The organism is Methylobacterium sp. Gmos1 (genome assembly GCF_053764715.1).
In genome coordinates, this window is the sequence record NZ_JBSNCC010000008.1 from 112,286 (window position 1) to 168,136 (window position 55,851).

The window sequence follows — 55,851 nt, forward strand, 5'->3', positions numbered from 1 at the left end:
GGCCCCGTCGAGGAGGTAGGGCAGGGGGGACGGATCGCCCGCCGGCCGCGCGCCCTGTGCCACGCGGAACGGCGCAAGCGCCTCCGGCGTGACGATCCAGGGCGAGATCGTCGAGGCGAAGTTCTTCGACAGGAACGGGCCGAGGGGCTGGTACTCCCAGGCCTGAATGTCCCGCGCCGACCAGTCGTTGAGCAGGCAGTAGCCGGCGACGTGGTCCTGCGCCCGCCCGACCGGGATCGGCGTGCCGAGGTCGTTGCCGGGGCCGATCCACACCCCGAGCTCCAGCTCGAAGTCGAGGCGGGACGAGGGGCCGAAGCTCGGCACGTCTGCCTCCGGCGCCTTCGCCTGCCCGCGCGGCCGGCGCACCGGCGTGCCGGAGGGTCGGATCGAGGAGGCGCGGCCGTGATAGCCGATCGGCACGTGCTTGTAGTTCGGCAGCAGCGGCTGGTCGGGCCGGAACTGCTTGCCGATGTTCTCGGCGTGGTGGATACCGACGTAGAAGTCGGTGTAGTCGCCGATCCGCGCCGGCATGTGCAGGGTGCAGGAGGCCGCCTCGTGCAGGAGCGGCGCGACCTGGTCGCGCTCAGCCGAGCCCTCGCGCAGCAGCGCCGACAGGCGCGCCCGCAGGGCGCGGCGCGGTTCCGCCCCGAGGGCGAGGAGCCGGTTGAGGGCGCCGCCCTCGGCGGCCTCGACGGCGCGCGCCGCCTCGCCCGAGAGCAGGCCCGCTCCCAGCAGCCCCGGCAGGTCGAGGATGCGGTCGCCGATGGCGACCCCGGCCCGCGGCGCGCCACCGTCGGACGAGAACACCCCGAGCGGCAGGTTCTGGATCGGGAAATCGGGATGCCCGTCGGCCCCCGGCACCCAGGAGCTCAGGGTCGCGTCGTGCGTCGAATCGAGGACCGTCATCAGCGCGCCTCCGGCCGGCTGGGATCGAAATGCTTCGTCAGCTTGCGGCCGTACGAGCCGTACTCCGTCTGCAACGCCGGCGTCTCGGCGGCGAAGCGGCTGACCTTCTGCGGAAACCGCGTCTCGAACATGAAGGCCAGCGTCCCCTCGAGCTTGTGCGGCTTGAGCTCGGCGTTCGAGGCCTTCTCGAACGCGTCGACGTCCGGCCCGTGCGGCAGCAGCGTGTTGTGCAAGGACGCCCCGCCCGGCTGGAAGCCGCCCCCGGTCTTGGCGTCGTAGACCCCGTAGACCAGTCCCATGAACTCGCTCATCACGTTGAGGTGGTACCACGGCGGCCGGAAGGTGTTCTCCGCCACCAGCCAGCGGTCGGAGAAGATCACGAAGTCGATGTTGGCCGTGCCGGGCGTCTCGGAGGGCGAGGTCAGCACCGTGAAGATCGACGGGTCGGCGTGGTCGAACAGGATCGGCCCGACAGGGGAGAACTTTCGGAGGTCGTACTTGTAGGGCGCGTAGTTGCCGTGCCAGGCGACGACGTCGAGGGGTGAGTGGGCGATCTCGGCGGCCCACAACGACCCGCCCCACTTCACCAGCATCGTGCCGGGCGCGTCGCGGTCCTCGTAGGCTGCCACCGGCGTGAGGAAGTCGCGCTGGTTGGCAAGGCAATTGGCGCCGATCGGGCCGCGCTCGGGCAGCGTGAAGGCGCCGCCGTAATTCTCGCAGACGTAGCCCCGGGCAGGGCCGTCGAGGAGTTCGACGCAGATCTTCACGCCGCGGGGAATGACGACGATCTCGCCGGGCTCGACCTCGATCACGCCGAACTCGGTGCGAAAGCGCAGGCGCCCCTGCTGGGGCACCACCAGCATCTCGCCGTCGGCGTTGTAGAAGTACTCGTCCTGCATCGAGCGGGTGGCGAGGTAGAGGTGCGCGCCCATGCCGGCTTGGCTACCGGCATCGCCGGCGGTCGTCATGGTGCGGATGCCCTCGACGAAGGACAGCGGCTCGGTCGGGATCGGGATCGGATCCCAGCGCATCGGCGCCGGCGGCAGGTCGGGGGCTTGCGCCGGTGCGGTGAGCCAGAGGCGGGCATCGACCTTGCGGAACGCCCCCCAGTGCATGACGGTGGGGCGGATGCGGTAGAGCCAGGAGCGCTCGTTGGTGGTGCGAGGCGCGGTAAAGGGTGAGCCGGAGAGCTGTTCCGCGTAGAGGCCGTAGGGGCATTGCTGGGGCGAGTTGCGGCCGACCGGCAGGGCGCCGGGCAGCGCCTCGGTCTCGAAGCCGTTGCCGAACCCCGACAGGTAGCCCGGGTGGATCGGCCGCGCTGCGGGTTCGCCGGCCGAAGCGGGGCGGGTCTGCTGGTTCATGGGGGCAATCTCCCGTGCTGTCGGATGATGTCGTGCGGGCCTGTGGTGTCTCGCGGGCGGGAAGCGTGCAGCCGCTCTCGCGCTCCGCTTCGCCGCGTCAGGAGCGATCGGCGCTCGCCGGGCGCAGGGGGCGCCGGGCGAGCGCGATGGCCTGCGCCAGCAAAGCGGGGTCGCCGACCTCGTGGGCGAGGATCAGCACGAGCCGCGCGTTGAGCGCCGCGCTGTCCTCGTCGCTCAAGCCGTGATGCGCGCGGATCAGGGTCTCGTAGACCTCGTCCGCCCGCCCGGCGAAGCCGTCGCCCTGTCGCAACTGCCCGGTCATCACGCGGCCTCCTGGACGGACGCGCCGGACCGGCCGCTCGCGCGGGCGAGCGCATCGGCCACCTGACCGCCATCAAGATCCGCGAAGCGGGCGGCGACGTGGGCGTCGGGCCGGATCAGGTAGGCTGCCACCGATCCGGCGCCGTAGCGCAAGCCGGCGATGCCTTGCGCATCCCACAGGAGTTCGACCCCCGGCACGGTCGTCGGCCGCGCGGCGACGACGACGCAGCGCAGGCCCGGCGGCAGGTCCGGGAGCCGGACGGGATCGGCTCCGTCCGCGAGGACCAGGAGCGTGAACGACCCGCCGAGCCGGTCCAGCAGCCAGGTGTCGCCGCCGCCCGCGTCGAGGAGCGGGGCATCGATGCAGGGCTCGCCGGGCCGCAATCCCCCGGCTTGCGGGATCCCGTCCGGGGTCTGGAGCGACATCCCGGCGAGGCTGCACGGCCGCGACAGGCGGCCGGCATTGAGGAGGGAGCGGGCGAAGGGCGCCTCCGCGGCGAGAGCCAGCACCCCATCGCGAAAATGCCGCTCGGCCCTGGTCTTCGGGGTCATGAAGTTGGTGGTGCGGCTCGAGTTCAGGATGTTCTCGTCGGCGCCGGCCCCACGTTCCTCGTCGTAGGTGGCGATCAGGCTCTCGGGGGCCTCGCCGCGCAGCACCAGCGCCAGCTTCCAGCACAGGTTGTCGGCGTCCTGGATGCCGCCGTTGCCGCCCCGCGCCCCGAATGGGCTCACCACGTGGGCGCTGTCGCCGACGAACACCACGCGCCCGTGCACGAAGCGCTCCAGCCGCGCGCAGCGGAACGAGTAGACCGAGCACCATTCGAGGGTGACCGGCGTCTCCTCGCCCATCACCGCCCGCACCCGCGGCATCACCCGCTCCGGCTGGCGCTCCGACTCCGGATCGGCCTCGGGGCCGAGCTGGAAGTCGATGCGGAACACGTCGTCGGGCTGGCGGTGCAGGAGCGCGCTCTGGCCGGCATGGAAGGTGGGCTCGAACCAGAACAACCGCTCGGTCGGGAACTCCGCCCGCCTCGCCGGGTCGGCGAGCTTGACGTCGGCGATGAGGAAGCGCTCCTCGAAGCGCTGGCCGGGGAAGGGCAGGCCCATCCGGGTCCGGGTCGGCGAGCGCGCCCCGTCGGCCGCGATCACCCAGTCGGCCTCGATCGTCCTGGCGCCGTCCGGCGTCGCGACGTCGAGGCGCACGCCGTCGGCGCCCTGGACCAGGCCGGTGACCTCGTGGCGCCAGCAGAGTGCGATCAGGTCGGGGAAGTCCGCCGCCCGCTCGATCAGGTATTGCTCGACGGCGTATTGCTGCAGGTTGACGAAGGCCGGGCGGCGATGCCCGCCCTCGGGCAGCAGGTCGAAGCGGTAGAGCTCGCGCGCGCCGTGGAAGACGCGCCCGACGCTCCAGGTCACGCCCTTGTCGACCATCCGCTGCCCGACGCCGAGGCGGTCCCAGATCTCCAGGGTGCGCTTGGCCCAGCAGATCGCCCGGCTGCCGGTCGCGACGGTGTCGTCGTCGTCGAGCACCACCACCGGCACACCGCGGGTCGCGAGATCGATGGCGCAGGTGAGGCCGACCGGTCCGGCGCCGATCACCACGACCGGCCGGCGATCGCCCGGCTCGGGCGAGGGGTTCGAGGCAAAGCGGGGGCGAGGGGTCATGGCGTTTCCTCGGCACGGCGGCGCGCCCGGTTGGCCCGGGCGTCGCTTCGTTGATCGCTCGACGGGGGGCTCAGCCTTCCAGCGCCCGCCACATCTCGATGTCGCGCTCGGCGGTCCAGATCCGCGGAGTGTCGATCCCCTTCGCCTCGTCGTAGGCGCGGCTCACGTCGAACGGCATGCAATGCTCGAAGATGACCCAGTGCCCGTATTTCGGCCGCATCTCGCTCATCGCCCGGGCATAGACCGTCTTCAGATCGTGCCCGGCCGCGACGCCGGCCTTGGCGATGTCGAACAGGTCGCGCAGGAAGGCGCGGGTGCCCTCCAGCCCCTCGCGGATCCGCTCCGGGCTCGTCAGCGCCTCGCCGCGGCCCGGCACCAGGGCCTTGGGCTTCAGGGCCTCCAGGCGGTCTAGGGTGGCGGGCCAGTCGCCGTAATGCGCGTCGCCGCAATAGGGGGTGGCGCCGTACTCGACGAGGTCGCCGGAGAACAGAACCTGTTCCTTCGGCAGCCACGCGATGGTGTCGCCGGCGGTGTGGCCGCGCCCGGCATGGATGATCCGCACCTCGCGCGAGCCGAGCCACAGCGTCATCTCGCCGTGGAAGGTCAGCGTCGGCCAGGTCAGGCCCGGGATCTCCTCGCGGCCGCGGAAGAGCCGCGGAAAGCGCTGGATCTCCGAGTCCATGTCCTGCTGTCCCCGCTCGACGATCATCGCCCGGGCGACGTCGCTGGCGATGACGTTGACCCGGTCGGGATAGCCGGCGACGCCGAGCACCCGCACGGCGTGGTAATGGGTGAGCAGCACGTGGCGGATCGGCTTGTCGGTGACGGCGCGGACGCGGGCCACGAGGTCGCCGGCCATGCGCGGTGTGGCGCGGGCGTCGATCACCAGCACCGAGTCGTCGCCGACCACGATACCGGAATTCGGGTCGCCCTCGGCGGTCAGCGCGTAGACGCCCGGTGCCAGCTCGGAGAAGGTCTCGGTCTTCTCGGCCAGATCGCCCTGGCTGGCGAAACCCTTGCTCATGCGGTCCTCCTCCCTCGTCCGTCCCGCGCCGAAGCGTATCATCCCTCCGGCGATCGGGCAGGCGGCTCGCTGCGGCGTTGCAAAGTGGCGGTCGCCGTGCTTGTTGCGAGTGCAACCATTTATAGACGGTTGCGGTCGCAACCGTCAAGCGGCATGGAGATCGGGTCCCGACGCCGCGGCGCGGTGATCGGGAGGGTGCGAGGTGCAGAGGATGAACCGTCTGGACTTGCTCGGCTTCATGCCGTTCCGGCTCAACCGCCTCGCGACGGAGTTCAGCAACGCCCTGGCGGCCGACTACGCGCGTTTCGGGATCGACATCCCGGAATGGCGGGTTCTGGCGACGCTGGGCATGCACGACGCGCCGCGAAGCGCCAACTACGTCGTGCGCTGCACGCGGACGCACAAATCCCGCATCAGCCGTGCCGTCGGCCAGCTTGCCGAACTCGGCTTCGTCGAGCGCCTGGAGGGCGGCGACGACCGGCGCGAGATCATGCTCCAGCTTACGCCGAGAGGGCGGGAGGTCTACGAGGAGCTGCTGCCGCTCCTGCTCGCGCGCGAGCAGGCGCTCCTGTCGTGCCTCAGCCCGGCGCAGGCCGGTGCGCTGGACGAGATCCTGCTGACCCTCGAGCGGTCGCTCGATCTGGTGACGCATCGCCGGGGAGGTTAGTCCGGCACGCGAGGACCGGCTTTCCCGAAGGGGGAGTCGTCCCGAAGGCCCGGCCGGATCCCCATCCTCCTGGTCAATCCTGCGCCCCGCCGCGCCCCTCCCGCGCGCTCCCGGACCGGACGGCCTCGCTCCCGCCCGGGGTCTTGTTCTGCCGCGGATTTCCGGCGCAAAACGGGTCGCCACGCCTGCGAGCTCGGCTGAGCGAGGAAAGGACCCTCCCGATGGCAAAAGACATCCTCTGCGGCTTCGGCGTCGACGTCGATGCGGTCGCCGGCTGGCTCGGCTCCTACGGCGGCGAGGATTCGCCCGACGACATCTCCCGCGGCCTGTTCGCCGGCGAGGTCGGCTCGCCCCGCCTCCTCAGGATGTTCGACCGCCTCGGCATCAAGACGACCTGGTTCATCCCCGGCCACTCGATCGAGACTTTCCCGAACGAGATGCGCGCGGTCGCCGAGTCCGGCCACGAGATCGGCATCCACGGCTACTCGCACGAGAACCCGATCGAGATGACGCGCGAGCAGGAGATCGAGGTCCTCGACAAGTGCATCGACCTCGTGACCAAGCTCTCGGGCAAGCGGCCGACCGGCTACGTCGCGCCGTGGTGGGAGTTCTCGACGGTCACGAACGAGCTGCTGCTCGAGCGCGGCATCAAGTACGACCACTCGCTGATGCACCACGACCACCAGCCCTACTACGTGCGGGTCGGCGATAGCTGGACCAAGATCGACTACGCGGGGAAGCCGTCCGACTGGATGGTGCCGCTCCGGCGCGGGCAGGAGACCGACCTGATCGAGATCCCGGCCTCCTGGTACCTCGACGACCTGCCGCCGATGATGTTCATCAAGAAGTCGCCGAACAGCCACGGCTTCGTCAATCCGCGCGACATCGAGCAGATGTGGCGCGACCAGTTCGACTGGGTCTACCGCGAATACGACTACGCCGTTTTCCCGATGACGATCCACCCGGACGTGTCGGGCCGGCCCCACGTGCTGATGATGCTGGAGCGGCTGTACCAGTACATGTCGTCGCATCCGGGCGTTCGGTTCGTCACGATGAACGAGATGGCGGACGACTTCGCCCGGCGCTGCCCGCGCAAGCCGTAGCCGGCGATGTGCGCGCTCTGCGGCGTCCTCGGCGGAGCGGAGCACTGGGCCGACGCGCATGCGCGGCCCGGTGCCTTCACCCGCAACACCGACCCCCTCGCGCGCCGCCGGGAGCGCGCCCGCCGGGTCGCGGAGGCCAACCGCATCCTGGCCCTGTTCGGGCTCGGGCTCACCGACTGGCAGGGCACCGCCTTCCGGCTCGCGACCCGCACCGGCAAGGTCGAGCTCGTCGGCGATCTCGGCCATCTCTGGGCCGTGGCCGAGCGACTGCTCGGCCGCCCGCTCGACCCCCTCGATCCGGCGCTGCTGGCGCGGCTGGACGCCCGGCCGTGAGCGCCGGCGGCTCCATGACGGCCGATCCCGGCTTCACGCCCGTGATCCTGCTCACCGGCTTCCTCGGCTCCGGCAAGACCACGCTGCTGTCGCGCCTGCTCCGGGATCCGGCGCTCGGCGACACGGCGGTGCTGATCAACGAGTTCGGCGAGGTCGGCCTCGACCATCACCTGCTCGAGCGCATCGACGAGGAGATGGTGCTGCTCTCCTCCGGCTGCGTCTGCTGCACCGTGCGCGGCGAGCTGGCCGCCGCCCTCAAGGCGCTGCTGTCCCGCAGGGCGCGGGGCGAGGTGCCGCCCTTCCGCCGCATCGTCGTCGAATCGACCGGCCTTGCCGATCCCCTGCCGGTGATCGCCACCCTCACCGCCGACCCGGTGCTGAGGCACCAGGTCCGCATGGGCGCGGTGGTGACCACGCTCGACGCCGTCAACGGCCCCGACCAGCTCGCGCGCCAGCCCGAGAGCGTCGCCCAGGCCGCGATCGCCGACCGCCTCGTGCTCACCAAGACCGATCTCGCCACCCCCGGGCAGGCGGCGGCGGCGGTCGCGGCCGTGCGGGCGCTCAACCCCGACGCCCCGCTCGTGCGCGCCGCGGACGGGACGCTCGACGCCGCCGCCCTGCTCGGCGGGCGCGAGGCCCTGACGACGGTCTCCGAGTGCTTCCGCTGCGTGCCCGCCCCGGTCGGGGACGGGCACGCCGATCGCGTCTCGACCTTCGCGCTCGTGTTCGAGGGGGCGATCGACTGGACGCGGTTCGGCCTGTGGCTGACCATGCTGCTGCACCGCCACGGCGGCGCCGTCCTGCGGGTCAAGGGCTTGCTGAACGTCGCCGGCTCCGACACGCCGGTGGCGATCCACGGCGTGCAGCAGCTCGTCCACGTGCCGACGCATCTCTCGGCCTGGCCCGATCCGGCCGACCGGCGCTCGCGCCTCGTCTTCATCACCCGCGGCCTCGACGCCGGCCTGATCGAGCGTTCGCTGCGGGCCTTCGGGCTGATGCCGGCGGGCGCGCCGCGGGACGCTGCATGAGGGCCTTCGCGGGCGCCTGGCGGCTCGACCGGGTTCAACGCCCCGCCGCACGGTGCCGGGGGCGCGGTCGCAGCCGATCAGCCACGGCGTCGTCGCCCTCTCCGCGCGCCCGTCGGCGTGGCGCAGGCGCGCTCGGCCGCCGCCTCGGCGACATCGGCCAGCGGCAGCACCGGTGCCGTGCCCCGGACGCTCACGCTCCAGACGCGACCGTCACGCAGCAGGCGCGAGGTCACTCCGCGCGCCTGTCCGGCCGTGTCCTCATGAGGGACAGGGGAAGCAGGGCTGCGAGCGCGACCACCGCCATCAGCCACCACGCGCGCTCGTAGGCCGCCAACCGCTCCGCCACCGTGTTCGGCGCGCCGATGACGGCCACGAAGATCGCGACGCCGAGGGCGATCGCGGTCTGCCGGACCATGTTGAGGATTCCTGATCCCGTCGCGAACGACGAGGGCGGCAGCGTTGCGAGCCCGGCGCCCATCAAGGTCGGAACGGTGAGCCCGACCCCGACACCCGACAGCAGCATGCCGACGACGGCGACGGCCATGCTGGGTTCCGGGCCCACCATCGCGGCCCACCAGGCGAAGCAGGCGGCAAAGCACGCGACACCGAGCGCGACCACGGGGGCGGGCCCCAGGCGCGCGATCAAGCGGCCGGCCAGGAACAGGGAGGTCAGCGGCACGATGAATGGTCCGGGCGCGATCGCGAGGCCGGCTTTCAGGCCCGACCAGCCCCAGCCGTCCTGCAGCCACAGGGCGATCGACAGGAGCATCGCGCCGAAGGCGATCGAGAAGGGCACCAGGACCAGGGCCGAGCCGGTGAAGGCCCGGATACGGAAGAGCGACAGGTCGACGAGGGGGTTCGACGAGCGCAGGCAATCGCGCACGAAGAGCCAGAACAGCAACACGGCCGCGCCGAGCGTGAGGGCCAGCGCGCTCGAACGCCACCCCCATTCCGGGAATTGCATGATGCCGTAGGTCAGGATCCCGACCCCGAGCGTCACGAGCAGGGCGCCCCAGATCCGGGGCCGCAGGATCGCGTGGCCCGGGACGGCGGGCAGCTTCCAGGCCCCGATCGCGAGGGCGAGGAGCCCGATCGGCAGGTTGACGAGGAAGATCCAGCGCCAGCTCCAGGCGACGAGGAGGCCGCCGACCACCGGCCCGAGCGCCGCCGCGAAGCCGCCGATGGCGGTCCAGAACCGGACCGCGCCGCCGCGTCCCTCCGGCGGGAAGGTCGCGAGCAGCAGCCCGAGGGAGGTCGGCGTCATCAGCGCGGCGCCCGCGGCCTGGACGAGGCGGAACGCGACCAGCGCCTCGACGCTGGGCGCCGCCGCGCAGGCGGCCGACGCGAAGGTGAACAGCGCGATGCCGGCAAGGAAGCTCCGGTCGCGGCGGTAGCGCTCGGCGAGGCGCCCGAAGAAGACCAGGAGGGCGGCGTAGACGATGGCGTAGCCGTTCAGGATCCAGGACAGCCGGTCGAGGCCGCTCCCGGCGAAGTCGCGCGCGATGTCGGGCAGGGCGACGTTGACGATGAACAAGTCGAGGTTGGCCAGGACGATGCCGAGGCTGACGATCGCCAGCACCTGGTTGGGCCGGACCGGACGTCCCACCCCGTCGACCCGGACGGTCAGGGAGGCTTCGGGGCGGTCCGGTATCCGATCATCCGGTGCGAGGGGCTGGGCGCTCACGATCTATCTCCTGATACAGAACAGGGTATGTTTTGTTTTCGGCGCGAGTGCGGTCCGGTACCCCGGGAGGTATCAGTTCGGCGGCGGGACCTGCCGCACGAGGGCGGCGAGCGAGGTCCGGCGCAGCACGCCTGCGACGGCGTCGTCGGCGGCCTGGAACAACGGCGGCAGCGCGCGGGTCACCGTCGCCTGTACCGGGCAGCGGGGGTTGCCGCGCGCGCGCAGCGCGAACAAGGCCGCGTCGGGTTCGACCGCGCGATGGATGTCATCCAGCGAGATGTCGTCCGGCGCACGGGCGAGTTCGACCCCGCCGTTGCGCCCGGGCCGCAACCGAACGAGGCCGCCACGTTCGAGGGCCTTGAGAATGCGCCGCACCACGACCGGATTCGTGTCGAGGCTCTTCGCGAGCATCTCCGCGTTCGCGTCCTCGGCGCCGCGCCATGCGACGACGCAGAGCGCTTGGGTGGCGCATGCAAGGAGGCTGTTTGCTGCCATAACAGAACTATGGCAGTTCTGTTTTTGGGAATCAAGGTGGTGTGCCGCGACCGGGAGCCTCGGCTCGGCGGTGATCCCGCGGCGACCACTGTCGCCATGAGTCGCCCGGTCTCGCGGGGAAACCGGAGGCGCGCGGTCCTCAGCCCGCCTTGAACTGGCGCGCCAGGGCCTCGGTGCCCCGGGCGAGCACGCCGACGTCGATGGCCACCGCCGTGAAGGTGGTGCCGATCGCGATGCAGTTCTTCGCGAAGGCGGTGTCGGGGGTCAGGATGCCGGCGGGCTTGCCCGACGCCCGGATGCGGCGGACCGCGTCCTCGACGGCTGCGACCACCTCCGGGTGGCCGGGCTCGCCGACATGGCCGAGGCTTGCCGCGAGATCCGCCGGCCCGACGAAGACGCCGTCGACACCCTCGACCGCGCAGATCTCCTCCAGCCAGTCGAGCGCCTCCCGCGTCTCGACCTGCACCAGCAGGCAGATCTCCTCGGAGGCGCGCCGGGCGTAGCCCGGGACCCGCCCGAACCGCGTCGCGCGGGTGAGACCCGATACGCCGCGCACGCCCTCAGGGGGATAGCGCGTCGCCGCAACCGCAGCGCGTGCCTCGTCGGCGTCCTGGACGTAGGGGATCAGCAGGGTCTGGGCGCCGAGATCGAGGAAGCGCTTGATCAGCACCGTGTCGTTGGCGGCGGGGCGCACCACCGCCGAGACGTCGTAGGGCGCTACCGCCTGGAGCTGCGCCAGCACAGTGAGCGGATCGCCCGGCGAGTGCTCGGTGTCGAACAAGAGCCAGTCGTAGCCCGACCCCGCCACGGCTTCCGCCGCGTAGGAGCCCGGCAGGCTGCACCACAGGCCGATCTGCTGGCGGCCCTCGCGCAAAGCGCGCTTGAAGCGGTTCTCGATCATCGCCCGCCTCAGACGAAGGAGACGCCGATGGCGCCGAGCGGGCCGTAATCGGCCTGGATCACGTCCCCGCGCTTGATGTCGACGGGGCGGGTGAACGAGCCGCCGAGTACGATCTGCCCCTTCTTGAGCCCCGCATCGACCGCCGCGAGCTTGTTGACGAGCCACGCGATGCCGGCAGCCGGGTGGCCCATGATGGCGGCGGACACGCCCGATTCCTCGATGATGCCGTTCTGCGACAGGGTCGCGCCGATCCAGCGCACGTCGACGTCGAAGGGCCGGATCGTGCGGCCGCCGACCACGATGGCGCCGAAGGCGGCGTTGTCGGCGATGGTGTCAACGATCGCCCGCGGCACCTCGGTGCGGTAATCGATGATCTCGAGCGCCGGCACCACGAACTCGGTCGCCCGCATCACGTCGTAGATGCGGCAGCTCGGCCCCGACAGGTCCTCGCCCATGATGAAGGCGAGCTCGACCTCGAGCCGCGGCTTGATGAACAGGTCGGTGCGGATCTGGGCGCCGTCGTTGAACAGCGCATCGTCGAGGATGCGGCCGTAATCCGGCTCGGTCATCTTCGAGGCCATCTGCATGGCGCGCGAGGTCAGGCCGATCTTGTGGCCGGCGAGCCGCGCGCCGGCGGCGATCCGCGCCTCGGCCCAGAGATCCTGGACCCGGTAGGCGTCCGCGATCTCCATGCCCGGAAAGGTCTTCGAGAGCTGCGGGCAGGGCACGCGCTCGCGCTCGGCCTTGAGGATGGCCTCGGCGGCCTTGCGGTGATCGTCGTCGCTCAGCACGGCGGTGTCCTCCAGGATTTCACTTGATCGGCGGGCGCGGCAGCACGGCCTCGCCGGGCTCCATGACGTAGGTGTAGTCGAGGGCGTACCAGGGCGCCGGCACGTCCGGGGCGTCGGGATGCGGCTCGTCGTGACGGACGAAGTCGCCGACAAGCGCCTTGGTCACCCCGAACTGCACGTCGGAATCGATGTGCGGGTCGTTGGCGTCGTAGACCTGCGAGATCAGCACCTTGAAGCCCGGCTTGTAGATCAGGGCGTGCAGGTGGGCCGGGCGCATCGGGTGGCGTCCTTGAGCGGCGAGCAGCCGCCCGACGACCCCGTCGGTGGGGATGGGGTAGCCGATCATCATCACCGACCGGAACCAGAACCGGCCGTCGGCATCGGTGGTGAACTTGCCGCGCAGGTTCATCTCGGCCTGCTCGGGATCCTGGTTCTCGTAGAGGCCGACCGGCGAGGCGTGCCAGACGTCGACCTCGGCGCCTGCGATCGGCCGCCCCTCGCCGTCGATCACCCGGGCGTTGACGAAGAGCGGAGCGCCGGGCGTGTCGGAGCGCACGATCGTGCCGCCATTCTCGACCCGCGGCGCGTTGAGGCGCCAGAACGGCCCGAGCAGCGACTGCGAGGTTTCGGTGTTGCCGTGGTCGCCGTTGTTGAGGAGGCACACGAGGGAGGACACGCCGACGGAGCCGGCCATCAGCACGAACTCGTTGTGGGTGTCGGAGGCGAGCGCGCCGATCTCGTTGAGGATCGCGGTGGCGTCGCGGAACTCGGCCTCGGTGAGGCGCACGTCGCGCACGAAGCCGTGCAGGTGGGTGATGAGCGAGGTCATGATCTCGCGCAGGCGCGGGTCGCGGGTCCGTCCCATGACCTCCAGAACGGCCGGCGTCACGTCCTGCTGGCGCTCGATGCGCATGGCTCTCGCCTCCCTAGCTCCGCGCTCTGGTCCCATATCATCGATTATTCGTCAACAAGCAATTTCGCTGGACGATCTAGACTTGCCCCTCCGGGCGGAGCGAGCCTTGCCGGACGCCTCGGCCGAGCCCCGTATCCGGCGCGGCTCGCCTGTCACGGGGCGCACCGCGTATCGGTAACAGTCTGTCAGACATTGCAAAAATCCGGATCTTCAACCCAGTCCCGCGCGCGGCGCTCGCACAGGTCGCTGTGCGATCGCGTTTGACACGAAAAATCGTTTTTTATATGGATCGTCGACGAGTATCGAAGCCGCGCTGTCGGGGAGGGGTGTCGTGACCGAGGCGAGGAGCCGACGCGCTGCGGCCGGCCAGGACGGGGTGCGCTCCGAGCCCGGACCGGGCATGCCCGGCCTCACCCTGGTCGACGACGGCAAGAACACGATGGCGAGCCAGCTCGTCGATCGCTTGCGCGAGGCGATCGTGTCGGGACAGCTCGAGGCGGGCAGCAAGATCAACCTGGAGCGCGCCCGCGCGAGCTTCGGGGTCTCGCTGAGCCCCCTGCGGGAGGCGCTGGCCCGGCTGATCGCCGATGGGCTCGTGGTGTTCGAGGACAATCGCGGCTACCGCGTCGCGCCGGTCTCGCTCGCGAACCTGGAGGAGATCACCCGGCTGCGCGAGGAGTTCGAGGTCCTGGCCCTGCGCCAGGCGATCGCGATCGGCACCGTGGACTGGGAGGGCGACGTGATGCGCGCCCTGCATCGCATGAACCGGGTCGGGCGGGATCCGGAGCAGCCCGACACGCTGGAGCGGTGGGAAGCCTATCACCGCGAGTTCCACCTCACGCTGATCGCCGGCTGCCGGATGCCGCTGCTGCTCAACTTCTGCAGCGTGCTGCTGAGCCTGAACGACCGCTACCGGCGCTCGTTCCTGCGCCGCACCCCCGGCGGCGACCGCAACGTCGCCTACGAGCACGGCGAGATCGCGCAGGGCGCGGTCGCCCGCGATGCCGACTTCGCCTGCGACCGCCTGCGCGAGCACATCCATCGCACGGGCACCAACCTCCAGCGTCACCTCGCCGACAAGCTCGCACCTTGAGCGCGAGCCCTCCCTCGATCCTTCGAGCGACCACCATGCACGCCTCTCACGACTGGCCGCTGGGTCTGGCCCACTTCACCTGCATCGGCGTGCCGCCCGTCGAACTCGTCAGGCTCGGCGCCCGGACCGGCTGCGCTGCTTTGGGGCTGCGGCTCTACCCGGCCTTCCCGGGGGCGCCGTTCTACGAGTTGCCCACTGGCAGCGACGCCTTCCGGGAGATGCGCCGGGCGCTGGCCGACGAGGGGATGCGCGTCCACGACATCGAGTTCGTCACCCTCGACGAGGAGTTCGTGCCGGCCTCGCTCTCCGGCATGCTCGAATCCGCCGCCGGGCTCGGCGCCCGCCGCCTGAGCGTGTGCGGCGACGACCCCGACCGCCCGCGCCTCGTCGCCTGCTTCGCCGAATTGTGCGACCTCGCGGCCGGATTCGGCATCGGCGTGGATCTCGAATGCATGGCCTGGCGCCGGGTCGCCAGCCTCCCCGACGCGGTCCGGGTGGTCGAGGCCGCCGGCCGGCCGAATGGCGGCGTCCTCGTCGACGCGCTCCACCTCTCCCGCACCGGCGGATCGCCCGACGACGTGCGCGCCGTGCCGCCCGGCCTGATCCGCCACGCGCAGCTCTGCGATGCCCCGGCGCAGGTGCCGGGATCGACGGACGCGATCATCCAGGAAGCCCGGGCCGGGCGTCTCCCGCCGGGGGAGGGGGCGCTGCCGCTGGCCGCGCTGGTCGCCGCCTTGCCGCCCACGACCTCCCTGTCGATCGAGGTGCCGATCACCGGCGCCGTCTCGCCCGAGGCCCACGTCCGGGCCAATCTCGCGGCGGCCCGGCGCGTGCTCGCCGGCTGAACGCCCGCGCCTGCGACGCGCGGGTGCGTCCTGCGCCGGATCCCCGGGTTTAGGCCGCCGGCCCGGAGCATCGCTGCGACGATCCGTGAGGACGATGCGGCGCCAGTCGATCAGGGCGACGCGCAGGGCACTGGCTCAGGCAACGAGAGGGGGTTCGAGGGAGGCGGGCATCGCGCCGTCGAGTCGAGCCGTGCCGGCTGTCCGGGATCCGTTCGGATCCATCACCACGTAGCAGGTCCGGTCACGCCCCGCCGCCTTGGCTTCGTAGAGGGCGGCGTCCGCGAGCCGGAAGAGGTCATCGGGCGTGCTGCCCTGGCGCGGCAGGCCGAAGCCCAGGCCGATGCTCACCGTGATCCGTCCGACGCTGCGCCCCTCCGCCTCGACCCGGAGCCCGGCGACCGCCTCGTGCACCCTCTCGGCGACGCAAGCCGTCCCCTCCGCATCCGTCCCCGGGAGCAGGACCACGAACTCCTCGCCCCCGATGCGCGCGACGAGATCGCCGGGCCGGCGCGCACTCTGCCGCAGCGCCCGGGCGAGCGCGCGCAGCACGAGGTCGCCGACCGCGTGACCATACCGATCGTTGTAGCGCTTGAAGTGGTCGGCATCGACGACGAGCAGGCCCACGGAACCACCGTGGCGGCGCGCCTCGGCGAAGGCCCGCTCGATCGTCTCCTCGAAGACGCGGCGGTTGGGCAGGCCGGTGAGCGCATCGGTGCGCGAGAGCTGGGCCAGCTCGGCCTCGACGGCGTTGCGCCGGCGCAGCTCCCGCCCGACGAGCAGCGCCAGCCCGACCGCCACCGCGCACAGCCCGAGCACCAGGAGGGCGATCACAAAAGCCTTCTGGCGCCACTCGGCCTCGATCTCGTCCGTCGAGAGCGCGACCGTAAGGTAGAGCGGCAGGTCGCCGACCTTCGTGAACGTGTAGAGCCGCTTGATGCGGTCGCTCGGGGTCACGCCGACGATGCTGCCGCGCTCCTCGCGCAGGAAGCGCTGGACGTTCGGCGAGTCGGCGAAGTTCGGGGCGAGTTCCGGGTTGGGCACCGGATGGCGCACGATGCGGGTGCCGTCGGCGTGGAACAGGCCGATCGTGCCGTTCCGCCCGAGCTCGATGTGCTGGAACAGCTGGTCGAAGTAGGACAACGAGAGGCTGCCGAGCACGATGCCGCTGAACGAGCCCCCGGCCATGCCGATGCGCCGGCTGAGCACGATGATCGGCTTGCCCGTATGCTGCGAGATCAGCGGCTGGCTGATATGGAGCCCGAGCTCGGGGTTGGCCTTGTGGGCCTGGAAGTAGGAGCGCCCGGCGCTGTTGAGGCGCCGTGGCGGCCAACCGGCGGCGTCGTAGATGCTGTTGCCGTGCTCGTCGAGCACCAGCATCACGCCGAGGTCCTTGGCGTTGACGGCACGGTCGAACAGGATGCGCTGGCGATAGGCGGGCTTGAGTTCCTCGAGATCATGGAGCTCGAGGTTCTCGACGGTGGTGCGCAGCGCCAGGTCGATGATCTCGATGTTGCGGTCGATGTCGCGTTCGATGACCTGGAGCAGGTTCTTGGAGGTCTGCTCGGCCTTGTCCCACGCATCCCGGCGCAGCTCGAGCAGCATCACGGAGCAGACCGCGACCATGCCGACCGGCACGAGGATGCCCGCCCCGATCCAGACCCGGGTGGATCGCAGCCAGCCGCGACGGCGCTTGGTTTGCTTCATGCTCATGCACGGCCAAGACGATGCGGGTCGTGCGCGGCGGCGACCGGCCGGAACGCGCTCACGACGGTGGGATCGAGCCGGACCATCATGCCATCAAGGGGCGTGAAGGCGTCAGCGTCGTCTCCTCGGTGCCCCGGACGACGGCGTGGAGGGCGGCGCGGCGACGGCCGGCATTCCGAAGGGGCAGATCGGCAGTCCCAGGGCGGATCCTGACGATCGCGTCCAAGATCGGCACCGGCAGGGACGCGGTGCGCTCGTCGACCTGGGGCGTCGTTGGGATGGCGCGGGTCACGGGGGCAGTTCCTCGTCCGTCGTTGTTCATCGTCATGCATGGCCGGGAGGTGTGAAGCAATCTGAACTCCAGAGAACTTCCGTTGAGGTCGTTAACGAAATCGTCTGGTGCAGATCTAACGGATCCTTTCCCAAATCGATTGGTAGCGCTGCCATCCGGGCTGCGATGGCGCTCGAAGAAAACCACGGGGCCTGCGCCCGGCAAGCCGGGCTCCGGTACGCCGCGGAGGGCCTCGAAACCGGTGGCGAGCCGACCGATGATTCGGGTCCGTCGTCGCCGAGATCGCCGACCACGGCCCTGCGCCGCCCCTCGATGCGGACGCAGCAGAACCCGAGGAGGCCGGGAAGCGGGAGGGCGGAACAAGGAGCGATGCGGCCGGACGGAAACGTCAAGCGGCACGGCGTCGTCCCGAACGCCGGAACGGCAGCGCCGCGAACAATCTACGCAGGAGCTAATGTGTCAGAAAAACTATAATCGTCCAGTCAGTTCGGTTTAATCACGGTCGGTATGCACGAATTTCGCGCATGCCAGCAAAAATATCGGAATGAGAGAGCTAACAATTCCTACAACCTAAGATATACAATGCGTTTATGACTTGACGGTCGCAAATAATTCTTAACAATGCGGGCGCGGTCGTTATGGCGACACGCCGTGCCGCCGCTCGTTATGAGTTGCGCGCCGCCCTTCCAGGACAGCATGGATCATGCGCGTGAGTGACGATGGTGGGATGCCTCTCGATGATGGTGCGGTCCGCGGGCGTGGGAGCCGGCACGAGCCGATCGCGCTTCCAGGGAGCACTCGTCAATCGCGTCGCCTCGCCGATCGCCTCGCGGCCAAATCCGGGTTCGGCACGAGTCGGCGAACTGAGCTGGCGCGACGCCTGAAGGAGGCGATCGAGCGCCTTCGTGCCGTTAATGCGCGGGTCGAGCGGACAGGCCGGGTCGCACGGTCCGGGCCGGCCTTGATCCGGCTCGTCGGCGTGATCGAGCGAGCCGAAGCCGTTCTCGCGCGAGGGGCCGGGGACGATCTGGTCGATGCGGCGATCGTGGCACTCGGGCGTGCGCTGGATGGCGCCACGGCGGAATTCTCGGCCAGCCACGACCTGCCGCAGCGCCACGCGCAGTTCGAGCGGTGATCCTGCCGCTCGGCCCTCCGAGAAGCCGCAGGCATCGGGGACCGCCCGCGAGTTCGCGTCGGTGCCTGTCGTAGGGTTTGATGACGGACGTGGCGATCGCGATTTCGTCAAATCTCGCCGGCATAGGTCACTTCGTTAAGAGATCCTCGTGGCTTCTACGGTGATCGGAGAATCGCTAGGCACAGGCGGGCCAGGGGGGAAACATGCGCATTCGGAGCCTCTTCGTGTGCTGCGTCGGCACGCTCGGCCTCGTGGCTGCGGCGTCGAGTTCCTTCATCGCCTGGCAGGAATGGCAGCGATGGTCGCAGGCCAACGAGGCGCGCCAGCTCGTCGAGGTTCTTGGCGAGGTCTCGGGCTTCAACGAGCGTCTCGCCCTCGAGCGTGGTTCCTTCAACCAGCTCCTGGTCACCGACGTGACCGAGCATCCGCCGATCCAGGCCGCCGCCGCGGCCAACCGGAAGGCGACGGTCAACGCGTCCGATCGGATGACGAGGGCGCTCGCGCGCCTCGATGCCGGCGCCCGGGCGAAGCTGGAGGGCGACCTGCAGCGGGTGGTTCATCAACTGGGGGCGATACGGGCCACCGCCGACAAGGAGATCGCCCAGCCGCTGGCCGCGCGCGATCCGCAGGCGGCGAAGACCTACCAGGCCGCGACGATCGGGGTCATCGCGCAGGGGGCCAGGATGCTCGGGACGCTCGAGCTCGCCATCGCGCAGCGCAACGCGGAGATCGCCCGGGCCGTCCCCGTGGTGAGCCTGGCGATGGACCTGCGCGACGTGGGTGGGAGCCGGTCGGTCTTCCTCAGCCAGTATGCGGGATCCAGGCAGCCCTTCACGCCCGCGGTGGTCGTTCAGTTTCACGAGATGAGCGGACGCATCCAGCAGGCCTGGATCCGCCTCCAGAGCAGCGTGCTCCAGGTCCAGTCGCAGGGCCCGCTGGTCGACGCCCTCCGGACGACGGAGCGCGACTTCACCGCCGATCCGGGCGGGGTGTTCGCGGCCATGTACGCCGCCGGCCGCGACGGCACGGCGCCGCCGATGAGCTTGACGGAGTGGCGTCCCTACACGACCAAGGCGCTCCAGACGATCCTGGGGGTCCGCGACGCGGCCCTGCAGGTGACCCTGGCCACGGCCGACGCGACCATCGCGTCGGCCTTCGAGCGCCTGGCGGCGGCGCTCGGCACCCTGCTCCTGGTCCTGGCGAGCACGGCGGGCGTCACGGTCCTCTTCTCGCGCCGCGTCGTGCTTCCCCTCGGCGCGCTGGCCCGGACCATCACGCAGCTCGCCGAGGGGAGGCTGAACGTCGAGGTTCCCGGCACCGACCGGGCGGACGAGATCGGGGAAATCGCGCGGTCCGTCGATGTTCTGAAGCTGCACGGCACCGAGGCCGAGCGGCTGCGGGCCGAGCGCGAGGTGCTGCGCCAGAATGCCGAGCTGGAGCGGGCGCAGGGCATGGAGCGCACGGCCGACCAGTTCGGGAGCTCGGTGGGGGGCATCGTCGGGCACGTGGCCGTTGCGGCCGGCTCATTCGAGGAGCAGGCCGCGGCGCTCGCCGGCATGGCCAGCGAGGCGGACCGGCGCTCGACGGAGGCGGCGCGGCTCGCCCAAGCAGCCTCGCAGAACATCGAGGCGGTCGCGGCGGCGGCCGAGGAACTCTCCGCGTCGATCGGCCAGATCCGCACCCAGGCCCGGGGCTCGTCGGCGGCCGCCTCGGAGGCGACCCGGGAAGCGCTCGCGACGCGGGTGAAGATCACGGCGCTCGGCGAGGCGACGAGCCGGATCAGCGAGGTCCTCGGCCTCATCCGGGCGGTCGCCGACCAGACCAACCTGCTGGCGCTGAACGCGACGATCGAGGCGGCGCGCGCCGGCGAAGCCGGCAAGGGATTCGCCGTCGTGGCGGCGGAGGTGAAGGCGCTGGCCAACCAATCGGCCAGGGCGACCGACGAGATCGCCATGCAGATCGGGTCGGTCCACGCCGCCACGGCCGAGACCGTGGCGGCGATCGGCAGCATCACCCAGGCGATCCAGCGCGCCAACGATATGGCCGAGGCGATCGCCGTGGCAATCGACGAGCAGTCGACGGCGACGCAGGAGATCGCCCACAACATCTCGGCGGCCTCGCACGGCATGCAGCGCGCGAGCGGCGAGATCGCGTCGGTGATCGTGGCCTCGAGCGCCACGGGGCGCGCGGCCGAGACCGTGCTGAAGAACGCAGTGGCGCTGAACGGGCAGTCGGCGCAGCTGAGCGATTCGGTCGAAGGGTTCGTGCGATCGATCCGCGCCTGAGCGGTTCCGCCCGCCCGAGAAGGGCGAAAGACGTGCGCAGGGCCGGCCTCCCCGGCCCCCTTCGACGATCTGCGACGGGCCGGTTCGCGATCCCGGCGAGTGCCGTTCGTGAGCTGCGCGACGGCTTCCGCCACCATGTCCGATGCCGCTTGACGACCCGCCCATAAGCGACGGCGAAATCCGGCGCGGTCGCGCAGCGTTCCAACCGGGACCCGGAATCGGGCGGCGAACTCGGATCGCGACAGGCCGAGCCCGGTCCTGGTCCGGCGGATCAGGCGTGCGCGCGGGCCGCAGCCGAGCGCATCGACCGTCACGTCGACATTCTCGGCATCGGCCGGATCAGCCGGCAGTCCTGACGCACGGACGGGATGAGCCGGCGATTGTCATCCACCGCGGTACACGACGCTGTAGGCCCTGATGCCGACAGGCTTACCATTTCATCGCAAGCCACCGCCCCTTTCCCGGATGTCCTCCCACTTCGATTCAGTCGTCCGGGAAAAGGAGTGGCTGACGATGGCGCGAGGGCCTGCCGGTACCACGTCTGAGAGCCTGATCGACTAGCATTGCAGGTGCACTCTCTATGTTGTCCTCCTATATGCGAGCGTTTTGCATTTGTGAGAAGCGAATGCTCGCCACCGTTACAATGGACGATCCAACTAGCTCTGATTTGACAAGACGAGTCGTCCGACGGCCGATCCGGCTTCAAGACGTCGCATCGCGTCCTCTGCCTGATAGAGGGGGATCGTCTCGGTTTCGACGAGGGTCAGGCCGTACCTTCGCACGAGGTCGACGAGGTCGCGCAACTCGCCGAGATTACCGACATAGGAGCCCGTCAGCGTCAGGGCGCGCAAAGGCAGGAGCGGCAGCGACAGCGAGATCTCGCCGCCGAACATGCCGACCGTGATCGAGCGTCCGCCGCGCCGCAAGGTATCGAGGGCGAAGCGCGCCGTCTCGGCATTGCCGACAAAATCGATCGCTGCCGCAAGCCCGTTCTCGAGGCCGAGGAGGGTCGTACGTGCGCCTGGATCGACAGGGTCGAGGACCAGGTCGGCGCCGAGCGACAAGGCCCGTGCACGCTTGTCGGGCGCCGTGTCGGCGACAGCGATGCGGGTATGGCCGAGAGCCCGCGCGAGGCGCAGGGCGCTCTGCCCGAGGCCGCCCGCACCAATCAGCAGCAACCAGTCCCGGCCGGGATCGACACCGACCTTGCGCAGGGCGGAGAAGGCGGTCAGCCCCGAACAGGCCAGTGTCGCGGCGGAGGACGGCTCAAGGTCCTCGACGTCGATCAGGTAACGGGGATGCGGTACGACGACCTTCTCGGCGAAGCCGCCCGGCCGGTGCACGCCGAGGCAGCGCCCGGCGGCGCACAGATTCTCCTCGCCTGAGAGGCAGCGGTGGCAGTGGCCGCAGCCGATCCATGGGAAGACGAGGACGCGCCGGCCGATCCCGACGTCGCCCGCCTCGGGTCCCGCCGCGGCGATGCGGCCGAGAATCTCGTGGCCGAGGGTCACGGGCGGCTTTACCCCGCGCTCGGCGAGGCTAAGGCGCCGCCCGCCGCCAAGGTCGTAATGGCCTTCGCGCAGATGCAGATCGGTGTGGCAGACGCCGCAGCGCTCTACGTCGATCACCACCTCGCTGCCGCACGGCACGGGATCGTCCTCGACCAGGATGCAGAGCGGGCGCCCGAATTCGGTGACGGCAAAGCGCTTCACGGTTGCGTCTCCTTTGCTGTGCGCACCAGCGGGCAGCCGCCCTCGGCGAGCGGGCGGAAGGCCTCGTCGCCGGGGATGCGGCGTACGAGCTTGTAGAGGTCCCACTCGCCCGTCGATTCCGCCGGGGTCTTGGCCTGGAAGAGGTACATGTCGCGGATCACCCGACCATCGGCGCGCAACGTGCCGCCATGGGTCATGAAGTCCTCGATCGGCGTGCGACGCATCTGCGCCATTACGGCATCCGGGTCCTTGCTGCCGACCGCTTTCACGGCCTTCAGGTAGTGCAAGGCGCCGCTATAGGCGCCGGCCTGGGTCATGCTCGGCATGCGCTTCATCCGGGCGAAGAACCGGCGCGACCACGCCCGCGTCGCCTCGTCCTGATCCCAGTAGAAGGCTTCCGTCAGCAGCAGGCCCTGCGCCACCTTGAGGCCGAGGGAGTGGACGTCGCTCAGGAAGGCAATAAGCGCGACGAGCTGCATCGAGTCGGTGAGGCCAAATTCCCGCGCCTGCTTGATCGCATTCGTCGTGTCGGTGCCGCCATTGGCGAGACCCAGGATCTTCGCCTTCGAGGCCTGCGCCTGTAGCAGGAAGGAGGAGAAGTCCTGCGTGTTGAGGGGCGCGCGTACCGCGCCGAGGACGCGCCCGCCGCTCGCCTTCACCACTGCGGCGGTATCGCGCTCCAGCGCTTGGCCGAACACGTAGTCGGCGGTGAGGAAGTACCAGTCGGTACCGCCTTGGCGCACCACGCTCGAGCCGGTGCCCCTGGCCATGGCATAGGTGTCCCAGGTCCAATGCGCCGTATAGGGCGAACAGAACTTGCCGGTGATGTCGGAAGAGCCGGCGCTTGTGACGAGGGCGATCTTCTTCTTTTCGTTGGCGAGGTTCATCACAGCGAGCGCCATCGCGGAGGAGGGCAGGTCGGTGATGACGTCGACGCCTGAGTCGTACCATTGCCGGGCGATGTTGGCAGCGACGTCCGCCTTGTTCTGCCCGCCGGCCGAGACCACCTCGATCGGCCGGCCGAGCACGCTGCCACCGACATCCTCGACCGCCATTCTCACCGCCTCGACGGCGCCCAGGCCCCCGATATCGGCGTAGGTGCCCTCCAGATCGACGAGGACCCCGATCCTGACCGGGCCCTGGTCGGCGGCCCGTGCCGGGAGAGCGAGGCCGGCTGCGAGGCATGAAGCCGCGAGCCCTATCGAAAGGCCCCTCCATCGTAACCCTGTCATCGTGGCGTCTCCTCCCTGTCTCTCGAAGCCCGCGGCGTTTTCGCCGTCGGGCCGTGGCGTGTTCAGCCGGTTCCGGTCTCGAACGCGGCCCCGGTGGCGAGCAGCGCGTCGGTCTCCGCTTCGCTCAGGCCGAGGGCGTGAAGCACGACACGGGTGTCGTAGCCCGCCGGCGGCGCCGGCCGGCCGGCGGAGGCCGGCGCTCCGTCGTGCAGGATCGTCGGCCGGATGGTGCGCACCGTGCCCTCGGTCGGGTGCGCATCCGTGCCGATCAGCCCAACCGCGGCGAGGTGGGGATCACGCTCCAGCGTCTCGAGCGTGTGGCAGGGCATGGCCGGCACGTCGGCCTGAGCGAAGACCGCGAGCCACTCGGCGGTCGTGCGCGCCGCCAGAGCCTCGGATCGGATGCGGAACCACAGGTCGACGTTGTGGAACCGGTCGGTGACGGTGGCGAGCCGCGGATCGTCGATCAGTTCGGCCCGCCCGACCGCTCGCAGGAAGGCGTGGACCTGCGCGTCGGAATTGGCCGTCAGACTGATCCAGCCGTCGGCCGTGGCGAGGGGCCGGTTCTCCGGATTGAGCACGCGGGCATCGCCGGCCCGGCCGAGCGGCGGGTCGAAGGTCCGCGGGCCGAGATGTTCGTGAAGCACGAAGGCCGCCATGGTCTCGTGCATCGGCACTTCGAGCGTCGCACCCGCGCCCGTCCGCTCACGGGCGAAGAGGGCGGCGAGGATCGCCGAGGCGGCGATCTCGCCGGTGACGTGGTCGGCTAGGAGCAGCGGCGCGTAGAGCGGGCGGCCGTCGCGCCGCTCGGAGAGGCCGGCAATGCCCGACACGCCCTGCACCACGCTGTCATAGGCCGGGCGACCGCGATAGGGCCCGCCGGGGCCGAAGCCGGTGATCGTGCAGTGAACGAGCCGCGGGAACCTACCACGTAGGCCTTCCGCGTCGAGGCCGAGCCGGGCCAACGCCTCCGGGCGCATGTTGGCGACGAGGATGTCGCTTGTCGCGATCAGGCGCTCCAGCACTGCGCGGGCGGCCGGCATTTTGAGGTCGAGGCCAAGCGCGCGCTTGCCGCGGTTCAGGTGGAGGTACGAGCCGGCGTGGCGCCCCCCGGGCGAGGGGCCGCCCAGGCAGCGGAGCATGTCGCCGCCGGGAGGCTCGATCTTGATCACCTCGGCACCGAAATCGGCGAGCCGCAGCGTGCAGGCCGGGCCGACCACGACGCTCGTGAGGTCGATCACCCGGATGCCGGCGAGCGGCCGGGTGGCGGGGGAGGGCTCGCTCATCGGAAGGTCGCCTCGAGCGCGACCGCCCCGGCCTCGTTCTCGGCCCAGGCCCGCCATTCGCCCGCCTCACGCTGCGCCTTCAGGTGCATCGGACGCCCGCAATAGAGTGGCCTGAGCGTACGGTAGCCGAAGGCGGCGGGCTCCCGTCCGGCGGTCGCCCGGACGAGTTCCAGCACGAGCAGCGCCGTGAGGGCGCCGTTGACCACGAGGGCCGGGTAGCCTTCGCGACCCATGGCGTAGGGCGCGTCGTAATGGATGCGGTGAGCGTTGAAGGTGAGGGCGCAGAAGCGGAACAGCAGCGTCTCGTCGGGCGTGATGGTGCGCGCGACGTCGAACGGCCGCGGAGGACTGTCCTGCGGCGGGGCGGCAGGGTCTGTGCCAGGCGGGGCCGCCTCGCGCAGAACGTAATCCTCGTGCTCCGCGACGACCTCGCGCGCGGCGACGCTGAGCACGTTGAGAACCGCCACGACGGCGATCCGGCCGTTACGGCCGGTCTTCTCCGCGATGCTCTCGATTTTGGTGCGTCGCCTGACCGTCGCCCCGAGGGAAATGTCGCCCGCATAGGCCGCCCGTCGTCCACCGAGCATGACCCTGGGCAGGCCGAGATCCGGGAGCGCCACCCCCGGCCCTGCATAGCCGTCCGGCCGCAATGCCGATTGCGCCAGGCCGGTGGGAAAAAGGCCGACGTGCCAGCCACGGGGAAGGACGGTACGCCGCGCGACCTCACTCCCGTCGCGGTCGAGCAGGGCCGCGATCCGGCGCGAGAGGCCCGGCGTGGCGATATCGTCCGTCCACGTTTCCATACCCGCATCGACCGTTTGGCTCATCGGGCACTCCTGGGGCGGTCCGGGACGGCGCGACTAACGCCCATTCTTGCCTCAAACAGCGTCGCGATCCGCAGCACCCCCGGCTTGAGTACCGCGCCGTCCAACCGGTTGGGGGCAGGCTGCGCCACGTCGAGGAGCCCGGACCGATGGAACCCAGTATCGCGCGCGACCGTGCCGAAGCACTCGCCGACGCGTGTGCGCACGTCGTCGATGACGGAAGAGGGACTAGAGCATTTTCCGACGAAGTGGATACCGGTTCGCCGCAGAAAATGCGGCACAATCAAAGACCTAGAGAGCTTCGCGATTGCAACGCAATCGTTAAGCGCTCTAGCCGGCGCAGCGCGAAAGATCGCCTCGACGCCTTCAGCCCTCAGGGCGGCCGCGAGCGCCCGCGCGATCGCCACGGGTTGCGTGACGCCCCCACCACCGACCTCCATCGCCCAGGGCCGCTCCTCCGCTCGGTTCATGTCGCCCGCTTTCCGCCGTCCCTCACCCAGGATCGTCCCGTATGCTCGTCGGCGTTCACAGTTGAGAATATCGTTCACTGGGCGAAATGGAAGCGCATTCGCCGCTCGTCCGGCGACTGCTCGTGTGGCGGCCTTCCGGAGGCGGTCGAATGGCTCGTGGCGTCAGGCAGAGCGTTAGCGTTGCGCCCCATGAATCAGCGTCGGACCTTCATTATCAAACACCTCCACCATCCGCAGCGAGCCAATCAGAGGTGTCTGAGATGCCGAGGGATGGTCAATGCTCTCGACGCTGTGCGACTCGCCTTGGCAAAACTCCGGCTTTGCAGGAAAGTGTTGCTTTCAGTCGAGCGTCGCTCCGGATTCCTTCACGACGGAGCCCCACTTGGCGATCTCGTTTGCCATGAAGGTGCCGAACGCCTCGGTCGAGAGCGGGCGGGAGGTCGCCCCGAGTGCGTCGAACTTCGCGATGATCCCCGGCTCCTGCAATGCCCGGACGGTCTCGGCATTGAGGCGCTGGACGATGTCGGAGGGGGTTCCCTTGGGCGCCACCAGCCCGTTCCACGCAATGGCGACGTAGTCGGGCAGGGCCGCTTCCCGGATGGTCGGGATATCCTTGGCCCGCGGCAGCCGCTCCGCCGAGGTGATGCCGAGCGCCCGTACCCGTCCGCCCTCCACGTGCGAGAGTACGGACTGGGTGGTGTCGAACATCAGATCGACCCGTCCTGCGATCACGTCGGTGATCGCGGGCGCGCTGCCACGATAGGGGATGTGGGTGAGCTTGATCCCCGCCATCGAGGCGAAGAGCTCGGCCGCAAGGTGGGTCGACTGGCCGACGCCCGACGAGGCATAGTTGAGGGTGCCGGGCTTCTCCTTGGCCGCCGCGATGAGGGCGCGCACGTCGCGCCATGGCGCCGCCTCCGGCACCACCAGAACGAGCGGGTTCTCCGTGAGGAGCGCAACGGGGGCGAAGCTCTTGAGCGTGTCGTAGTTGAGCTTGCGGAACAACGTCATGTTGATGGCGTGCGCCGTCGTGGCGACGCCGAGCGTGTAGCCGTCAGGCACAGCGCGAGCGACGACATCCATGCCGAGGTTGCCGCCTGCCCCCGGCCGGTTGTCGATCACCAAAGGCTGGCCGAGGGCCACGGACAGCCGTTCGCCGACGATTCGGGCCGTGATGTCGGTCGAGCCGCCGGGCGGATAGGGTACGACGACGCCGATTGGCCGCGCCGGCCAGGCGGCGCCACGGGCAGCCCTCGGCGCCAGTGCGAGGGCGCCGGCGAGGCAAGCGGCAAGGTCTCGGCGTCGGATCATGGCGTGTGGTCCTCCTCGTCGCTCTCGAACACGACCGCGTCGAGCGCCGCGCAGTCGTCCGGGTCGCTGCCGACCACGATGGGGTTCACGTCGAGACTCAGGATGCGGCGGTCGCCCGTCATCAGCCGGCCGACCGCGACCGCGGCGGTGAGGTAGCGGTCGAGGGCGAGCGGTGGCTCGCCCCGCGTGCCGGCGACGACCGGGGCAATGCGCAGGCGACCGATCGCCCGGCGCACGTCGTTCTCGTCGAAGGGCGGCAGCAGGAGGGCGACGTCGGGCATCGCCTCGACGTACTTGCCGCCGTCGCCCACCACCACGACCGGTCCGAAGAAGGCGTCGCGGTGGGCGCCCAGCATCAATTCGCGCCGCCCGCGCATCATGGCGGCGACAATGACGCCAGCGAAGGCACTCCCGTGCCGCTCGAGGCCTGCCCGGCAGGCCTCGAAGGCCGCCGCGACGGAGGCGGCGTCGCTGAGCCCGAGATGGACGAGGCCGAGCTCGCTCTTGTGCGCCACGTCCGGCGAGCAGCCTTTCACGGCGACGAGCCCGCCGAGGGCGGCCGCCGCCGCGACCGCCTCCTCGGGCGTGCGGCAAAGCCGGTGCGGCACGACCGGAATCCCCGCCCGTGCGAGGCGCGCCAGGCTCCGCGCCTCGTCGAGGAGGCGGGGCGCACACGGGGACATGGGCGCGACCGCCGCGACGATCGGGCGACCGGCCGCCGCCTGCATCCGCTCGTGATGGACGATGAACTGGTGCAGCGCCCGCACCGCTGCGCCCTCGCCGGAAAAGACCGGCAGGCCGCGCTCGCGGAAGGGCTTGGCGACGAGGTCCTGCGGCGCGACGATTACCACCGGCTTGCCGGTCGCGGCCGCGAAGGCGGCGGTGTCGCGGCCGAAGGTGTCGACGTCGTAGGCCCGGCCCGCCACTGGCACGCCGATAAGGAAGGCATCCGCCGAAGGGTCGCGGGCGATCACCGGCAGGATCTGGCTGAACAGGGCGCTGTTCGTCATGAGCGCCGCCGTGATGTCGACGGGGTTCCGCACCGAGGCGAAGCTCGGCAGGATCTTGCGGAGCTCTCCTTGCGTGTCCTCCCTCAGGGGCGCCAGGGTGAGGCCGGCGGCCGAGGCGGCATCCGCCGCCATCACGCAGGTCGCGCCCGAATTGCTGATCGCCACCATGCGGCGGCCCTCCGGCCGCCAGCCCTTGAGATAGAGCTCCGCCGCCTCGACGAGGTCGGCGGTGTCTCGCGCGCGCCAGATCCCGTGCTGCTCCAAGAAGGCGTCCACCACCCGGTCCTCGTTGGCGAGTGCACCAGTGTGGGACTGCGCGGCGGCCTGCCCAGCTGCGGTGCGGCCGGATTTCAGCGCGACGATCGGCAATCCGTGCGAGCGGGCGACCTCCGCCGCCTGCGCGAGGTGGTGCGGGTCCGGGATGCTCTCCAGGTAGAGGAGGAGGAGCTTCAGCGCCCGATCCTCGGCCACCGCGGCGGCGAGTTCGCAGACGGTGACATCGGCGTCGTTGCCGGTGGCGTGGGTGTGGCGCACCCCGATGCCGCGCCCGCGCAGCAGCCCGTAGGGCACGACGCTCATCGCCCCGCTCTGGCTGACGATGCCGACCGGGCCGTCCAGCGGCGGAACCTCCAGGAACATGCTGGAGAAGCTCGCTACCGCCCCCGTGCCGAAATTCGCCAGTCCCTGGGAGTTGGGGCCGATCACCCGCATGCCGCGGGCCCGGGCGCGCTCCACCATGGCGCGCTCGGCCGCCTTGCCGTGCGGGGAGTCCGTCTCACCGAAGCCGGAGGCCATCATGATGGCGACCGTGACGCCCATGGCGCCGCATTCGTCGAGGGCTGCGACCGCCGCCTCGCCCGGGACCGCCACGATGGCGACGTCCGGCGCCCGGGCGAGGTCGGAGAGGCGCGGCACCGCGCGCAGGCCCTGGACCTCGTCCCGCCGCGGGTTGACCGGGATGACCTCGCCGCGAAAGCCGAACTGCGAGAGGTAGAGGAGCGGCCGCCCGCCGATCTTGTCCGGGTTCTCCGAGGCCCCGATCACCGCGATGCTGCGCGGGTCGAGGGCCGCTGCGAGATTCGCCATCACTCGAGCTCCTGCGGCAGGCAATAGGGAACGCTCCCGGCCCCGAAGGTACGGAAGGCGGTGCGCACGGGCGCGCCGATCGCCAGCCCCTCGGCCGCGTGGGCCATGAAGCGGAAGCCCTCCTCGGCGTCGATCAGCGCGACGACGTAGGGCGCGTGGGCTGCGAGTTCCGGCGACGGCGCCCGCGCCACGGTGGTCAGCGCGTAGACCCGGCCGCGGCCGGAGGCCTGCGCCACCGCCAGGTCTCGGGCGCCGCAGGCAGGGCAGAACGGACGGCGGAAATACTGGACGTCGCCGCAGGCGCGGCAGCGCGCGAATGCGAGGCCCTCGCCGCCCCGCGTCCAGTCCGCAGGCTCGCGACCCGAAGGGTTCGGTCTCATCGGGCATTCTCCAGCACGAGGGTGACGTGAGAGGACAGGACGCCACCGTCGCCGTGCAGCAGCGCCAGGGCCGGCGGCCGGACCTGGCGGGCTCCCGCCTCGCCGCGCATCTGCCGCACCGTCTCGGCGAGGTGCGCCATGGCGCCCCCGACCCCGCAATGGCCGTAGCTCAGGAGACCGCCATGGGTGTTGAGCGGCATGACGCCGACGGGATCGAAATGCCCCTCGGCGGCGAGCCGCCCCGCCCCGCCCCGCGGCGCGAGGCCGATCTCCTCCAAAAGGATCGCCAGGGTGATGGTGAAGCTGTCGTAGATCGCCGCGTAGCCGATGTCGGGGAGTCCGACGCCCGCCGCGGCGAGCGCGCGGGCCGCGCAATCGCCCGCCCCGAAGGCGGTGAGGGAGGCGGCGGCGCTGACGTGCTGATGGGTATGGGCCTGGGCCGCCCCGCGGATGCGGGGCCCGCGCCGCCCCACCTCATCCCGGGCGATCACGAAGGCCGCACCGCCATCCGAAACCGGGCAGCAATCGAGAAGACGCAGGGGCGAGGCGATGGGCTTCGAGGCCCGGACCTCCTCCGCGGTGATCGGATCGCGCAGGTGGGCGCCCGGCGTGCGGGCGGCGTTGGCGCGCATCAAGACCGCGAGCGCCGCGAGGTCCTGCTCGCCGTGTTCGTGCGCGTAGCGGGCGGCGACGAGGCCGTAATAGGCGGGGATCGTCGGGCCGAGCGGCACCTCGAAGACGGGATGCCCGACCTGCGCGAGGGTCTGGATCGCGGCGTCGCGGGACTGGCCTGTGAGGCGGTTCTCCCCCGCCACCACCAGGATCCGCCGCGCCGCCCCGGCCTCGACCAGGAGGTGGGCGAGCATCACCAGCGCGAAGCCGGTGGCGCCGCCGAGCTGCACCGCGTGCGCGTAAGTCGGGCGCAGCCCGAAATGCTCGGCAAAGACGGTCGAGAGCATCAGGTGCGGGTGGGTGGTCGAGTAGCCGGTGATCAGCCCGTCGATGTCGCCCCGCTCAAGCCCCGCATCCGTCAGCGCATCGGCAGCCGCGATGCTCATCAGGTCGAGCGTGGATTGCCCCTCGCGGCGCCCGAACGGCGTCAGCCCGACGCCCGCGACGGTGCTCACCAGGCCGTTACCGGCACAGGCCGGAGCCCGTAGGTCCATGGTGCGGAACGAAGCATCGGGTATCCTCCGGGCGGGCCGCGCGGAAATTCCAGCGCGATCTCTGTTCGGAAGATGGTTGCCTTTCCGATTAGACCCTGTCAACACTGTTACGTCCGCTGGAACGACATCGATTGCTGCGGGTGAGGGAGGGCGAGTGCGACCGCAAGAGTTTCGCATGACGGAACTCATCCCGAAGGGCGGCGTACTCGCGAAACGCACGGAGAGCCACCGTGGACCGTCGGCTGTGCTTGGGCATGCTCGCGTCGCTAACCGTCTTCGGGACGGCGCGGGCCGCCTATCCGGACCGGATCATCCGGATCGTGGTCCCGTTCCCGCCCGGCGGGACGACCGACATCCTGGCGCGCCTGGTCGCCGACCGGCTCGACAAGCGCTTCGGCCAGCACGCCATCGTAGACAACCGGCCGGGCGCCTCGGGCAACATCGGCACGAAGGCCGTCGCGGGCAGCGCGCCGGACGGCTACACCCTGGTGATGGCGACCATCAACACCCATGGCATCAATGCCGCGGTGTTCCGCAGCCTGCCATACGACCCGGTGCGCGACTTCGCGCCGATCACCGTGGTCGCCTCCACGCCGAACGTGCTCCTGGCCAACCCATTGCTCGGGGTCGCCGACCTCGCAGGGCTGATCCGGCTGGCCCGTGCCACGCCCGGGGGCCTGGCCTTCGGCTCGACCTCGACGGGCGGCTCGCCGCACATGTCCGGCGAGCTCCTCAAGTTGATGGCCAGGATCCCGCTCACCCACGTCCCCTATCGGGGCGGCGGTCCGATGCTCAACGACCTCATCGCCGGCCACGTCAAGCTCGGGTTCGACAACCTGCCCTCGGCGATCGGGCACGTGCGGGCCGGAACGCTGCGGGCGCTCGCTGTGACGACGGCCGCCCGCTTCCCCGGGCTTCCGGACGTGCCGACCATGGCGGAGGCCGGGGTGCCCGGCTACGAGGTCGCGGCCTGGTTCGGGCTGCTCGCGCCCGCCGGGACCCCGCGCCCGATCGTCGACCTGCTGCAATCGCGCATCGCCGCCGTACTGGCCGAGCCGGAGACCACGGCCCGCCTCCTCGAACTCGGCGCGACGCCGGGCGGCACCGCCCCCGACGCGTTCGGGCAGATGGTAAGCAACGAGGTCGCCCGGTGGCCGGAGATCGTCGCCCAGACCGGCGTCGCGGTCGAGTAGAAATTCAGACGCATCACTCCAGTAGAAAATCCCGCGCCGCCGTTGAATGAAATAATTCCGGCGTCGCCATCGATCACAGGGGGAACGGGATGGCGGGCTTGCGGATCGGGTCGGGCTCGGCCTGGTGGGGAGACCGGCTGGAGCCGGCGCGCCTCAACGCCGAGCAGGGCGACCTCGACTATCTCTGCTTCGAGACCATGGCGGAGGCGACGATCTCCGCCGCGCAGGTGCGCAAGCGCCGCGATCCGGGCTTTCCCGGCTATGACACCTACCTCGATGACCGGATGCAGCGGGTGCTGCCCGGCTGCCTGCGGCGGGGCACCCGGATCATCAGCAACCAGGGCTGGATCAACCCGGAGGGGGCGGCCGAGCGGATCGTCCATTGGCTGCGCGAATGCGGGGCGCCGAAGGGCACGAAGGTCGCGGCGATCTCGGGCAGCCTGATCACCGACCGCGTCCTCGACCTCACCGACACGCTGATGGAGGACGGGCGGCCGAGCGCGTCGCTCGCCGGCTCAATCGTCTCGGCCGAGGCCTATATGGGCGCCGAGCCGATCGTGGCGGCCCTGCGGGAGGGCGCGCAGATCGTCGTCACCGGACGCGTCGCCGATCCGTCGATCTTTATGGCACCGATGATGCACGAATTCGGCTGGGATCCCCTCGACCACGACCGCCTGGGGCCCGGCAACGGGATCGGGCACGTGCTCGAATGCGGTGCGCAGGCCACCGGCGGCTACTTCTGCGATCCCGGCTTCAAAGACGTGCCGGACCCCTGGGACCTCGCCTTCCCGATCGCCGAGGTCGAGAGCGACGGCTCGGCGATCATCACCAAGGTCACCGGGACCGGCGGCGCCGTCACGGTCCGGACCCTGAAGGAACAGCTGTTCTACGAGGTGCACGACCCGGCGAACTACATCACGCCGGACGTGGTGGTCGACTTCACCACGACCGAGCTCGATGAGGTCGGCCACGACCGCGTGCGGGTGTCGCGCATCTCCGGCAAGCCGCGCACCCCGACCCTCAAGGTGTCGATCGCCTGCCAGGAGGGCTTCGTCGGCGAGGACATGTTCTTCTACGCCGGGCCGGGAGCCTTGCGCCGGGCGGAGCTCGCCAAGCGCATCCTTGAGGAACGATTCCGGATAGTCGGCCTTCAGGCCGAGGAGATCCGCATCGACTTCGTCGGTCTCAACGCCATCCACGGCGGCAGCGCGGCCCGCACCGGCCCAGAGCCCTACGAGATCGCCGTGCGGGTCGCCGCCCGCACCCGGACCCGCGAAGAGGCGCTCAAGGTCGGCCGCGAGGTCGACGGCATGGCGGTGTCGGGCGTCGGCATGACCGGGAAGCGCGTGCCGCACCAGGACCGCACCCGCGAGGTGATCGGCGTCTGGTCGTCGCTCGTTCCCCGCGAGGCGCTTTCCCCCGTCACCACCTTCTTCGAGAGCTGAGAGCCCATGCGCCTGCCCCTGCAGCACGTGGCCCACGTCCGCTCCGGCGACAAGGGCAACACCTCGAACATCACGGTCATCGCCTACGAGCCGGACCTCTACCCCTACCTTAAGGAGCAGCTGACGGCCGAGCGCTTCAAGGCGTTCTACGCCGGCATGGTGACGGGCAAGGTCACCCGCTACGCGGTCGACCGGCTCGGCGTGCTCAACTTCGTCGCCGAGGGGGCGCTCGGCGGCGGCGTGTCCCGCTCGCTCTGCCTCGACAATTACGGGAAGGCTCTCTCCGCGGCGATCCTTGGCTTCGAGATGGAGGTGCCGGAGAGCGCCGCCAACCTCCTGCGCAACTACCATCCGGAGGTAGCGTGATGGCCGCGATCCTGCCGCTCACCGTGCTCCACCACCTGAACCGGCGGGACTGAGCATGCACGCCTCCGCGTCCATCGCCCGCCGTTACGCCGCGGGCGGCCTGATGCTCCTCTTCGGCCTCGCGGCGGTGCTGGAGGCCCGCGCCCTCGGCCTCGGCACCTTGGCGCGGGTCGGCCCCGGCCTCTTTCCGATGCTGGTCGGCGGCGCGCTCGGCGTGATCGGACTCATGATCGCCGCGACGCCGGAGGCGGCGGAGCACGAGGACGAGGGGGGCCGGCCGGACTGGCGCGGCTGGTTCTGCATCGTGCTCGGGATCGTGCTGTTCATGGTGCTCGGCGAGCATCTCGGCCTCGGGCCCGCGACCTTCGCCTGCGTCTTTGTCTCGGCGCTCGGCGACCGCAGAGGCAGCCCGCGCGCCGCGCTGGTGCTAGCGCTCGCGATGACGGTGGTGGCGGGGCTGGTCTTCACCCTGGCGCTGAAGTTCCAGATGCCGTTCTGGCGGGGATAGGGTCATGGACAGCACCGTCGCCAACCTGATCCACGGCTTCTCGATCGCGCTGCAGCCGCACAACTTCCTGTTCAGCCTAGTCGGCGTGCTGATCGGCAACCTCATCGGCGTGCTGCCCGGGATGGGCATCATGGCGACGATCTCGATCCTGCTGCCGCTCACCTTCGGGATGCCGCCGGTCGCCGCGATCCTGATGCTGGCGGGGATCTATTACGGGGCGCAGTACGGCGGGGCGATCTGTTCGATCCTGCTCAACCTGCCTTGCCACCCCTCTCACGCGGTGACCTGCCTCGACGGCTACCCGATGACGCGCCAGGGCCGCGGCGGCGTGGCGCTGGGCATCACGATGCTGGCCTCGTTCTTCGGCGCCGCCTGCGGCATCGTGCAGATGATCCTGTTCGCACCACTCCTCGTGCGCATCGCCTTCCAGTTCGGCCCGGCCGAGATCAGCACCCTGATGCTGCTCGGGCTTCTCGCCGGGGCGACGCTGGCGCGGGGCTCGGCCCTGAAGGGCGTGGCGATGACGCTCGTTGGGCTGATCCTCGGCTGCGTCGGCAGCGACCTCGACACCGGCACGAGTCGGTTCACCTTCGGGGTAATGTCGCTCTACAACGGCATCGACCTCGTGGCGGTGGCACTCGGGTTCTTCGGCATCGCCGAGTTCCTGAAGAGCATCAACAGGCTCACCGTCGGCGACCTGTCGGGCGTGACGGTGCGGATGCGCGACATGCGCCCGAGCCGGGCCGACCTGCGCGAGGCCGCCCTGCCGATCCTGCGCGGCACCCTGGTCGGCAGCCTGTGCTCGCTGATCCCCGGGACGGGTCCGACCATCGCATCCTTCATCGCCTACGCGGCCGAGAAGCGGGTGAGCCGCCATCCCGAGCGGTTCGGCCGCGGCGCGATCGGTGGCGTGGCGAGCCCGGAGGCCTCGACGCATTCCTCCGTCCAGGGCGACTTCGTGCCAACCATGAGCCTCGGCATCCCGGGCGACGCCGTGATGGCGCTGATCCTCGGCGCGCTGATCATCCAGGGCATCACGCCGGGGCCGCAGCTCATGACCGAGCACCCGGACGTGTTCTGGGGCCTCATCGCGAGCTTCTGGATCGGCAACATCCTGCTCGTCCTCCTGAACGTGCCGCTGATCGGGATCTGGGTGCGGTTGCTGCAGATCCCGTTCCGTTTCCTGTATCCGTGCGCCCTGTTCTTCATCTGCGTCGGCGTCTACAGCACGAACAACGAGATGTTCGGTGTGCTGCAGACGCTGATGATCGGGATCATCGGCTACGGGCTGATGAGGCTCGGCTTCCACCCGGCCCCGGTCCTGCTCGGCTTCGTGCTCGGCCCGCGGCTGGAGGAGAACTTCCGTCGCGCCCTGCTGCTCTCGCGGGGCGATCCGTGGACTTTCGTCGGCAGCCCGATCAGCGCGACCTTCGTGGCGCTGGCGGTGCTGCTCGTGGGCACGCAAGTGTTCCTGGCCTGGCGCGGCCGGCGCCGCTCACGGGTAGATGCCGTGCTGGCCGGAGACGAGCGGGGCCGCCGGATGGCGCCGACCGAGGCGCCCGCGGTGACCGGGTCGCTCAAGGTGTGAGGAACGTGGAGCACCCGTCCCCGCGGCGTCGCTTCCGCCCGTCGAATCCGCTTGCGGACCGCGCTTGAGGATCCCTCAGCCCTCTCCCGGCATCCGGCGAGAGGAGACCAGACGCACCCACCATCCCCTGAAGCGGAAGGTTGGGTCGCCAAGACCAAGACGATGAGCCGGTCCGATCCAGCAGGGGAGGTGTGGAATGCGATCATCAGCGTGGATCTGCGGGCTTGCCGCTTGCCTCGGCGTGCTCTCGTCCGGACCCGGCCGGGCCGCGGAGCCGATCCGCATCGGATGGCTCTCCTCGCTCACCGGGCCGCTCTCCTCGGCGGCCATCGCCGAGAACCAGGGCGTGCAATTCGCCATCAAGGAGATCAACGCGGCCGGCGGCATCGACGGCCGCCCCCTCGAACTCCTCACCCGCGACACCGCGGGCGAACCCACCAAGGCGGTGAACCTCGCCCAGCAGCTCCTGTTCAGCGACAAGGTGCAGTTCATTATCGGGCCGGTGAATTCCGGCGAATCCCTCGCCACCGTGCCGATCGTCGCCCGAGCCGGCATCCCCAACATCGTCATCGGGACGATCGACGAGCTCACCGATCCGAAGAAGTACCCGCTGGCCTTCCGGGCCATCAACACCAACCGGCAGTGGATCGGGGGCGGCAACGCCTACGCCCTCGACGTGCTCAAGCGCCGGAAGGTGGCGGTGATCGGCGATACCTCGGGCTACGGCACGTCGAGCGCCAGGACGGCGGCCGCGCTCCTGGAGCAGGCCGGGGTCAAGCCGATCTACTCGGTTCTGATCGATCCCAACAAGACCGACCTCACCGACGAGATGACCAAGGCGCGAGCTGCGGGCGCCGACGTGGTGATGCCCTGGTCCGCCGCCACCGGCCTGATGGCCCGGATCCTCAACACCCGCGGCGATATGGGCTGGGACGTGCCGGTGGTGGGCCACCCCGCGATCATGGCGCTCCCGATCAAGGCCCTGCTCAACAAGCCGGATTACTGGCAGAACGCCTTCGCGGCCGGCTACCAGAGCACGACCTACGTCGACGGCAAGCTGCCCCCACGCACCCAGGCCCTGATCGACAAGATCAAGCCGGCGCTCGGCGGCACCATCGACTTCACCTTCTGGTGGGTTGCCCTCGGCTACGACACCGTGAAGATCATCGAGCACGCCGTGAAGCAGGCCGGATCGACCGATCCGCAGAAGATCAAGGCGGTGCTCGAATCGACCCGGGACCTTCCCGGCGTCTATGCCAGCTACAGCTGGAGCCCGCAGGACCACAACGGTTTCCCGGACAAGAACATCGTGGCCGACATCGCGGCCTCGTTCCGGGACGGCTGCTACGAGGCGGCCCCTCGGTGATCGCGCGACGCGAAGGAGCAACCTCATGCTGGCCGTGATCGTCTCGGGCCTCGCCATCGGCGCCGTCTACGCGGCGACGGCGCTCGCCTACAACGTGATGTACTCGACCTCGCGCGTGCTGAGCGTCACGACCGGTCACCTCTGCATGTTGGGCGGGGTGGTCGGCGCCTGGCTCATCGCGGGCCTCGGGCTGCCCGGGGTGCTCGGCCTCACGGGCGCCGTGCTGGCCGGGGCGGCGGCCGGCGCCGTCACCGAGATCGTCGGCGTGCGCCGGGTTCTCGCCCGCTCCGACGAGCATCTCTGGCTCCTCTCCACCCTGGCGCTCGCCACCATGCTGCAGCAGTTGGTCGGGCTGTGGTGGGGCACCGAGCCGCGGCCCTTCCCGCGGGTGATCCCGCAGGACTTCTCCGCCGGCCTCCTCGACCAGAAATACTGGCTGCCGGTAGTCGCAGTACTCGCCATGACGGTGGGGCTCGAGGCCTTCACCCACATGACCCTCTGGGGCAAGCTGTTCCAGGCCACCTCCGAGGACGCGTTCGCGGCCCGTGCCCGCGGCATCCCGACCGATCGGGTGCGCCTGACCTCCTACCTGCTCGCCGGTGCGCTCGGCGGGCTCGCCGGCTTCGCGGCCGGCCAGCTCACCTTCGCGTATTTCGCGCTCGGCCTCTCGCTGACCCTCAACGGGTTCATCGCGCTCGCGGTGGGGGGGCTCGGCAGCAACCTCGGGGCGCTGATCGGCGGGGCCGGGCTCGGGCTGCTCTCAGCCTTCGCAACCTACTGGTTTGGCGGCGAGTACCAGCAGACCATCGCGGTCGGGCTGCTGATGCTGGTCCTGCTGCTGCGGCCCGAGGGGCTTCTCGGCAACAAGCGGGTGAGGCCGGTCTGATGTCTCACCCTGCCCTCCGCGCCTGCCTGACGATCCTCGCCATCCTCGCCGTCGCCTCCCTGCCGGCTTGGTCGGGCGACCTCTATCAGGTCCACCTCGCCTCCCTGATCGGCGCCTACTGGGTGCTGGTCGCGGGCCTCAACCTCGTGGTCGGCTTCGCCGGCCAGCTCTCGATCGGGCATGTCGGGCTTCTCGCAGTCGGCGCTTACGGCTTCGCGATCCTCGCCGGCACCCTCGGCCTCGACCCGTTCCTGGCGCTGCCGCTCTGCGGAGGGCTCGGGGGCCTCGGCGGCCTCCTCCTCGGCCTGCCGTCCCTGCGGCTGCCCGGCTTCTACTTCGCCATGGTGACGATGGCCTTCGCGCTGATCGTCGGCGAACTGTCCCTGGCCTGGAGCAGCCTCACGGGCGGCGGCACCGGCCTGTCGGTGCCTGGCTTCCCGGCGCCCTTCGACACGCCCCGGGGCCAGTACGGCCTGATCCTCACGCTCGGGGCCGCTGTCACCGCCATGACTTGGAACCTCGCGCGGTCGATGTGGGGGCGCGCGCTGATCGCGGTGCGCGACAGCGAGGTCGCGGCGGCCTCGGTCGGCGTCAACCTGTTCCGGGCCAAGCTCACGGTGTTCGTGTTCTCCGGGGTGACCGCCGGGGTCGCAGGCGCGCTGTTTGCCGCGCTCCAGACCTACATCACGCCGGACACGTTCGTGTTCGACATCGGCCTGTTCTTCTTCGTCTGCATCATCATCGGTGGGCGCGGCAGCATCCTGGGACCACTGATCGGCACCGCCATGCTAACCGACCTGCCCGAGATGGTGGCGCCGCTCGCCCGGCTCGGCAACTTCTTCTACGGCCTCGCCCTCCTGGTCGTGGTGCTGCTGGTGCCTGACGGCATCGGCCGCCTCGTCGCCACGCTCGCCGTCCGCCTGCGGCCCACGCCCCACGGCAGTCACGAGGTCCGGCCGGACCTCACCCGCCTGCGCCGCGCCCTGGATGCGGCACCGCTCGAGCCAGGTGCACCCGCGCCGGCATCCCTCGCCAGAGAGGCCCTGCCGTGAGAGCGCCAGCCTCGGACGCCCTCAGCGCGCGGGCGATCACCAAGCGCTTCGGCGGCGTCACCGCCCTCGATACCGTCACCCTCGACCTGCGCACAGGGGAGATCCACGGGCTGATCGGCCCCAACGGCTCGGGCAAGACCACGCTCCTCAACCTCCTGTGCGGCTACTACCGCCCGGACGACGGGGACGTGCAACTCGACGGTACCTCGCTCGCCCGTCGCTCCGTCCAGAGCCGGCCGCGGCTCGGCATCGCCCGCACCTTCCAGAAGCCGCGGCTGCTTCCCTCCCTCAGCGTGCTCGACAACGCGATGCTCGGCGCCTGGCGCGAGGTGCGATCGGGCTTCCTGTCGGCGGCCCTCGCCTGGCCGGCTGCTCGCCGCGAGGAGCGCGCGATCCGCGCCCACGCCGCGGACCTTGTCCACGGGCTCGGGCTCGGCTACGCGATCGATCGGCGGGCAGGCGGGCTGGAGCATGCCGAGCAGCGCTTCCTGGAGATCGCCCGGGTGCTGGCGTTGCGCCCGCGCTTCCTCCTCCTCGACGAGCCAGCCGGGGGCCTGACGGGTGCTGAGATCGGACATCTCGCCGCCATCCTGGGGGCGATCCGGGAGAGCGGCGTCGGCATCCTCCTCGTCGAGCATCACACCGACTTCGTGTTCCGCGTCTGCGACCACGTCACCGCCCTGGACCGCGGCCGGCTGATCAAGCACGGTCGGCCCGACGAGGTCCGCCGCGACGTCGAGGTGGTGCGCGTCTACTTGGGAGCCTGACGATGTCCCGTGCCGGTGCGGTCCTCCTGGAGGTCGAGGATCTCCACGTCGCCTACGGCAAGGCGCATGTCGTGCACGGGGTGAGCCTCACCGTGCACGAGGGCGAGTTCGTGGTCGTGCTCGGGCGCAACGGCGCGGGCAAGAGCACGATCCTGCATGCCATCTCCGGGCTGATCCCCAAGCAGCGCGGCCGCGTGCGGTTCGCGGGTGCCGACATCACCCGGGCGAGCCCGGGCGACATCGTGCGTGCCGGCCTGGTCCAGGTGCTCGAAGGACACCGGGTCTTCACGACGCTCAGCGTCGAGGACAATTTGCGCGTCGGGACCTATGCGGGACGGGACGGCGCCTCGCGGCAGATCCTGGAACGCATCTATGCCGACTTTCCCGAACTGGCAGAGCGCCGCCACCAGCAGGCCTCGCGCCTGAGCGGCGGCCAGCAGCAGATCCTGGCGGTCGCGCAAGGCCTGGTCGCCGGTCCGCGCCTCCTGATCCTCGACGAGCCCTCCGGGGGGCTCGCCCCGATCGTGGTCAACCGCATCCTTGAGGTGGCGGCCCGTCTCGCCCGCGCCGGGACGGCAATCCTCCTCGTGGAGCAGCTCGTCGAGAAGGCCCTGCGCCACGCCAGCCATGGTTACCTCCTCGATGCCGGAGCGGTTGCCGGGGAGGGGAATGCCGGCGACCTGCAGGACAGCGCCCTGCTGCGTCGGATCTATCTCGGTGGGGCGGAAGCGGCGTGAGCGGTCGCATGCCCGACGAGCGGCCGGGCCCGCCATCGGCGTCCGGCGAGCCCAACGCCGTACAGAAGGTCTGCGCGGTGATGCGCGCGCTCGCCGCTGCAACGCCGCGGCGGCTCACCGAAATCACGGCCGAGACCGGGCTCAACAAGGTCACGGCCCTGCGAATCCTCGACACGCTCGCTCAGGAGGGCTTCGCCGCCCGGACGTCCGACGGGCGGCGCTGGCGCCCCGGCCCCGAACTGACCGCGCTCGCGGCGAGCAGCGGGCGGTCCGACGACCTGCGGACCCTCGCCCGGCCGAGCCTGATGCGCCTCGCCGAGATATCGGGCGACACCGTGCTGCTCTCGGTGCGCAGCGGCGTCGAGGCGGTCTGCATCGACCGGGAGGTCGGCTCTTATCCGATACGAGCCAACTACCTCGATATCGGCAGCCGCCGCCCCCTCGGGGTGGGGGCAGGATCGATGGCGCTCCTCGCTTGGCTGCCCGACCGCGAGATCGAGGCGATCCTCGGCATCGTCGCCGAGCGCCTCGGGCCTTATCCACGGCTCCGGGTTCCGGAGATCAGGGACGCCGTGCAAGCCTCTCGGGCGCGCGGCTACGTCATGCTCCTGGACCGTGTGATTGAGACGATGGGTGCCATCGGCGTACAGGTGAAGGACGCTTCCGGCCGGCCAGTGGCGGCGCTCAGCATCGCGGCTTTGTCCACCCGCGTGCAGGCGCGAGAGACGGAACTGGCCGAAGCGCTGCGGCGCGAGGCGGACCTCATGGAGCGCGAGCGCGTCGACGGTTCCGGCGTCAGCCGGTAGGGGCGTCGACCGCGCCGCGTCCATCGACCGCTCTACGCGCCGTGCTTGGCGCGGTTGCTGCTCAAAGATGTCGTCGCCTATCTCATGTCCTGCGTTTGATCTTTATCGCCAAGTGAGGCTCCACGGCGAAGGTCAACCGGCCAAGGAGATCGCCCGCCCTCTTGGGACTTCGCGCAACGCCGTGCGTCGCTGGATCCGGGCAGGTCAGTTCGTGCCCTACCGCCGTGCCCCAAGTCCGAGCCGGTTCGAGCCTACATCTCCTTCGTCGAGGCGCGCTGGCAGGAGGGTCAGCGCAGCGCCACCGTTCTCCATCGCGAGTTTTGCGCGCAGGGCTTCACGGGCGGCTACGACATCGTCCAGCGCTGGGCTGCACAGCAGCGATCGGGGGCCCTGGCTCGACCGCCATCCGCCCGGATCCCCTCGCCACGCCCACCCTTGACACCGGTCTCCCATTTTGTGAGTTTGTCCGTACAATTGAGGGAGGATCCGATGCGCGAAGGCGGCACCCGCCACGTCACCCCATTCGGCCGCTACCTCGAGGATTTCGCCATCGGCGACGTCTACGAGCACCGGCCCGGCCGCACCATCACGGAGAGCGACAACATCAACTTCTCCCTGATGACGATGAACTTCCACCCGATGCACTGCGACCGGGCCTTCGCCGAGAAGAGTGAGTTCGGGAAGCCGCTGGTGAATAGCGGGCTCAGCCTCGCCATCGTGCTCGGGATGACGGTCGCCGACGTCAGCGGCAAGGCGATTGCCAATCTCGGCTGGCGCGAGATTAACCTCACCGGTCCGGTCTTTCCGGGCGACACGCTCTACGCCGAGTCCGAGGTGCTGGAGACGCGCGAGTCGCGCTCCCGGCCGAGCCAGGGGATCGTCACGGTCAAGACCCGGGCGTTCAAGCAGGACGGCACGCCGGTGATGGATTTCGTCCGCAGCGCGCTGGTGCCCAAGCGCGGCCACGGTGTCGGCGAGGCCTGATAGCTTCCTCACCGCATCCCTAAAGGAATACAGGATCTCCCACCCTCCCACCTCAGCATGAGGTGTCAATCGATCGGAAGTCGACTGACCTCGAAGGACGGCTTCAGTTAACGCGTGGAATTCTGGAGCCTTCCTTCGAAGCCCCCTTTGGTCGCACCTCAGGATGAGGTCGTGATGGGACGGATCGAAAAAGTGCGATCACGTTCCTACTGTTCGAACAGGTATCGAGGTCATTATCGAATTAAATAAGGCCTGTATGGCCGGTTCGTCCGAGGGAGGACGTTGCGTCATGGCTCAAACACCTATCGTGAACGCGGGAGCGCGCCTCGACCGGCTCCCGATCGCCCGGTTCCACTGGCGCATCCTCGGGCTGATCGGCGCGGGCGCGGCGCTCGATGCCTTCGACATCTATCTCGCCGGCGGCGTCATCGCGGCGATGCTGCAGGAGGGGTTCTCGACGCCGGCCCAGAACGCCACCTTCGTGGCGGTCACCTTTGCCGGCATGCTCGGCGGTGCCGGCCTCGCCGGCTATCTCGGCGACCGCTACGGACGGCGGGTCTCCTACCAGTTCAATCTCGGCCTGTTCGGGCTCGCCTCGATCGCCGCTTGCTTTGCCCCCAATATCGAGATCCTGACGCTCTGCCGCTTCATCATGGGCATCGGCCTCGGGGCCGAGCTGGTGGTGGCGGCCGGCACGCTCTGCGAGTTCATACCCCCGGCCTATCGCGGCCGCTGGATCGCGATCCTCGGCATTCTCACCAATTCCGGACTCTTCCTCGCGACCAGCATCGGCTACCTCGTCATCCCGTCTCTCGGCTGGCGGGCGATGTTCGCCATCGCGGGGTTGGGCGCCCTGGCGATCTGGGTGATGCGCAAGCAGATGCCGGAATCGCCCCGCTGGCTCGAGGCGGTCGGGCGGCGCGAGGAGGCGGAGCGCACGCTCCGGGCGATCGAAGCCGAGGTCGGCTCCGGCCGTACCCTGCCGCCGGTCGCGACCGTGCGCAGCCTGGAGGCGCCCGCGGTGCCGTTCACCGCCCTGTTCCGTCCCGGCATGGCCGGGCGCACGGCGGCAGCGGCGCTGACCTGCATGGCGGTCAACGTCGCGGTCTACGGCTTTGTCGCCTGGCTGCCGACCTTCCTGGTCGGGCAGGGGATGAGCGTGGTGCGCTCGCTCGGCTTCACCACCCTGATGTCGCTCGGCAGCGTCGCCGGCGCCCTCGTCGGCATGGCGCTCGGCGACCGGGTCTCGCGCCAGCGCTCGCTCGTCGGCACCTGCCTCGCCATCATGGCGCTCGGCTCGGTCTACGCCACCTTGCGCGAGCCGATCGCGGTCACGGTCGTCGGCTTTTCCCTCGTCACCAGCATCTACACGCTCGTGACGCTCGGGCTCTACGCCTACATTCCGGAACTGTTCCCCACCCACCTGCGCCTGCGCGGCACCGGATTCGCCGGCATGTGCGGGCGCGCCACCTCGATCGCGACGCCGTTCCTGGTCGTCGCCCTGTTCGACCGCTTCGGCCTGCCCGGGGTGCTCGGCATGGTCGCCTGTATGCTGGTGCTGCTCTGCGCGGCGATCCTGCTGCTGCGGGTCGAGACCGGCGGCCTCTCGCTCGACGAGGCCGATGTCGAGCCCGCTCCCGCGCCGGCCCCTGCCGGCCTGCGCCGCCCCGCCTGAAACGTCTCGAGAAGGATAGCCGTCATGGACATGAAGACGCCTGCCGACCACCTCGACGAGGACGCCCTGATCCTCGATTCCGTCGACCGCTTCCTCGCCACCGAGGTGAAGCCCTACGTCCACGACCTCGAGGCCCGGGACGAGTACCCGGCCGCCATGGTCGAGGCGATGAAGGAGCTCGGCCTGTTCGGCTGCCTGATCGAACCGGAATACGGGGGCTTGGGCCTCTCGACCGCGACCTACGCGAAGATCATCGAGCGGATGTCGGCGGTGTGGATGTCGATCAGCGGCATCGTCAACTCGCACCTCATCATGGCGATGGCGGTGCAGCGCTACGGGACGACGGCTCAGAAGGAAGCCTACCTTCCCCGCTTCGCCACCGGCGAGCTGCGCGGCGGCATCGCGCTGACCGAGCCCGATTGCGGTACCGACCTGCAGGCGATCCGCACCACCGCCCGGCGCGACGGCGACGATTACGTCGTCAACGGCACCAAGACCTGGATCACCAACAGCTATTACGGCAACACCTTCGCCCTTCTGGTGAAGACCGATCCGGCGGCGAACCCGCGCCACAAGGGCATGAGCCTCCTCATTGCCGAGAAGGGCCCGGGCTTTGAGGTCAGCCGCAAGCTGCCAAAGCTCGGCTACAAGGGCATCGATACCTGCGAGATCTCGTTCCAGGATTACCGCGTGCCCGTGGACAGGGTCGTCGGCGGCCAGGAGGGGCGGGGCCTGCAGCAGATCCTCGGCGGGCTCGAGCTCGGCCGCATCAACGTCGCGGCCCGCGGCGTCGGCGTCGCCCAGGCGGCGCTCAAGGAGGCGGTGGCGTATTCACAGGTGCGTAAGACCTTCGGCAAGCCGATCTGCGAGCACCAGGCGATCCAGCTCAAACTCGGTGAGATGGCGACCCGGGTCGAGGCCGCCCGCCTCCTGACGTACCGCGCCGCCGAGGCCTTCGATCGGGGCGAGCGCTGCGACATGGAGGCCGGCATGGCAAAGTACTTCGCCACCGAGGCCGCGGTCGAGAACGCCACGGAAGCGATGCGCATCCACGGCGCCTACGGCTACTCGAAGGAGTACGACGTCGAGCGGCTCTACCGCGACGCCCCCCTCCTCGTCATCGGCGAGGGCACCAACGAGATGCAGCGCATCATCATCGCCAAGCAGCTCGTCGAGAGGAACCCGATCTGATGGACGCCCTGCACGACGATCTCGCGGTTGGGACGGCGCAGGCGCTCCAGCCCGACCACGCGCCGGAGGCCGGGGGGCACGCCGCCGCCTCGCCTTCCCCCGCCCTGCCGCTCGCCGGCCTCAAGGTGCTGTCGGTCGAGCAGTACGGCGCCGGGCCGTTCGGCACCCAGCACCTTGCCGATCTTGGCGCCGAGATCGTCAAGATCGAGAACCTGCAGGATGGCGGCGATATCGGCCGCCATGTCGGGCCGCACTTCCTGGAGCCGGGCGACAGCCACTTCTACGAGGCCTTCAACCGCAACAAGCGCTCGCTTGCCCTCAACCTCAAGGCGCCGGAGGGCCGGGAGGTCCTGCGCGCCCTGGCGGCGGGGGCGGATGCGGTGTTCAACAACCTACGCGGCGACCTGCCGGGACGGCTCGGCCTCGACTACAACAGCCTCGGCGCGGTCAACCCGGCGCTGGTCTGCGTCCACCTCTCGGCCTATGGCCGCACCGGCTCGCGGGCGGCCTGGCCCGGCTACGACTACCTGATGCAGGCCGAGGCCGGCTACCTCTCGGTCACCGGCGAGCCGGACGGCCCGCCAGCTCGGATGGGCCTGTCGATCATTGACTTGATGACCGGCACCACCGCCGCCATGGCGCTGCTCGCCGGCATCGTTGAGGCGCGCCGCACGGGGCGCGGGCGCGATTACGACGTTAGCCTGTTCGACGTCGCGCTGCACAACCTCTGCTACGTGGGCTCGTGGTACCTCAACAAGGGCGTCGTCACGACCCGCGAGCCCCGTTCCAGCCACCCCTCGCTCACCCCGAGCCAGCTCTACCGCACCGGGGATGGCTGGATCTTCATCATGTGCCAGAAGGAGAAGTTCTTCCGGATCCTGGCCGAGCGCGTCGACCATCCGGAATGGCTGGAGGATCCCGACTTCGCGACCTTCGCGGCCCGCCTCGCCAACCGGCCGCGGGTCAACGCGGCGATCGACGCCGCGCTCTCGGTCCGCACCACCGCCGAGTGGATGACGCTCCTCGGCGGCGCGGTACCGGTGGCGCCGGTCCACGACGTGCGCGAGGCCCTCGAGAACGGCTTCGTCCACGAGCAGGAGCGGGTGCTCGATTTCGCCCATCCCCGTCACGGCGCGATCCGCGGCATCGCCTCCCCGGTCCGGGTCGCGGGTGCGGCTCACCCGGTCAAGGCGGCGCCGGATCTCGGGCAGGACACCGATGCGGTGCTAGAGCAGGCGGGTTTCTCCGGCGAGGCGATCCGGGCATTGCGGGAGCGAGCGGTGGTGAAGTGAGGGGACGAGCCCTCGAAAGGTCCCGCTGTTTCCCGGATCTCGTACCGTTATGTTCCAGAGGCTATTCGGTTTCTCGGCTAGGTCTGTCCCATCCTCCGCCTCAGGATGAGGTCGTGGATGGGACAGAGGTGACGCATGCAGGGCCGTCCTCGACGGTTCATTGTCCTCGGCCGTCCGGGAAAGGCGAGTGGCTCGCGACGAAGCGTCAGCCCGCCGGCCCGCGCCTGCACCACCATCGCCAGCGCCACCCGGAAGATGACAGACGCGACCGCCATCATATGTGATGATCGCGACCTCACCCCTGGTCATCCCGCTCCCCCCTATCTCCAGTCCCATGGCCCTCATCGCTCCGCAGCCCCGCTACCTGCAGCTCGCCCAGACCCTGATCAGCGAGATCGAATCGGGCCGCTACCCGGTCGGCGCCCTGATGCCGACCGAGTTCGCCCTGTGCGAGCAGTTCGGTGCGAGCCGCTTCACTGTGCGCGAGGCGATCAAGCGCCTCGTCGAACTCGGCCTCGTCAGCCGCCAGGCCGGGGTCGGCACGAGGGTGCTGAGCGCGCAGTCGCGCACCGCCTACCGGCAGGTGATGCAGGGCCTCGACGACCTGCAGCAATACACCGCCGAGACGGTGCTGGAGATCCTCGACGTCGAGATGGCGCCGCTCGCCGAGGACATCGCGGCGCTGGCCCAGGCGCCCGCCGGCCAGTCCTGGCTGCACATGCGGGGCCTGCGCTACCGCGAGGGCGAGACGGAGGCACCGCTCTGTGTCACCGAGCTCTACATCCACCCGGCCTTCCGCGCGGTGCGCGATGTCGGCGGGCGCTCGACCGTGCCGGTCTACGTGCGCCTTGAGGAGCAGTTCGGCGAGAGCGTCGCGGAGGTGCAGCAGCAAATCCGCGCGGTGGTGCTCACGCCCGACCAGGCCGAGCGCCTCGGCGCTGCGCCCGGCGCGCCGGCTCTGTGGATCTGCCGGCTCTACCTCAACCGCAGGGCCGAGGTGATCGAGGTCGCGATCAGCGTCCATCCGGCCGAGCGGTTCAGCTACTCGGCGGTGTTTCGGCGCGAGCGCCCGGCGGCCCGATCCAGGCAGGAGGAAACCGATGAGGCGTGAGCGCAGCTACCTGTTCTGTCCCGGCGACCGCCCGGAGCGCTTCGACAAGGCGCTGGCGAGCGGCGCCGACCGGGTGGTGCTCGACCTCGAGGACGCAGTCCTGCCCGGGGCCAAGGCGGTGGCGCGCGACACACTGGCGGACTGGCTTGCTCGCGCCGCGCCAGGCGCCGCCATGGTGCGGGTCAACGCCACCGGCACGCCCTGGCACTCCGACGACGTCGCGGCGCTTGCCGGCCTGCCGGGCCTCGCCGGGCTGATGCTGCCGAAGTCGGAAGAGCCAGACCAGATCCGGTCTCTGCGGGCGGTCCTGGCGCCCGAGCGGACGATCGTCGCTTTGGTCGAGACGGTGCGGGGCATCGCGGGCTTGCGGGCGCTCGCCGGAGCGGAGGGCCTGGATCGCCTCGCCTTCGGGTCGGTCGATTTCTGCACCGAAACCGGCATCCGCGGCCAGGGCCGCGAGCTCGACTTCGTGCGTGGCCAGCTGGTGCTCGAATCGGTGCTGGCCGGGCTCCGGGCGCCCATCGAGGGCGTCACCGTCGCGGTGAAGCGCGAGGACGTGCTCGCCGAGGACGTGGCGCGCGCGCGCAGCTTCGGCTTCGGCGCGAAGCTCTGCATCCACCCGTCCCAGGTCGCGGTGATCAATGCCGGCCTGTCGCCGAGCGAGGACGAGATCGCCTGGGCCTGCCGGGTGGTGGAGGCTAGCGCCACCGGCCCCGGGGCGATCGTCGTCGACGGCAAGCTCGTCGACCGGCCGATCCTCCTCCAGGCCGAGGCGATCCTGGCTCAAGTCGCATGACCACCGCCCTCGGCCTGATCGCCGAGGCCTTCGCGCCACTCCCCGGCCGGCGCCTCCTCGATATCGGTTGCGGCGCCGGTGAACTCGCCCGCGCCCTCGCCGCCCGCGGCGCCACGGTCGCGGGCCTCGATCCGTCGGCGGCGGCCCTGGCGCGGGCGCGGGCGAGCCTGCTGGAGGCCGACCTGCGCCCCGGCACGGCCGAGGCGCTGCCCTGGGCCGACGGCGTCTTCGACGGCGCGGTCTTCCTCAACTCCCTGCACCACGTCCCCGGGACCGGCATGGGCGTGGCCTTGCGCGAAGCTGCCCGTGTCACCGGCCCGGGCCGCGGCATCGTGGTGGTCGAGCCCCTGGCCGAGGGCAGCTTCTTCCGGGCGATGCGCCGCGTCGAGGACGAAACCGCGATCCGCGCTGAGGCGGCGGCGGCGCTCGCGGCCTGCGCGGCCGCCGGCGTGATGGCGATCGAGCGGGACACAATCGTCGACCGGGTCGAGACCTTCGCGGATCTCGACGCCTTCCTCGCCCGGGTCACCGCCGGCGACCCCGGACGCGAGGCCGCAGCGCGTGCGGATCGCGGGGCGATTGGCGAGGATTTCCGCGCGCAGGCGGAGCGGGGGGAGTGCGGGTTCGTCCTGTGCCAGCCGCTGCGGGTGGTGGTTCTGCGGGTCGCGAGCTGAGGTTCCACCCCAACGACGTTCGGCTGCGCGCGACGAGGGGGCGCGTACTCCTCTCCCTTTTGCGGGGAGAGGGCAGTATCCCTGTTCAATAGATACGGCGAGGCGCGAGCCGAGGGTGAGGGGAGGTGCCTGATGTGGCTCCTTTGGAGACACCACGTCACCCTCGCCCTCAGTGCTCCCTGAGCCCCTCTGGAGCTCAGGCCTCTCCCCGCCCGCGGGGAGAAGAGCGAGCCAGCGCTTTATCCTGGTCCGGGAACGTCTCAGTCGACGGGGCTCGAGGGACGCCCCCTCACCCCATCAACCGCACCAGCGCTCCCATCGCCGCCTGCCCCTCGCGCGTGTCGAACGTGTCGGCAAGCCGAGTGGCGAAGCTCGCGACCGAGCTGGTGATCCCGCCTGCCGCCTCGATCTCGCGCAGGGCCGCCGCCTCGGTGCGGTCCGAGAAGCCGCCGCCGGCGTCGAGGAGCACGTGGACGTCGAGGCCCGCCGACCGGGCCGCAAGGGCGGCATGGAGCACCACAACCTCGCTCGCCACCCCGGCGATCGCCAGCACCCGCCGGCCGGTGCCGAGCAGCGCCTCGCGACTGGGAGCGTGGGCGAAGACCGCGGGGCCGCCGCGCTTGAAGATCGGGATGTCCGGCAAGGCGGCGGTGATCTCGGCGATCGGCCGGGGTTCGTCGGTGCCGAACGGCACCACCGAGGCGAAGGCCGGCAGGCCGAGGTCGCGGGCGACGCCGGCGAGCGCCCCGGCCGAGTTGCGGATGGAGGCCTCATCGGCGGTAGCGGCGTGGCCGACGATGCTGTCCTGAAGGTCGGCGAACAGGATGGCGACGTCGGCAGGAGCGAGCTGAGGCATGGGATCTCCGTGCTGGGCGGCGCGGGTGCGCCGGCGATGTGCCTCGAAGCCTCCGCCGGGCGCCCCGGTTCCATGAGGCCGGCGTCGCGTCCCGGGGGCGGGGCGCCCCCGGGACGGGTTCACGCCGCGGCGCGGGCGCCCGGCGCGGCGGCGATCTCGCGCAGCACCTCCGCGGTGTCGGCGACGCGGCCCCACAGGCGCGAGAAGCCGCGCAAGGTGGCCTCCTGCATCGCCTCGCTGCAGGTTCCGGTGGCGTCCGACACCATCACCACCCCGAAGCCGCGGTCCGAGGCCTCCCGCGCTGTGGTCTCGACGCAGTTGTTGGTCGAGACGCCGGACACCACGATCGTGTCGATGCCGAGCGAGCGCAGCACGCCCTCGATGCCGGTCGACGCGAAGGCACCCTGGGTGCGCTTGTTGATGACGAGTTCGCCCGGCAGCGGCTTGAGGGCGTCGACGATCTCGTGCTCGCGGGTGCCGACGGTGTTGTTGGTGGCGCGGAAGAACGCCGCGGTGCTGGGCGGCGCGTCGGAGAAGTCGGGCAATTCGCAGCCGAGTGTGACGTGGACGACCCGGGCGCCCGCCTGCCGGAAGCCGTCGAGGAGCCGGCGGGTGTTGGGCACCACTACCTGGTCGACGCGGTCGAACCGGTAGGCGGCCTCGTGCAGCCGGCCCTCGCGGGCGAGCAGCGCGCCGAGGCCGTGATCGCGGCTGCCGGAGGCGTATTGCAGGTCGACCGGGACGAGGGCGGTGCGGCGCGGATCGATGGCGACCCGACGGGTGAAGAGATCGACGTAGGAGGGATGCATGGCAAGGATCCTTTCTGGAGCGAGCAGGGTCAGGCGAGCCTGCCGCGGACGAGGCCGCGGAGGGGATCGGATGCGCCCTCGCTCTCGGCCTCCTCGAGGGAACTTGCTCGCATCTCGACCGGCAGGAGCAGGACGCTGACCGCGAGCAGCGCCAGCACGCTCACCACCATCCCGACGACGCCCGAGACGCCGAAGGCGGTGAACAGCCAGACCACCGCGTACGGCATGGTGATCGAGGCCAACCGGCCGCAGGCATTGGCGAAGCCCCCGCCGCGCAGGCGCAGCGCCGTCGGGAAGAGTTCCGGCCCGTAGGAGTAGAACGCCACCGCGACGAGGAAGTAGATCGCGCTGACCAGCCCGAACCCGACCGCCGTCACTGCTGCCGGGTCGGTCATCTGCGGGTAGAGGAGGGCGAACAGCCCGACGACGGCGCAGGCGCCGACCATCGAGGCCTTGCGCGGCAGGCGGTCCGCCAGGAGGAAGCCAACGAGGGCGCCGAACGGCCCGCCGACCGTCATCAGGGTTGTGAAGCCGAGCGACTGGACCACCGATAGGCCCTGCTTGACCATGAAGGTCGGGATCCAGGCGATCATGCCGTAGACCGCGATGTTGATCGCGACGTGCGAGAGCGCCGCCACGAAGGTGCGCCCGCCGAGCGCCCGCGAGAACAGGGCCCGCATTGACATCTCGGGCTGGCGCAGGTCGCGGAAGACCGGCACCGCCGGCAGCGCCCCGGCTTGTGCCGCCACCTCGGCCTCGATCTTCACCAGCGCCGCTTCCGCCTCGTCGAGCCGGCCGCGGGATTCGAGCCAGCGGGGTGATTCCGGCATCTGCTTGCGCAGAATCCAGACCCCGAAGGCGCCGATGCCAGCGAGCACGAACATCACCCGCCAGCTGAACTGTGGAATCAGGAAGTAGCCGGCGGCGTTGGCCGCGGGCAGCCCGACATTGATCAGCATGCCGAGCAGCGCGCCCCAGCGCCCGCGATGAGAGGGCGGAATGAACTCGCACAAGGTCCCGGCCGCCACCACCAGCTCGGCCCCGAGCCCGATACCCATCACGAAGCGGCAGAGCGTCAGCACGGTGATGTTGGGGGCAAAGCACGCGGCGAGCGAGGCGAGGCCGAAGATCGCCAGGTTGGTCTGGTAGGAGAAGCGCCTTCCGTATCGGTCGCCGAGATAGCCGGAGCTGGCCGCGCCGATCAGCATGCCGAAGAAGCCGCTCGAGACGAACAGCGCGCCCTGCGGCAGGGTGGCGAAGCCGTCCTTGACCAGCGCCGCCACGACGCTGCTGGCGAGGTAGACGTCGAAGGCGTCGACGAAGCCGCCGGCGGCGATCAGCCAGAGCATCCGCCAGTGGAAGCGCGAGACCGGAAGCCGGTCGAGCCGCGCCCCCGCATTGACGATTTGGGCCATGAGGTTTCCTCCTGGTGACGCGGCCTTTGGCGGCCGTTGTTGTTCGGGATCGGAATTGGAGCCTGCCTGGCTCGTCTTGATCGTCGCTCACGACCTCGTGCCGGGACGTCGACGAATGCTGCGACGGTGCTGAGATCCTCCTTCGTCATCCCGGGGCCGCGAAGCGGAACCCGGGAGCCATAACTGCCGACGATGCAGGATGAAGAAGAACCGGATCAGCTCGAACCCTGGAAGGTTAGCGGTCATGAATCCCAGCTTCTCGCCTTCGGCAAGCTCCATTATGACGTGAACGTGTGTCGGCCATGATGTGGGTATTTGACTATGATGGAGGTAAAATCTGTGATGAGATTGTGAGATGGGCAATTGAAATCATCATTCGACCTCGCCTCAATGCCGCGCGAGGAACCCGAGCAGCGCGTCGGCGAACTCGGCCTTGCGCTTCGAGCCGGCAATGACGTGGGCGGCGAGCGGCATGTCGAGCCCTTCGGCGTTCGGGATCGCGGCCTCGATCGGCTTCGTGGTGCGGGGGCCCGTCACCTGGTCGAGGCCGGCATGCTGGACGAGCGTCGGGGCCCGGATGGCGCCCGCCCGGTCGCGGGCGTCGTGGGCCAGGCAGGCCTCGATCAGGCGGGCATGGGCCGGGACGCGGCCGTTGAGCTCGCTCCAGACGCCGGTCTCGCCGAGCAGCCGGTCGATGGTGCGGGCGTAGTAGTCCGGCTCGAAGGACAGCAGCGAGACGACCTTCTGGAAGGTCAGGAAACCGGATTCGGCGTGGACGTCGAGGAGCATCTGCAACTGGTCGGCGAGGAAGCGGTCGACCGAGATCCAGGCGCCGGTATTGACCATCGAGCGGGCCAGCTCCGGCCGGCGGATCGCCACCTCCTGCATGATGCAGGCGCCCATCCCGATCAGCCCGACGAGGTGGGCTTGCGCGATGCCGAGATGCTGGGAGAGCCCGATCACGTCCTCGGCGTAGAGGGCGGTGGTGGCGGGAACGGAGAGGTCGTCGTCGGACTCGCCGATGCCGCGATGGTCGAAGATCACCACGCTGTAGCGCTCGGTGAGCCCTTGCGGCAGGTGGCGCTCCTGCCCGTGGCAGAAGGTGCCCCAACCGCCCGACAGGATCACGGGCTCGCCCGTGCCGTGGACCTCGTAGTGCATCCGGTGTCCGTTGATCGTCGCGCTCGGCATGGGTCGTCGTCCTCGGTGGGGGATGTCAGGTCGCGGACTGGCCGGAGAGGACCGCGCCGGTATGCTCACCGAGAGCCGGCTCGCGCAGGCGCGGCTCCGGCGGCTCGTCGCGGAAGCGGATCGCCGGGGCGACGTGGCGCCGCCCGGCCGCGTCGGTGAGGATCATGCCCCGGGCAAGCGCATGCTCGTCGGAGAGCGCCTCCGGCAGGGTCTTTACGGGAGCAAAGCACACGTCGAGCGGGCGGAACCACTCCACCCACTCGGCCTGGCTCCGGGTGAGGAAGACCTCGCGCAGATAGGCGATCAGCGGCGCCTGGTGCGGCCCGGGGCCCGCTTCGCAGAGCGGCACGAGGTCGAGGCGGCCGAGCTTGCCGAGCAGGGTACGGACGAACTTGATCTCCTGGCCGCCGAGCACGACGTGGCGGTGATCGGCGGTCTCGTAGACCTGGTAGAAGGCCGAGCCGCCCATGCTGCGCTCGTGCTTCGGGTTGGCGTGGCGGTCCTCTGCCAAGGCCGGCCCGAGCACGTTCGGCATCGAGGCGAGGACGCTCTCATGCATCGAGACGTCGATGTAGTCGCCCCGCCCCGTCTGCTGCCGGCGCAGGAGCGCCATCAGCACGCCCGAGAGCGCGTGGAGCGAGGCCAGCATGTCGGCGGCCGGGATGCCGGGGATCGCCGGTGCGTCGTCGCGCCCGAGCGTGATGCCGATTGAGCCCGCCAGCGCCTCGGTGGCGAGGTCGTGGGCGGGCACGCCGGCATAGGGCCCGGTCTGCCCGAAGGCGCTGATCGCGCAGTAGACAATGCCGGGATTGCGTGCCCGCACCGCGTCGTAATCGACGCCGAGGCGCTTCACCACGCCGGGCCGGAAGGTCTCGACGAACACGTCGGCATCCGCGCACAGGGCCAGCAGCGCCTCGCGGCCCTCGTCTGACTTGAGGTCGAGGACGATGCTGCGCTTGCCGCGGTTGACGTTGCGGAAGAATACCGTCGAAGATCCGTCCGAGGGGCCGATGGCGCGGCCGGGATCGCCCTCGCCGGGGGGCTCGACCTTGATCACCTCGGCACCGTGGTCGGCCAGCACCATGGTCAGGTACGGCCCAGGCAGGAACACCGAGAGATCGACAACCTTTAGACCGGTGAGCTTCATGCCACGGCCTCCGCCGCCGTTCCGAGGATGCCGCGGGTATCCGCGCCGAGCGGGCTGCAGGGGGCGGCCGCAGGCCGCTGCCCGTCGACCTTGAGGGGGTTGGCGAGCACCCGCAGGCCGGGTCGCGCCGGATGGTCGATCCGGGCGATCATGCCAGTCTCGGCCACGAACGGGTTGGCGAGGGCCTGCGCTACGTCGTGGACCGGCGCCACCGGCAGGCGGCCGGACAGGATCTCGAGCCAGTCCTGCGTCGGCTTCGTCGCGAAGACGTCGTCGAGGGTGGCCGTCAGCGCGTCCCGGTTGTCCCGGCGGGCGCCCGCGGTGGCGAAGCGTGGATCGGCAGCCAAGTCGGGGCGGCCGAGCCCGGCGACGAGCGCATCCCAGAACTTGTCCATCATGCAGCCGACGAAGATCCAGCCGTCGGCGGTGCGCAGGGTTTGCACCGGCGTGCGGGCAAGGTGCGAGCCTCGCGGCAGCCGTGTCGCCACCTCACCCTCGTTGAGGTGCCAGGTGCCCGGATAGGTGAGCTGGTGCAGGGCGACGTCGAACAGGCAGGTATCGACGTCGCAGCCCCGCCCCGTGGCGCGGGCCCGGATCACCGCGGCCAGCAGCCCGGTCACTCCGGTCATCCCGGTCATAAAGTCGATCATCGACACGCCCATTCGGGCGGGCGGCCCGTCGGGCTCGCCGGTCAGGCTCATCAGCCCGGCTTCGGCCTGCATCAGGAAATCGTAGCCCGGCCAGTCTCGGCGGGCGTTATCGCGGCCGTAGGCCGAAATGTGCAGGCAGACGATCCGCGGATTCACGTCCCTCAGGCTCGCATGGTCGATCGCGAGCTTGCCCGGCTGGTCGCCGCGCAAGTTATTGATGACCGCGTCCGCGCTCGCCACCAGCATCCGGAAGGCCTCCCGGCCGGCTGGGCTCTTGATGTCGAGGGCGACGCTCTTCTTGTTGAGGTTGAAGGTCTGGAAAT

The 55,851-nt window shown here is 70.3% G+C and carries 53 protein-coding genes and 1 pseudogene (2 of these 54 only partly in view); 27 read left to right on the forward strand and 27 right to left on the reverse strand.

Annotated elements, in window-relative coordinates:
* The 5 genes from fahA to ACS5PV_RS17375 form a co-directional block, all read right to left on the reverse strand.
* Nucleotides 1–906 carry the 5' portion of a fumarylacetoacetase gene (gene fahA, locus ACS5PV_RS17355; RefSeq protein ID WP_455396589.1) on the reverse strand. Its footprint begins 405 nt before the window's first position, so the window shows 906 of its 1,311 coding nt (coding positions 1–906); it begins with the start codon at nt 904–906; the stop codon falls past the left edge of the window.
* Nucleotides 906–2,267: a homogentisate 1,2-dioxygenase gene (hmgA, locus tag ACS5PV_RS17360; protein WP_455396590.1), complete on the reverse strand. Its 1,362-nt coding sequence runs from the start codon at nt 2,265–2,267 to the stop codon at nt 906–908. Before hmgA ends, fahA begins: the two co-directional genes overlap by 1 nt.
* Before the next feature lie 97 nt (nt 2,268–2,364).
* Nucleotides 2,365–2,589, reverse strand: a complete 225-nt coding sequence (locus tag ACS5PV_RS17365) for a DUF2783 domain-containing protein (RefSeq protein WP_455396591.1) — start codon at nt 2,587–2,589, stop codon at nt 2,365–2,367.
* A complete protein-coding gene (locus ACS5PV_RS17370; protein ID WP_455396592.1) occupies nt 2,589–4,253 on the reverse strand; it encodes an FAD-dependent oxidoreductase in 1,665 nt (554 codons plus the stop codon). The genes ACS5PV_RS17365 and ACS5PV_RS17370 overlap by 1 nt, the downstream gene beginning before the upstream one ends.
* A 70-nt stretch (nt 4,254–4,323) precedes the next feature.
* Nucleotides 4,324–5,277 (reverse strand): MBL fold metallo-hydrolase, encoded by a 954-nt coding sequence (locus tag ACS5PV_RS17375; protein ID WP_455396593.1) that lies wholly within the window; start codon nt 5,275–5,277, stop codon nt 4,324–4,326.
* Nucleotides 5,278–5,488: 211 nt separating this feature from the next.
* On the opposite strand from ACS5PV_RS17375, the gene ACS5PV_RS17380 reads away from it, so the two are divergent.
* The 4 genes from ACS5PV_RS17380 (at nt 5,489) to ACS5PV_RS17395 (ending at nt 8,408) form a co-directional block, all read left to right on the forward strand.
* The gene (locus ACS5PV_RS17380) at nt 5,489–5,944 is read left to right on the forward strand and encodes a MarR family winged helix-turn-helix transcriptional regulator (RefSeq protein ID WP_455396714.1); all 456 of its coding nucleotides are present in this window, start codon (nt 5,489–5,491) and stop codon (nt 5,942–5,944) included.
* A gap of 221 nt (nt 5,945–6,165) precedes the next feature.
* Nucleotides 6,166–7,047: a polysaccharide deacetylase family protein gene (locus tag ACS5PV_RS17385; RefSeq protein WP_455396594.1), complete on the forward strand. Its 882-nt coding sequence runs from the start codon at nt 6,166–6,168 to the stop codon at nt 7,045–7,047.
* A gap of 6 nt (nt 7,048–7,053) precedes the next feature.
* The gene (locus tag ACS5PV_RS17390) at nt 7,054–7,380 is read left to right on the forward strand and encodes a hypothetical protein (protein ID WP_455396595.1); all 327 of its coding nucleotides are present in this window, start codon (nt 7,054–7,056) and stop codon (nt 7,378–7,380) included.
* A gap of 14 nt (nt 7,381–7,394) precedes the next feature.
* Complete coding sequence (locus ACS5PV_RS17395; protein ID WP_455396596.1) at nt 7,395–8,408, forward strand: CobW family GTP-binding protein; 1,014 nt, start codon at nt 7,395–7,397, stop codon at nt 8,406–8,408.
* 229 nt (nt 8,409–8,637) lie between these two features.
* Here the strand turns inward: ACS5PV_RS17395 and ACS5PV_RS17400 are convergent, their stop codons facing one another.
* From ACS5PV_RS17400 to ACS5PV_RS17420, 5 genes are all read right to left on the reverse strand, one after another.
* Nucleotides 8,638–10,092: a DHA2 family efflux MFS transporter permease subunit gene (locus ACS5PV_RS17400; RefSeq protein WP_455396597.1), complete on the reverse strand. Its 1,455-nt coding sequence runs from the start codon at nt 10,090–10,092 to the stop codon at nt 8,638–8,640.
* A gap of 72 nt (nt 10,093–10,164) precedes the next feature.
* Nucleotides 10,165–10,587: an Rrf2 family transcriptional regulator gene (locus ACS5PV_RS17405; protein WP_455396598.1), complete on the reverse strand. Its 423-nt coding sequence runs from the start codon at nt 10,585–10,587 to the stop codon at nt 10,165–10,167.
* Between the two features lie 139 nt (nt 10,588–10,726).
* Entirely contained in the window at nt 10,727–11,488 is a 762-nt protein-coding gene (gene hpaI, locus ACS5PV_RS17410; protein WP_455396599.1) for a 4-hydroxy-2-oxoheptanedioate aldolase, read from the reverse strand.
* A gap of 8 nt (nt 11,489–11,496) precedes the next feature.
* A complete protein-coding gene (gene hpaH / locus ACS5PV_RS17415; protein ID WP_455396600.1) occupies nt 11,497–12,279 on the reverse strand; it encodes a 2-oxo-hept-4-ene-1,7-dioate hydratase in 783 nt (260 codons plus the stop codon).
* Between the two features lie 19 nt (nt 12,280–12,298).
* A complete protein-coding gene (locus tag ACS5PV_RS17420; RefSeq protein WP_455396601.1) occupies nt 12,299–13,192 on the reverse strand; it encodes a dioxygenase family protein in 894 nt (297 codons plus the stop codon).
* Nucleotides 13,193–13,592: 400 nt separating this feature from the next.
* On the opposite strand from ACS5PV_RS17420, the gene ACS5PV_RS17425 reads away from it, so the two are divergent.
* The gene (locus ACS5PV_RS17425; RefSeq protein ID WP_455396715.1) at nt 13,593–14,285 is read left to right on the forward strand and encodes a GntR family transcriptional regulator; all 693 of its coding nucleotides are present in this window, start codon (nt 13,593–13,595) and stop codon (nt 14,283–14,285) included.
* 35 nt (nt 14,286–14,320) lie between these two features.
* Complete coding sequence (locus ACS5PV_RS17430) at nt 14,321–15,130, forward strand: sugar phosphate isomerase/epimerase family protein (protein WP_455396602.1); 810 nt, start codon at nt 14,321–14,323, stop codon at nt 15,128–15,130.
* A 135-nt stretch (nt 15,131–15,265) separates the two neighbouring features.
* Here ACS5PV_RS17430 and ACS5PV_RS17435 read toward each other — a convergent pair whose 3' ends face one another.
* Nucleotides 15,266–16,834 (reverse strand): sensor domain-containing diguanylate cyclase, encoded by a 1,569-nt coding sequence (locus ACS5PV_RS17435; protein WP_455396603.1) that lies wholly within the window; start codon nt 16,832–16,834, stop codon nt 15,266–15,268.
* A gap of 85 nt (nt 16,835–16,919) precedes the next feature.
* Nucleotides 16,920–17,126, reverse strand: a complete 207-nt coding sequence (locus tag ACS5PV_RS17440; RefSeq protein WP_455396604.1) for a hypothetical protein — start codon at nt 17,124–17,126, stop codon at nt 16,920–16,922.
* Nucleotides 17,127–17,829: 703 nt separating this feature from the next.
* Between ACS5PV_RS17440 and ACS5PV_RS17445 the strand changes: the two genes are divergently transcribed.
* Complete coding sequence (locus tag ACS5PV_RS17445) at nt 17,830–18,261, forward strand: hypothetical protein (protein ID WP_455396605.1); 432 nt, start codon at nt 17,830–17,832, stop codon at nt 18,259–18,261.
* A gap of 203 nt (nt 18,262–18,464) precedes the next feature.
* Nucleotides 18,465–20,546: a methyl-accepting chemotaxis protein gene (locus ACS5PV_RS17450; protein WP_455396606.1), complete on the forward strand. Its 2,082-nt coding sequence runs from the start codon at nt 18,465–18,467 to the stop codon at nt 20,544–20,546.
* Nucleotides 20,547–21,202: 656 nt separating this feature from the next.
* On the opposite strand, the gene ACS5PV_RS17455 is transcribed toward ACS5PV_RS17450, so the two are convergent.
* The 9 genes from ACS5PV_RS17455 to ACS5PV_RS17495 form a co-directional block, all read right to left on the reverse strand.
* Complete coding sequence (locus ACS5PV_RS17455; RefSeq protein WP_455396607.1) at nt 21,203–22,195, reverse strand: alcohol dehydrogenase catalytic domain-containing protein; 993 nt, start codon at nt 22,193–22,195, stop codon at nt 21,203–21,205.
* 59 nt (nt 22,196–22,254) lie between these two features.
* Nucleotides 22,255–23,490, reverse strand: coding sequence for an ABC transporter substrate-binding protein (locus tag ACS5PV_RS17460; RefSeq protein ID WP_455396608.1), 1,236 nt, complete (start codon nt 23,488–23,490; stop codon nt 22,255–22,257).
* Nucleotides 23,491–23,552: 62 nt separating this feature from the next.
* The gene (locus ACS5PV_RS17465) at nt 23,553–24,776 is read right to left on the reverse strand and encodes a CaiB/BaiF CoA transferase family protein (RefSeq protein WP_455396609.1); all 1,224 of its coding nucleotides are present in this window, start codon (nt 24,774–24,776) and stop codon (nt 23,553–23,555) included.
* Nucleotides 24,773–25,603, reverse strand: coding sequence for an FAS1-like dehydratase domain-containing protein (locus ACS5PV_RS17470; RefSeq protein ID WP_455396610.1), 831 nt, complete (start codon nt 25,601–25,603; stop codon nt 24,773–24,775). The genes ACS5PV_RS17465 and ACS5PV_RS17470 overlap by 4 nt, the downstream gene beginning before the upstream one ends.
* Nucleotides 25,600–26,070 carry a hypothetical protein gene (locus tag ACS5PV_RS17475; protein ID WP_455396611.1) on the reverse strand — a complete coding sequence of 157 codons (471 nt, stop codon included), beginning with the start codon at nt 26,068–26,070 and terminating at the stop codon, nt 25,600–25,602. Before ACS5PV_RS17475 ends, ACS5PV_RS17470 begins: the two co-directional genes overlap by 4 nt.
* Nucleotides 26,071–26,409: 339 nt before the next feature.
* Nucleotides 26,410–27,381 (reverse strand): tripartite tricarboxylate transporter substrate binding protein, encoded by a 972-nt coding sequence (locus ACS5PV_RS17480; protein WP_455396612.1) that lies wholly within the window; start codon nt 27,379–27,381, stop codon nt 26,410–26,412.
* A complete protein-coding gene (locus ACS5PV_RS17485; RefSeq protein ID WP_455396613.1) occupies nt 27,378–29,477 on the reverse strand; it encodes an acetate--CoA ligase family protein in 2,100 nt (699 codons plus the stop codon). The genes ACS5PV_RS17480 and ACS5PV_RS17485 overlap by 4 nt, the downstream gene beginning before the upstream one ends.
* Complete coding sequence (locus tag ACS5PV_RS17490) at nt 29,477–29,857, reverse strand: Zn-ribbon domain-containing OB-fold protein (protein WP_455396614.1); 381 nt, start codon at nt 29,855–29,857, stop codon at nt 29,477–29,479. Before ACS5PV_RS17490 ends, ACS5PV_RS17485 begins: the two co-directional genes overlap by 1 nt.
* A complete protein-coding gene (locus tag ACS5PV_RS17495; protein WP_455396615.1) occupies nt 29,854–30,984 on the reverse strand; it encodes a thiolase family protein in 1,131 nt (376 codons plus the stop codon). Before ACS5PV_RS17495 ends, ACS5PV_RS17490 begins: the two co-directional genes overlap by 4 nt.
* Before the next feature lie 269 nt (nt 30,985–31,253).
* Between ACS5PV_RS17495 and ACS5PV_RS17500 the strand changes: the two genes are divergently transcribed.
* The 19 genes and pseudogenes from ACS5PV_RS17500 (at nt 31,254) to ACS5PV_RS17590 (ending at nt 49,460) form a co-directional block, all read left to right on the forward strand.
* Entirely contained in the window at nt 31,254–32,216 is a 963-nt protein-coding gene (locus ACS5PV_RS17500; RefSeq protein WP_455396616.1) for a tripartite tricarboxylate transporter substrate binding protein, read from the forward strand.
* An 89-nt stretch (nt 32,217–32,305) separates the two neighbouring features.
* Nucleotides 32,306–33,661 carry an acyclic terpene utilization AtuA family protein gene (locus ACS5PV_RS17505; RefSeq protein ID WP_455396617.1) on the forward strand — a complete coding sequence of 452 codons (1,356 nt, stop codon included), beginning with the start codon at nt 32,306–32,308 and terminating at the stop codon, nt 33,659–33,661.
* A gap of 6 nt (nt 33,662–33,667) precedes the next feature.
* On the forward strand, nt 33,668–34,027 hold the full coding sequence (locus tag ACS5PV_RS17510) for an AtuA-related protein (protein ID WP_455396618.1): 360 nt from the start codon (nt 33,668–33,670) through the stop codon (nt 34,025–34,027).
* A 55-nt stretch (nt 34,028–34,082) separates the two neighbouring features.
* The gene (locus ACS5PV_RS17515; protein WP_455396619.1) at nt 34,083–34,535 is read left to right on the forward strand and encodes a tripartite tricarboxylate transporter TctB family protein; all 453 of its coding nucleotides are present in this window, start codon (nt 34,083–34,085) and stop codon (nt 34,533–34,535) included.
* 4 nt (nt 34,536–34,539) lie between these two features.
* Nucleotides 34,540–36,123 carry a tripartite tricarboxylate transporter permease gene (locus tag ACS5PV_RS17520; protein WP_455396620.1) on the forward strand — a complete coding sequence of 528 codons (1,584 nt, stop codon included), beginning with the start codon at nt 34,540–34,542 and terminating at the stop codon, nt 36,121–36,123.
* A 196-nt stretch (nt 36,124–36,319) separates the two neighbouring features.
* Complete coding sequence (locus tag ACS5PV_RS17525; protein ID WP_455396621.1) at nt 36,320–37,489, forward strand: ABC transporter substrate-binding protein; 1,170 nt, start codon at nt 36,320–36,322, stop codon at nt 37,487–37,489.
* Between the two features lie 25 nt (nt 37,490–37,514).
* On the forward strand, nt 37,515–38,375 hold the full coding sequence (locus ACS5PV_RS17530) for a branched-chain amino acid ABC transporter permease (RefSeq protein WP_455396622.1): 861 nt from the start codon (nt 37,515–37,517) through the stop codon (nt 38,373–38,375).
* Entirely contained in the window at nt 38,375–39,427 is a 1,053-nt protein-coding gene (locus tag ACS5PV_RS17535; RefSeq protein ID WP_455396623.1) for a branched-chain amino acid ABC transporter permease, read from the forward strand. The genes ACS5PV_RS17530 and ACS5PV_RS17535 overlap by 1 nt, the downstream gene beginning before the upstream one ends.
* Entirely contained in the window at nt 39,424–40,194 is a 771-nt protein-coding gene (locus ACS5PV_RS17540; protein WP_455396624.1) for an ABC transporter ATP-binding protein, read from the forward strand. The genes ACS5PV_RS17535 and ACS5PV_RS17540 overlap by 4 nt, the downstream gene beginning before the upstream one ends.
* A 2-nt stretch (nt 40,195–40,196) precedes the next feature.
* A complete protein-coding gene (locus ACS5PV_RS17545; RefSeq protein WP_455396625.1) occupies nt 40,197–40,931 on the forward strand; it encodes an ABC transporter ATP-binding protein in 735 nt (244 codons plus the stop codon).
* A gap of 8 nt (nt 40,932–40,939) precedes the next feature.
* On the forward strand, nt 40,940–41,737 hold the full coding sequence (locus tag ACS5PV_RS17550) for an IclR family transcriptional regulator (protein WP_455396716.1): 798 nt from the start codon (nt 40,940–40,942) through the stop codon (nt 41,735–41,737).
* Nucleotides 41,738–41,855: 118 nt separating this feature from the next.
* A pseudogene (locus ACS5PV_RS17555) lies at nt 41,856–42,166 on the forward strand (ISL3-like element ISMdi2 family transposase); the annotation flags it as partial.
* Between the two features lie 60 nt (nt 42,167–42,226).
* Nucleotides 42,227–42,721, forward strand: coding sequence for a MaoC family dehydratase (locus ACS5PV_RS17560; protein ID WP_455396717.1), 495 nt, complete (start codon nt 42,227–42,229; stop codon nt 42,719–42,721).
* Between the two features lie 289 nt (nt 42,722–43,010).
* A complete protein-coding gene (locus ACS5PV_RS17565) occupies nt 43,011–44,396 on the forward strand; it encodes an MFS transporter (RefSeq protein ID WP_455396626.1) in 1,386 nt (461 codons plus the stop codon).
* 24 nt (nt 44,397–44,420) lie between these two features.
* Nucleotides 44,421–45,587, forward strand: a complete 1,167-nt coding sequence (locus ACS5PV_RS17570) for an acyl-CoA dehydrogenase family protein (RefSeq protein ID WP_455396627.1) — start codon at nt 44,421–44,423, stop codon at nt 45,585–45,587.
* A complete protein-coding gene (locus ACS5PV_RS17575) occupies nt 45,587–46,879 on the forward strand; it encodes a CaiB/BaiF CoA transferase family protein (RefSeq protein WP_455396628.1) in 1,293 nt (430 codons plus the stop codon). Before ACS5PV_RS17570 ends, ACS5PV_RS17575 begins: the two co-directional genes overlap by 1 nt.
* A gap of 334 nt (nt 46,880–47,213) precedes the next feature.
* The gene (locus ACS5PV_RS17580) at nt 47,214–47,990 is read left to right on the forward strand and encodes a GntR family transcriptional regulator (RefSeq protein WP_455396629.1); all 777 of its coding nucleotides are present in this window, start codon (nt 47,214–47,216) and stop codon (nt 47,988–47,990) included.
* Nucleotides 47,980–48,786: an HpcH/HpaI aldolase/citrate lyase family protein gene (locus ACS5PV_RS17585; protein ID WP_455396630.1), complete on the forward strand. Its 807-nt coding sequence runs from the start codon at nt 47,980–47,982 to the stop codon at nt 48,784–48,786. The genes ACS5PV_RS17580 and ACS5PV_RS17585 overlap by 11 nt, the downstream gene beginning before the upstream one ends.
* Nucleotides 48,783–49,460, forward strand: coding sequence for a class I SAM-dependent methyltransferase (locus ACS5PV_RS17590; protein ID WP_455396631.1), 678 nt, complete (start codon nt 48,783–48,785; stop codon nt 49,458–49,460). The genes ACS5PV_RS17585 and ACS5PV_RS17590 overlap by 4 nt, the downstream gene beginning before the upstream one ends.
* A 289-nt stretch (nt 49,461–49,749) precedes the next feature.
* On the opposite strand, the gene ACS5PV_RS17595 is transcribed toward ACS5PV_RS17590, so the two are convergent.
* From ACS5PV_RS17595 to ACS5PV_RS17620, 6 genes are all read right to left on the reverse strand, one after another.
* Nucleotides 49,750–50,316, reverse strand: coding sequence for an isochorismatase family protein (locus ACS5PV_RS17595; protein WP_455396632.1), 567 nt, complete (start codon nt 50,314–50,316; stop codon nt 49,750–49,752).
* A gap of 119 nt (nt 50,317–50,435) precedes the next feature.
* Entirely contained in the window at nt 50,436–51,125 is a 690-nt protein-coding gene (locus ACS5PV_RS17600; protein WP_455396633.1) for a cysteine hydrolase family protein, read from the reverse strand.
* A gap of 29 nt (nt 51,126–51,154) precedes the next feature.
* On the reverse strand, nt 51,155–52,540 hold the full coding sequence (locus tag ACS5PV_RS17605) for an MFS transporter (RefSeq protein WP_455396634.1): 1,386 nt from the start codon (nt 52,538–52,540) through the stop codon (nt 51,155–51,157).
* 387 nt (nt 52,541–52,927) lie between these two features.
* Nucleotides 52,928–53,731 (reverse strand): alpha/beta fold hydrolase, encoded by an 804-nt coding sequence (locus ACS5PV_RS17610; protein WP_455396635.1) that lies wholly within the window; start codon nt 53,729–53,731, stop codon nt 52,928–52,930.
* Between the two features lie 25 nt (nt 53,732–53,756).
* Nucleotides 53,757–54,878 (reverse strand): CaiB/BaiF CoA transferase family protein, encoded by a 1,122-nt coding sequence (locus ACS5PV_RS17615; protein ID WP_455396636.1) that lies wholly within the window; start codon nt 54,876–54,878, stop codon nt 53,757–53,759.
* Nucleotides 54,875–55,851, reverse strand: the 3' portion of a protein-coding gene (locus tag ACS5PV_RS17620; RefSeq protein ID WP_455396637.1) for a CaiB/BaiF CoA transferase family protein. Its footprint extends 232 nt past the window's final position; 977 of the gene's 1,209 nt are visible here — the last part of the coding sequence; its start codon lies off the right edge, out of view — the gene reads right to left on this strand; it ends in the stop codon at nt 54,875–54,877. Before ACS5PV_RS17620 ends, ACS5PV_RS17615 begins: the two co-directional genes overlap by 4 nt.

Excerpts from the sequence above, each read along its gene's own strand:
- hmgA (WP_455396590.1), bottom strand. The coding sequence starts at position 2,267 with ATGAACCAGCAGACCCGCCCCGCTTCGGCCGGCGAACCCGCAGCGCGG.
- ACS5PV_RS17365 (WP_455396591.1), bottom strand. The coding sequence starts at position 2,589 with ATGACCGGGCAGTTGCGACAGGGCGACGGCTTCGCCGGGCGGGCGGAC.
- ACS5PV_RS17370 (WP_455396592.1), bottom strand. The coding sequence starts at position 4,253 with ATGACCCCTCGCCCCCGCTTTGCCTCGAACCCCTCGCCCGAGCCGGGC.
- ACS5PV_RS17375 (WP_455396593.1), bottom strand. The coding sequence starts at position 5,277 with ATGAGCAAGGGTTTCGCCAGCCAGGGCGATCTGGCCGAGAAGACCGAG.
- ACS5PV_RS17380 (WP_455396714.1), top strand. The coding sequence starts at position 5,489 with ATGAACCGTCTGGACTTGCTCGGCTTCATGCCGTTCCGGCTCAACCGC.
- ACS5PV_RS17385 (WP_455396594.1), top strand. The coding sequence starts at position 6,166 with ATGGCAAAAGACATCCTCTGCGGCTTCGGCGTCGACGTCGATGCGGTC.
- ACS5PV_RS17390 (WP_455396595.1), top strand. The coding sequence starts at position 7,054 with ATGTGCGCGCTCTGCGGCGTCCTCGGCGGAGCGGAGCACTGGGCCGAC.
- ACS5PV_RS17395 (WP_455396596.1), top strand. The coding sequence starts at position 7,395 with ATGACGGCCGATCCCGGCTTCACGCCCGTGATCCTGCTCACCGGCTTC.
- ACS5PV_RS17405 (WP_455396598.1), bottom strand. The coding sequence starts at position 10,587 with ATGGCAGCAAACAGCCTCCTTGCATGCGCCACCCAAGCGCTCTGCGTC.
- hpaI (WP_455396599.1), bottom strand. The coding sequence starts at position 11,488 with ATGATCGAGAACCGCTTCAAGCGCGCTTTGCGCGAGGGCCGCCAGCAG.
- ACS5PV_RS17420 (WP_455396601.1), bottom strand. The coding sequence starts at position 13,192 with ATGCGCATCGAGCGCCAGCAGGACGTGACGCCGGCCGTTCTGGAGGTC.
- ACS5PV_RS17425 (WP_455396715.1), top strand. The coding sequence starts at position 13,593 with ATGCCCGGCCTCACCCTGGTCGACGACGGCAAGAACACGATGGCGAGC.
- ACS5PV_RS17430 (WP_455396602.1), top strand. The coding sequence starts at position 14,321 with ATGCACGCCTCTCACGACTGGCCGCTGGGTCTGGCCCACTTCACCTGC.
- ACS5PV_RS17435 (WP_455396603.1), bottom strand. The coding sequence starts at position 16,834 with ATGAAGCAAACCAAGCGCCGTCGCGGCTGGCTGCGATCCACCCGGGTC.
- ACS5PV_RS17445 (WP_455396605.1), top strand. The coding sequence starts at position 17,830 with ATGCGCGTGAGTGACGATGGTGGGATGCCTCTCGATGATGGTGCGGTC.
- ACS5PV_RS17450 (WP_455396606.1), top strand. The coding sequence starts at position 18,465 with ATGCGCATTCGGAGCCTCTTCGTGTGCTGCGTCGGCACGCTCGGCCTC.
- ACS5PV_RS17460 (WP_455396608.1), bottom strand. The coding sequence starts at position 23,490 with ATGACAGGGTTACGATGGAGGGGCCTTTCGATAGGGCTCGCGGCTTCA.
- ACS5PV_RS17465 (WP_455396609.1), bottom strand. The coding sequence starts at position 24,776 with ATGAGCGAGCCCTCCCCCGCCACCCGGCCGCTCGCCGGCATCCGGGTG.
- ACS5PV_RS17470 (WP_455396610.1), bottom strand. The coding sequence starts at position 25,603 with ATGAGCCAAACGGTCGATGCGGGTATGGAAACGTGGACGGACGATATC.
- ACS5PV_RS17475 (WP_455396611.1), bottom strand. The coding sequence starts at position 26,070 with ATGAACCGAGCGGAGGAGCGGCCCTGGGCGATGGAGGTCGGTGGTGGG.
- ACS5PV_RS17480 (WP_455396612.1), bottom strand. The coding sequence starts at position 27,381 with ATGATCCGACGCCGAGACCTTGCCGCTTGCCTCGCCGGCGCCCTCGCA.
- ACS5PV_RS17485 (WP_455396613.1), bottom strand. The coding sequence starts at position 29,477 with ATGGCGAATCTCGCAGCGGCCCTCGACCCGCGCAGCATCGCGGTGATC.
- ACS5PV_RS17490 (WP_455396614.1), bottom strand. The coding sequence starts at position 29,857 with ATGAGACCGAACCCTTCGGGTCGCGAGCCTGCGGACTGGACGCGGGGC.
- ACS5PV_RS17505 (WP_455396617.1), top strand. The coding sequence starts at position 32,306 with ATGGCGGGCTTGCGGATCGGGTCGGGCTCGGCCTGGTGGGGAGACCGG.
- ACS5PV_RS17510 (WP_455396618.1), top strand. The coding sequence starts at position 33,668 with ATGCGCCTGCCCCTGCAGCACGTGGCCCACGTCCGCTCCGGCGACAAG.
- ACS5PV_RS17515 (WP_455396619.1), top strand. The coding sequence starts at position 34,083 with ATGCACGCCTCCGCGTCCATCGCCCGCCGTTACGCCGCGGGCGGCCTG.
- ACS5PV_RS17520 (WP_455396620.1), top strand. The coding sequence starts at position 34,540 with ATGGACAGCACCGTCGCCAACCTGATCCACGGCTTCTCGATCGCGCTG.
- ACS5PV_RS17525 (WP_455396621.1), top strand. The coding sequence starts at position 36,320 with ATGCGATCATCAGCGTGGATCTGCGGGCTTGCCGCTTGCCTCGGCGTG.
- ACS5PV_RS17530 (WP_455396622.1), top strand. The coding sequence starts at position 37,515 with ATGCTGGCCGTGATCGTCTCGGGCCTCGCCATCGGCGCCGTCTACGCG.
- ACS5PV_RS17535 (WP_455396623.1), top strand. The coding sequence starts at position 38,375 with ATGTCTCACCCTGCCCTCCGCGCCTGCCTGACGATCCTCGCCATCCTC.
- ACS5PV_RS17545 (WP_455396625.1), top strand. The coding sequence starts at position 40,197 with ATGTCCCGTGCCGGTGCGGTCCTCCTGGAGGTCGAGGATCTCCACGTC.
- ACS5PV_RS17550 (WP_455396716.1), top strand. The coding sequence starts at position 40,940 with ATGCCCGACGAGCGGCCGGGCCCGCCATCGGCGTCCGGCGAGCCCAAC.
- ACS5PV_RS17560 (WP_455396717.1), top strand. The coding sequence starts at position 42,227 with ATGCGCGAAGGCGGCACCCGCCACGTCACCCCATTCGGCCGCTACCTC.
- ACS5PV_RS17565 (WP_455396626.1), top strand. The coding sequence starts at position 43,011 with ATGGCTCAAACACCTATCGTGAACGCGGGAGCGCGCCTCGACCGGCTC.
- ACS5PV_RS17570 (WP_455396627.1), top strand. The coding sequence starts at position 44,421 with ATGGACATGAAGACGCCTGCCGACCACCTCGACGAGGACGCCCTGATC.
- ACS5PV_RS17575 (WP_455396628.1), top strand. The coding sequence starts at position 45,587 with ATGGACGCCCTGCACGACGATCTCGCGGTTGGGACGGCGCAGGCGCTC.
- ACS5PV_RS17580 (WP_455396629.1), top strand. The coding sequence starts at position 47,214 with ATGGCCCTCATCGCTCCGCAGCCCCGCTACCTGCAGCTCGCCCAGACC.
- ACS5PV_RS17585 (WP_455396630.1), top strand. The coding sequence starts at position 47,980 with ATGAGGCGTGAGCGCAGCTACCTGTTCTGTCCCGGCGACCGCCCGGAG.
- ACS5PV_RS17590 (WP_455396631.1), top strand. The coding sequence starts at position 48,783 with ATGACCACCGCCCTCGGCCTGATCGCCGAGGCCTTCGCGCCACTCCCC.
- ACS5PV_RS17595 (WP_455396632.1), bottom strand. The coding sequence starts at position 50,316 with ATGCCTCAGCTCGCTCCTGCCGACGTCGCCATCCTGTTCGCCGACCTT.
- ACS5PV_RS17600 (WP_455396633.1), bottom strand. The coding sequence starts at position 51,125 with ATGCATCCCTCCTACGTCGATCTCTTCACCCGTCGGGTCGCCATCGAT.
- ACS5PV_RS17605 (WP_455396634.1), bottom strand. The coding sequence starts at position 52,540 with ATGGCCCAAATCGTCAATGCGGGGGCGCGGCTCGACCGGCTTCCGGTC.
- ACS5PV_RS17610 (WP_455396635.1), bottom strand. The coding sequence starts at position 53,731 with ATGCCGAGCGCGACGATCAACGGACACCGGATGCACTACGAGGTCCAC.
- ACS5PV_RS17615 (WP_455396636.1), bottom strand. The coding sequence starts at position 54,878 with ATGAAGCTCACCGGTCTAAAGGTTGTCGATCTCTCGGTGTTCCTGCCT.